General features: G+C 71.1%; 45 protein-coding genes. 22 read left to right on the top strand and 23 right to left on the bottom strand.

Features of this window, described 5'->3' with window-relative positions; all coding sequences use genetic code 11:
* Positions 1-266 precede the first annotated feature (266 nt).
* Positions 267-2,645 (top strand): protein kinase, encoded by a 2,379-nt coding sequence (locus ACFWZ2_RS36720; protein ID WP_384553314.1) that lies wholly within the window; start codon positions 267-269, stop codon positions 2,643-2,645.
* Positions 2,646-2,657: 12 nt separating this feature from the next.
* Here ACFWZ2_RS36720 and ACFWZ2_RS36715 read toward each other — a convergent pair whose 3' ends face one another.
* On the bottom strand, positions 2,658-4,151 hold the full coding sequence (locus ACFWZ2_RS36715; RefSeq protein WP_384553312.1) for an alkaline phosphatase PhoX: 1,494 nt from the start codon (positions 4,149-4,151) through the stop codon (positions 2,658-2,660).
* A 117-nt stretch (positions 4,152-4,268) separates the two neighbouring features.
* Here ACFWZ2_RS36715 and ACFWZ2_RS36710 point away from each other — a divergent pair, with 117 nt between their 5' ends.
* The 4 genes from ACFWZ2_RS36710 to ACFWZ2_RS36695 all read left to right on the top strand — a co-directional run bounded on the left by ACFWZ2_RS36710 (position 4,269) and on the right by ACFWZ2_RS36695 (position 7,164).
* Entirely contained in the window at positions 4,269-5,048 is a 780-nt protein-coding gene (locus ACFWZ2_RS36710; protein ID WP_384553310.1) for an SDR family NAD(P)-dependent oxidoreductase, read from the top strand.
* A 170-nt stretch (positions 5,049-5,218) separates the two neighbouring features.
* On the top strand, positions 5,219-5,458 hold the full coding sequence (locus ACFWZ2_RS36705; protein ID WP_384553308.1) for a hypothetical protein: 240 nt from the start codon (positions 5,219-5,221) through the stop codon (positions 5,456-5,458).
* A 66-nt stretch (positions 5,459-5,524) separates the two neighbouring features.
* Entirely contained in the window at positions 5,525-6,688 is a 1,164-nt protein-coding gene (locus tag ACFWZ2_RS36700) for a hypothetical protein (RefSeq protein WP_384553306.1), read from the top strand.
* 26 nt (positions 6,689-6,714) lie between these two features.
* Positions 6,715-7,164: a hypothetical protein gene (locus ACFWZ2_RS36695; RefSeq protein ID WP_384553304.1), complete on the top strand. Its 450-nt coding sequence runs from the start codon at positions 6,715-6,717 to the stop codon at positions 7,162-7,164.
* Between the two features lie 187 nt (positions 7,165-7,351).
* Here the strand turns inward: ACFWZ2_RS36695 and ACFWZ2_RS36690 are convergent, their stop codons facing one another.
* Positions 7,352-8,821, bottom strand: a complete 1,470-nt coding sequence (locus ACFWZ2_RS36690) for a hypothetical protein (RefSeq protein WP_384553302.1) — start codon at positions 8,819-8,821, stop codon at positions 7,352-7,354.
* A 255-nt stretch (positions 8,822-9,076) separates the two neighbouring features.
* Between ACFWZ2_RS36690 and ACFWZ2_RS36685 the strand changes: the two genes are divergently transcribed.
* The gene (locus ACFWZ2_RS36685; RefSeq protein ID WP_384553300.1) at positions 9,077-10,915 is read left to right on the top strand and encodes an endonuclease/exonuclease/phosphatase family protein; all 1,839 of its coding nucleotides are present in this window, start codon (positions 9,077-9,079) and stop codon (positions 10,913-10,915) included.
* Between the two features lie 25 nt (positions 10,916-10,940).
* Here ACFWZ2_RS36685 and ACFWZ2_RS36680 read toward each other — a convergent pair whose 3' ends face one another.
* From ACFWZ2_RS36680 to ACFWZ2_RS36660, 5 genes are all read right to left on the bottom strand, one after another.
* Positions 10,941-11,684, bottom strand: a complete 744-nt coding sequence (locus tag ACFWZ2_RS36680) for an SRPBCC domain-containing protein (protein ID WP_384553298.1) — start codon at positions 11,682-11,684, stop codon at positions 10,941-10,943.
* 98 nt (positions 11,685-11,782) lie between these two features.
* A complete protein-coding gene (locus ACFWZ2_RS36675) occupies positions 11,783-12,517 on the bottom strand; it encodes an antibiotic biosynthesis monooxygenase (protein ID WP_384553297.1) in 735 nt (244 codons plus the stop codon).
* A gap of 91 nt (positions 12,518-12,608) precedes the next feature.
* A complete protein-coding gene (locus ACFWZ2_RS36670; protein WP_384553295.1) occupies positions 12,609-13,409 on the bottom strand; it encodes an SGNH/GDSL hydrolase family protein in 801 nt (266 codons plus the stop codon).
* 31 nt (positions 13,410-13,440) lie between these two features.
* Positions 13,441-13,812: an SDR family oxidoreductase gene (locus ACFWZ2_RS36665; protein ID WP_384553293.1), complete on the bottom strand. Its 372-nt coding sequence runs from the start codon at positions 13,810-13,812 to the stop codon at positions 13,441-13,443.
* A gap of 216 nt (positions 13,813-14,028) precedes the next feature.
* The gene (locus ACFWZ2_RS36660) at positions 14,029-14,394 is read right to left on the bottom strand and encodes a hypothetical protein (RefSeq protein ID WP_384553291.1); all 366 of its coding nucleotides are present in this window, start codon (positions 14,392-14,394) and stop codon (positions 14,029-14,031) included.
* A 182-nt stretch (positions 14,395-14,576) separates the two neighbouring features.
* On the opposite strand from ACFWZ2_RS36660, the gene dapA reads away from it, so the two are divergent.
* Positions 14,577-15,470 carry a 4-hydroxy-tetrahydrodipicolinate synthase gene (gene dapA, locus ACFWZ2_RS36655; protein WP_384553289.1) on the top strand — a complete coding sequence of 298 codons (894 nt, stop codon included), beginning with the start codon at positions 14,577-14,579 and terminating at the stop codon, positions 15,468-15,470.
* 18 nt (positions 15,471-15,488) lie between these two features.
* On the opposite strand, the gene dapD is transcribed toward dapA, so the two are convergent.
* The gene (dapD, locus tag ACFWZ2_RS36650; RefSeq protein WP_384553288.1) at positions 15,489-16,490 is read right to left on the bottom strand and encodes a 2,3,4,5-tetrahydropyridine-2,6-dicarboxylate N-succinyltransferase; all 1,002 of its coding nucleotides are present in this window, start codon (positions 16,488-16,490) and stop codon (positions 15,489-15,491) included.
* 105 nt (positions 16,491-16,595) lie between these two features.
* Here dapD and ACFWZ2_RS36645 point away from each other — a divergent pair, with 105 nt between their 5' ends.
* Positions 16,596-17,486 (top strand): winged helix-turn-helix transcriptional regulator, encoded by an 891-nt coding sequence (locus ACFWZ2_RS36645; protein WP_384553286.1) that lies wholly within the window; start codon positions 16,596-16,598, stop codon positions 17,484-17,486.
* Here the strand turns inward: ACFWZ2_RS36645 and ACFWZ2_RS36640 are convergent.
* On the bottom strand, positions 17,458-18,003 hold the full coding sequence (locus ACFWZ2_RS36640; RefSeq protein WP_384553285.1) for a TetR/AcrR family transcriptional regulator: 546 nt from the start codon (positions 18,001-18,003) through the stop codon (positions 17,458-17,460). The two genes, ACFWZ2_RS36645 and ACFWZ2_RS36640, sit on opposite strands and share 29 nt — an antisense overlap.
* The gene (locus ACFWZ2_RS36635) at positions 18,003-18,341 is read right to left on the bottom strand and encodes a DMT family transporter (RefSeq protein ID WP_384553328.1); all 339 of its coding nucleotides are present in this window, start codon (positions 18,339-18,341) and stop codon (positions 18,003-18,005) included. Before ACFWZ2_RS36635 ends, ACFWZ2_RS36640 begins: the two co-directional genes overlap by 1 nt.
* 105 nt (positions 18,342-18,446) lie before the next feature.
* Between ACFWZ2_RS36635 and ACFWZ2_RS36630 the strand changes: the two genes are divergently transcribed.
* The 3 genes from ACFWZ2_RS36630 to ACFWZ2_RS36620 all read left to right on the top strand — a co-directional run bounded on the left by ACFWZ2_RS36630 (position 18,447) and on the right by ACFWZ2_RS36620 (position 22,200).
* Positions 18,447-19,529 (top strand): oxidoreductase, encoded by a 1,083-nt coding sequence (locus ACFWZ2_RS36630; protein ID WP_384553283.1) that lies wholly within the window; start codon positions 18,447-18,449, stop codon positions 19,527-19,529.
* Positions 19,530-19,580: 51 nt separating this feature from the next.
* Positions 19,581-21,890 (top strand): tetratricopeptide repeat protein, encoded by a 2,310-nt coding sequence (locus ACFWZ2_RS36625; protein WP_384553281.1) that lies wholly within the window; start codon positions 19,581-19,583, stop codon positions 21,888-21,890.
* A 151-nt stretch (positions 21,891-22,041) separates the two neighbouring features.
* Positions 22,042-22,200, top strand: a complete 159-nt coding sequence (locus ACFWZ2_RS36620) for a hypothetical protein (RefSeq protein WP_384553280.1) — start codon at positions 22,042-22,044, stop codon at positions 22,198-22,200.
* A 50-nt stretch (positions 22,201-22,250) separates the two neighbouring features.
* On the opposite strand, the gene ACFWZ2_RS36615 is transcribed toward ACFWZ2_RS36620, so the two are convergent.
* The 8 genes from ACFWZ2_RS36615 to ACFWZ2_RS36580 all read right to left on the bottom strand — a co-directional run bounded on the left by ACFWZ2_RS36615 (position 22,251) and on the right by ACFWZ2_RS36580 (position 28,866).
* On the bottom strand, positions 22,251-22,598 hold the full coding sequence (locus tag ACFWZ2_RS36615) for a metal-sulfur cluster assembly factor (RefSeq protein ID WP_384553278.1): 348 nt from the start codon (positions 22,596-22,598) through the stop codon (positions 22,251-22,253).
* On the bottom strand, positions 22,595-23,068 hold the full coding sequence (gene sufU / locus ACFWZ2_RS36610; RefSeq protein ID WP_384553276.1) for a Fe-S cluster assembly sulfur transfer protein SufU: 474 nt from the start codon (positions 23,066-23,068) through the stop codon (positions 22,595-22,597). Before sufU ends, ACFWZ2_RS36615 begins: the two co-directional genes overlap by 4 nt.
* A 16-nt stretch (positions 23,069-23,084) precedes the next feature.
* A complete protein-coding gene (locus ACFWZ2_RS36605) occupies positions 23,085-24,341 on the bottom strand; it encodes a cysteine desulfurase (protein ID WP_384553274.1) in 1,257 nt (418 codons plus the stop codon).
* Positions 24,338-25,102 (bottom strand): Fe-S cluster assembly ATPase SufC, encoded by a 765-nt coding sequence (gene sufC / locus ACFWZ2_RS36600; RefSeq protein ID WP_384553272.1) that lies wholly within the window; start codon positions 25,100-25,102, stop codon positions 24,338-24,340. The genes ACFWZ2_RS36605 and sufC overlap by 4 nt, the downstream gene beginning before the upstream one ends.
* 7 nt (positions 25,103-25,109) lie before the next feature.
* Complete coding sequence (locus ACFWZ2_RS36595; protein ID WP_384553270.1) at positions 25,110-25,427, bottom strand: bifunctional 3-phenylpropionate/cinnamic acid dioxygenase ferredoxin subunit; 318 nt, start codon at positions 25,425-25,427, stop codon at positions 25,110-25,112.
* Complete coding sequence (gene sufD, locus ACFWZ2_RS36590; protein WP_384553268.1) at positions 25,424-26,605, bottom strand: Fe-S cluster assembly protein SufD; 1,182 nt, start codon at positions 26,603-26,605, stop codon at positions 25,424-25,426. Before sufD ends, ACFWZ2_RS36595 begins: the two co-directional genes overlap by 4 nt.
* A gap of 93 nt (positions 26,606-26,698) precedes the next feature.
* Complete coding sequence (gene sufB / locus ACFWZ2_RS36585) at positions 26,699-28,120, bottom strand: Fe-S cluster assembly protein SufB (RefSeq protein ID WP_384553267.1); 1,422 nt, start codon at positions 28,118-28,120, stop codon at positions 26,699-26,701.
* On the bottom strand, positions 28,117-28,866 hold the full coding sequence (locus ACFWZ2_RS36580; RefSeq protein ID WP_384553265.1) for a helix-turn-helix transcriptional regulator: 750 nt from the start codon (positions 28,864-28,866) through the stop codon (positions 28,117-28,119). The genes sufB and ACFWZ2_RS36580 overlap by 4 nt, the downstream gene beginning before the upstream one ends.
* Before the next feature lie 161 nt (positions 28,867-29,027).
* On the opposite strand from ACFWZ2_RS36580, the gene ACFWZ2_RS36575 reads away from it, so the two are divergent.
* Positions 29,028-29,834, top strand: a complete 807-nt coding sequence (locus ACFWZ2_RS36575) for an aminoglycoside N(3)-acetyltransferase (protein ID WP_384553263.1) — start codon at positions 29,028-29,030, stop codon at positions 29,832-29,834.
* Between the two features lie 16 nt (positions 29,835-29,850).
* Here the strand turns inward: ACFWZ2_RS36575 and ACFWZ2_RS36570 are convergent, their stop codons facing one another.
* On the bottom strand, positions 29,851-30,630 hold the full coding sequence (locus ACFWZ2_RS36570) for a formate/nitrite transporter family protein (RefSeq protein WP_384553261.1): 780 nt from the start codon (positions 30,628-30,630) through the stop codon (positions 29,851-29,853).
* A 111-nt stretch (positions 30,631-30,741) separates the two neighbouring features.
* On the opposite strand from ACFWZ2_RS36570, the gene ACFWZ2_RS36565 reads away from it, so the two are divergent.
* The 3 genes from ACFWZ2_RS36565 to ACFWZ2_RS36555 are packed head-to-tail and all read left to right on the top strand — an operon-like array spanning position 30,742 to position 34,741.
* Positions 30,742-31,719, top strand: coding sequence for an ABC transporter ATP-binding protein (locus ACFWZ2_RS36565; RefSeq protein WP_384553259.1), 978 nt, complete (start codon positions 30,742-30,744; stop codon positions 31,717-31,719).
* A complete protein-coding gene (locus ACFWZ2_RS36560; protein ID WP_384553257.1) occupies positions 31,716-32,486 on the top strand; it encodes an ABC transporter permease in 771 nt (256 codons plus the stop codon). The genes ACFWZ2_RS36565 and ACFWZ2_RS36560 overlap by 4 nt, the downstream gene beginning before the upstream one ends.
* 53 nt (positions 32,487-32,539) lie before the next feature.
* Positions 32,540-34,741 carry a glycogen debranching N-terminal domain-containing protein gene (locus ACFWZ2_RS36555; protein WP_384553256.1) on the top strand — a complete coding sequence of 734 codons (2,202 nt, stop codon included), beginning with the start codon at positions 32,540-32,542 and terminating at the stop codon, positions 34,739-34,741.
* On the opposite strand, the gene ACFWZ2_RS36550 is transcribed toward ACFWZ2_RS36555, so the two are convergent.
* The gene (locus ACFWZ2_RS36550) at positions 34,700-35,851 is read right to left on the bottom strand and encodes a glycosyltransferase family 4 protein (RefSeq protein ID WP_384553254.1); all 1,152 of its coding nucleotides are present in this window, start codon (positions 35,849-35,851) and stop codon (positions 34,700-34,702) included. The genes ACFWZ2_RS36555 and ACFWZ2_RS36550 overlap by 42 nt on opposite strands.
* Before the next feature lie 228 nt (positions 35,852-36,079).
* On the opposite strand from ACFWZ2_RS36550, the gene ACFWZ2_RS36545 reads away from it, so the two are divergent.
* Positions 36,080-38,788 carry a tetratricopeptide repeat protein gene (locus ACFWZ2_RS36545; RefSeq protein ID WP_384553252.1) on the top strand — a complete coding sequence of 903 codons (2,709 nt, stop codon included), beginning with the start codon at positions 36,080-36,082 and terminating at the stop codon, positions 38,786-38,788.
* Positions 38,789-38,831: 43 nt separating this feature from the next.
* Entirely contained in the window at positions 38,832-39,821 is a 990-nt protein-coding gene (locus ACFWZ2_RS36540) for a heme A synthase (protein ID WP_384553326.1), read from the top strand.
* On the opposite strand, the gene ACFWZ2_RS36535 is transcribed toward ACFWZ2_RS36540, so the two are convergent.
* The 3 genes from ACFWZ2_RS36535 to ACFWZ2_RS36525 form a co-directional block, all read right to left on the bottom strand.
* Positions 39,801-40,898, bottom strand: coding sequence for an amidohydrolase family protein (locus ACFWZ2_RS36535; protein WP_384553250.1), 1,098 nt, complete (start codon positions 40,896-40,898; stop codon positions 39,801-39,803). The two genes, ACFWZ2_RS36540 and ACFWZ2_RS36535, sit on opposite strands and share 21 nt — an antisense overlap.
* Positions 40,899-41,035: 137 nt before the next feature.
* Positions 41,036-41,383, bottom strand: a complete 348-nt coding sequence (locus ACFWZ2_RS36530; protein ID WP_384553248.1) for a hypothetical protein — start codon at positions 41,381-41,383, stop codon at positions 41,036-41,038.
* A gap of 84 nt (positions 41,384-41,467) precedes the next feature.
* Positions 41,468-42,421: a heme o synthase gene (locus ACFWZ2_RS36525; RefSeq protein WP_384553324.1), complete on the bottom strand. Its 954-nt coding sequence runs from the start codon at positions 42,419-42,421 to the stop codon at positions 41,468-41,470.
* Between the two features lie 386 nt (positions 42,422-42,807).
* Here ACFWZ2_RS36525 and tkt point away from each other — a divergent pair, with 386 nt between their 5' ends.
* Genes tkt through pgl form a run of 5 tightly spaced genes read left to right on the top strand, consistent with a single transcriptional unit; the run spans position 42,808 to position 49,388 of the window.
* The gene (gene tkt, locus ACFWZ2_RS36520; RefSeq protein ID WP_384553246.1) at positions 42,808-44,895 is read left to right on the top strand and encodes a transketolase; all 2,088 of its coding nucleotides are present in this window, start codon (positions 42,808-42,810) and stop codon (positions 44,893-44,895) included.
* 35 nt (positions 44,896-44,930) lie between these two features.
* Positions 44,931-46,049 carry a transaldolase gene (tal, locus tag ACFWZ2_RS36515; RefSeq protein WP_384553244.1) on the top strand — a complete coding sequence of 373 codons (1,119 nt, stop codon included), beginning with the start codon at positions 44,931-44,933 and terminating at the stop codon, positions 46,047-46,049.
* A 5-nt stretch (positions 46,050-46,054) separates the two neighbouring features.
* The gene (gene zwf / locus ACFWZ2_RS36510) at positions 46,055-47,587 is read left to right on the top strand and encodes a glucose-6-phosphate dehydrogenase (RefSeq protein ID WP_384553242.1); all 1,533 of its coding nucleotides are present in this window, start codon (positions 46,055-46,057) and stop codon (positions 47,585-47,587) included.
* Positions 47,584-48,612 carry a glucose-6-phosphate dehydrogenase assembly protein OpcA gene (gene opcA / locus ACFWZ2_RS36505; protein ID WP_384553240.1) on the top strand — a complete coding sequence of 343 codons (1,029 nt, stop codon included), beginning with the start codon at positions 47,584-47,586 and terminating at the stop codon, positions 48,610-48,612. The genes zwf and opcA overlap by 4 nt, the downstream gene beginning before the upstream one ends.
* The gene (gene pgl / locus ACFWZ2_RS36500; RefSeq protein ID WP_384553238.1) at positions 48,609-49,388 is read left to right on the top strand and encodes a 6-phosphogluconolactonase; all 780 of its coding nucleotides are present in this window, start codon (positions 48,609-48,611) and stop codon (positions 49,386-49,388) included. The genes opcA and pgl overlap by 4 nt, the downstream gene beginning before the upstream one ends.
* The last annotated feature ends 43 nt before the right edge of the window (positions 49,389-49,431 follow it).

The raw sequence follows: 49,431 nt of genomic DNA, 5'->3' as shown, positions 1-49,431 counted from the left end.
CACACTCCGCACCGCCTTCACCCCGCACGAGCAGGCGGGTCGGTGCACGCTTCGCGCCAGGCTCGCCTCACAGGAGCGGAGGCGCCGGTCCACTCTCCGCACCGCCTTCACCTCGCGCGAGCGAGGAGGTCGGCCGACTCTCCGCACCGCCCTCGCCTCGCACGAGCGAGCACGCCAGTCCACCCTCCACGCCCCCTCCGCCCCGCACGAGCGGAGAGGCCAGCCGTATCCCCGCCTCAAGCTCCCGGCCGCGCGGGCGGCTCCGGGTGACCGGTGTGCCGTCGCTCCCGGGTAGCCCTCTTCTGGTCGGGGATCCGCGGCGGCTCGGTGGGCATCGGATTGTGCGGCGGCTGGGGGCCGGGGGGATGGGGCAGGTGTATTTGGGGCGTAGTCCGGGTGGGCGGCTGGTGGCGGTCAAGACCGTGCATGAGCACCTTGCCGCCGACCCGCACTACCGGGAACGTTTCCGGCGTGAGGCGACGGCGGCGCGTGCCGTCACCGGTGCGCACACCGCCGCCGTGCTCGACGCGGACCCCGACTCGCCCGTGCCCTGGCTCGCCACGGCGTTCCTGCCGGGGGTCACGCTGCGCCGGGCGGTCGCCGCGGGTGGGCCGCTGGGTGCCGCCGCCGTGCGGTCGCTCGGCGCGTGTCTCGCCGAGGCGCTCGCGAGCATCCACGCGGCGGACATCGTGCACCGCGACCTCAAGCCGTCCAACGTCCTGCTGACCGCCGAAGGCCCCCGCGTCATCGACTTCGGCATCGCCCGTGCCGCCGGTGACCTCGGGCTCACCGAGGCCGGATCGATGCTCGGCACTCCGGGGTTCATGGCCCCGGAACAGGTCACCGGCGGGGACGTCGGGCCCGCCGCCGACGTGTTCGCGCTGGGCGCGGTCCTCGCCTTCGCCGCCACGGGCGAGCAGCCCTTCGGTTCGGGCCCCGTCGCCGTACTGCTGTACCGCGCCACGCACGAGGAGCCGTACCTCGACGGCGTGCCGGAGACCGCAGGCCTGCGTGCCCTCGTCGCCGACTGCCTCCACAAGGATCCGCACCAACGCCCCTCCGTTTCCCAGGTGTTGACCCTGGCCTCCGCCCCTGACTCACCCCTGTGGTGGCGCACCGAACCCCTGCGGTCACTCATCTCGGGAGAGGGAGAGGGAGAAGGAGAAGGAGAGGGAGAAGGGAAGGGGGAGGACGGGGGCAAGGAACCCGAAGCCACCCCCACCCGCACCCTCCCCCAACCCAAACCCACCACCCCAACTCCCACTCCCACTCCCACCTCCCTCCACACCCTCACCCGCCGCACCCTCCTCACCACCGGCGGCACCGGCCTCGCGGGGCTCGCCGTCTGGGCTGTCCTCCGGGGGTCGAAGGGACCGGGCGCGGACGGCGAGGAGCAGGGCGGCCCCGTACTGGAGAAGGGGTCGAGGCGGCCGGGGCGGCAGCGGTGGGTGTTGAGCGGTGCCGGGGACGGGGGCGGCGGGGTCGAGTCCGCGCTGCTGGTCGGGGGCACCGTGCTGGTGCATGGGCCGCGGGCGGGGCTGACCGCCACGGAGGGCATGGTGCGTGCCGTCGACGCGTCGGACGGGGCGAGCCGCTGGCAGTACGACAAGGCTCCGGCGGATGCCGCGCGCGAGCAGTTGTGGGGTGTCGCGAGGGGGCTGCTGATCGCGCCGGAACTCATGGACAGGGTCTATGAGTTGGGGTCGGGCGAGCCGTGGCGCCCGGAGCGGCCGTGGCGCGGGAGCGTGAAGTGGTTCGCGGTGGCGGGCGGGCGGCTCGTCGTGCTGGACAACGGCGGCGGGTCGTCGACCGACCGGGTGCTGCACTGGCGGGCGCTGCCCTCGGGCGACGCGCCCGGCACACGCGAGAAGGACGGGACGCGCGACTGGCGGGCGCCCGCGGTCTCGGGCGGCAGGCTGCTGCTCGTGCCGGACTCGGGGTCGCTGGATCCGGGTGTGCGGTGTTTCGACGTGGCCACGGGCCGGGACCCGTGGACGTACGCCGGGCTCGGCGAGGACGAGCGGGTGCAGACCGCTCCGGTCGCGCTGCCCGCGCCGGGCGGCCGGGACGGCGACCGGTTCGCGCTGTTGAGCGACGCGGACGAGCTGCACCTCATCGACGTACGCAGTGGTGACCGGCTGCACAAGGAGCCGCTGAGGCTGACCGCGGGGAGCGGGGCCACCGCGCTCGGGTACGCGTCGGGCACCGGTCTGCTGCTCGCCGCGGGGGAGGATCTGATCGGTTTCAGTCCCGGGAGCGGCAAGCGGCTGTGGAGTCATCCCACCGCGGGGCTCGACACCGGCTGGCCCGCGCTGCCGGGCGGCGGCAGGCGCGGCCCGGTGGCCAGGGACGGGGTGCTGCTGAACTGGCTGGACGCCAGGACCTTGCAGGCGATCGATCTGGCGGACGGCGGGCGGCAGTTGTGGCGTACGTCGTTCGACGCCATCGCGCGCTGCCCGCCCGCCGTCGGCGGTGGCACGGTCTATGTGACGGCGGGCCGGGTGTGCCGGGCGTTGGGTCTGCGTACGGGCAGGAAGCTGACGGAGTGGCCGGTGGACGAGGCCGTCACCTGGCTCGCCGCGGACGCGGACGGCTGGTACGCCAGGGTCGGCACGTCGTCCTTGCGGGCCGTCAACGCGCCCTGACCGTGCGGTGGTTCACTGCCGCTGCCGCTTCCACGGGCCGGTGATCGCCAGCATGATGCCGGGGGTCTGGATGTTGGCGTAGAGGGTCCTGCCGTCGGGCGAGAACGTGACGCCGGTGAACTCGCTGTATTCGGGCTTCTCCGGGGTGCCTGCGTTGAGTTCGTTGCGCGCGATCGGGTAGGTGCGGCCGTGTTCCGTCGCGCCGAACAGGTGCTGGATGCCCTCGCCGTCCTCCGCGATGACCAGGCCGCCGTACGGCGAGACGGTGATGTTGTCGGGGCCGTCGAAGGCGCCGTCCTTGCCCGGGTCGGGGTTGACGCCGAGCAGCACCTTCAGGGTGAGGGTGCGCCGGCCCGGGTGGTAGAACCACACCTGCCCGTCGTGCTGGACGGGGCTCTCGGCACGGGCGTACGAGGAGACGATGTAGGCGCCGCCGTCGCCCCACCACATGCCTTCGAGCTTGCGGGCGCGGGTGATGTCGCCGTCGTCGAACTGCTCGCGCACCGGGACCGTCCGGGCGTCGCGGTCGGGGACCTCGACCCAGTCCACGCCGTACACGGTGCCGATCCTGGTGGCGCGGGACAGGTCGTCGACGAAGCGGCCGCCGGAGTCGTAGCACTTGGGGGCCTTGAGGACGCCCGCGTCGTCGGCGAGGGTGCGCAGCTTGCCGCGGCCGTGCTCGAAGCCGTGCGGCGGGGTCCAGCGGTAGAGCAGGCCGTTCGGCTTGGCGGCGTCCTCGGTGAGGTAGAGGTGGCCGCGCTTGGGGTCGACGACGACGGCTTCGTGGGCGTAGCGGCCGAGCGCCTTGATGGGCTTGGGGTCGCGGTTCGCGGATGGGGTCTCCCCTGCTCGAACGGAGTTGAGAGCTTGGGGATGGTCGAGGGGGTCGACCTCGAAGACGTAGCCGTGGTCCTTGGTCATGCCGTTCTGGCCGGCCTTGTCCTCGGTCTCCTCGCAGGTGAGCCAGGTGCCCCAAGGGGTGCTGCCGCCCGCGCAGTTGGTGGCGGTGCCCGCGATGCCGACCCACTCGGCGACCTGTCCGTCGCGGCTGACCTCGACGACGGTGCAGCCGCCGGAGGCCGCCGGGTCGTAGACGAGACCCTCGGTGAGCGGTACGGGGTACTTCCACTTGGTGCGGGGCCCGCTCAGTTCGTGGTTGTTGACGAGGAGCGTCGCGCCGCGCGGGCCGCGGAAGGCGGCGGTGCCGTCGTGGTTGGACGGCGTGGACTCGCCGCTCTCCAGCCTGGTCCTGCCGCTGTACGTGAGGACGCGGTAGGAGAATCCGGCGGGCAGCGCGAGCAGGCCGTCCGGGTCGGGGATCAGCGGGCCGTAGCCGGGTCCGTGGTGGCCGTGGCCCAGCGGGTCCGCCGTCTCCTCGACGTCCTGGAGGTCCGTCGCGGCGAGGGCGCCGGGCGCGGTGGCGAGCGCGCCGACGCTGCCGGCCAGGGCGACCCCGGCGCCGGCGATCGCGGAGCGTCTGGCGAAGTCCCTGCGGGTGAGCGACATGATTTCTCCTGAGGGCGCGATGACGGATACGTACGACCGGGCTGCTGTCGGCGCCACCGTCCCGCTCGCGTATAAACGGCGGTTGAACACTGTTCGACGTCGAGGGGGCCTCCTTCCATGAACCTGCCAGCGAGCCTGCCGGGGACCGACCGCCGTGTCCTGATCAGCGGGGCGTCCCGCGGCCTCGGCCGCGCGCTCGCCCGGGCCTTCGCCGAGAACGGTGACCGGGTCGCGGTGCACTACGGCTCGCGCGAGGAGGAGGCACGGGAGACGCTCGCCTCGCTGACCGGCGAGGGCCATGTCCTGGTGGGCGGCGACCTGTCCCACCCGGCGGGCGCCGCGGACGTCGCGGACCGGGCGGCCGGTGCGCTCGGCGGCATCGACGTCCTGGTGAACAACGCCGCCGTGAACCTTCCGCATCCGCTCGCCGACACCTCGTACGAGGACTGGGCGGACCTGTGGCAGCGGCATGTCTCCGTGAACCTCCTCGCCACCGCGAACCTCAGCCACCTCGCGGCCCGCCGCATGATCGACCAGGGTGCGGGCGGCCGGATCGTCAACATCGGCTCGCGCGGCGCCTTCCGGGGCGAGCCCGACCACCCGGCGTACGGCGCGACGAAGGCGGCCGTGCACGCGCTCGGCCAGTCGCTCGCGGTGTCCCTCGCGCCGCACGGCATCGCGGTGGCCTCGGTGGCGCCCGGGTTCTTCGGGACGGAGCGCGTCGCACACCGTCTGAGCGGGGCCGAGGGCGAGGCGATCCGCGCGCAGAGCCCGTTCGGGCGGGCCGGGACGGCCGAGGAGATCGCTGCCGCGGTGCTGTGGCTGGCGTCGCCGGTCGCCGAGTGGGCGTCGGGGGCGGTGCTCGACCTCAACGGGGCTTCGCACCTTCGTACGTGACAAGACGTGACAACCGGCATCCGGCAACCGGCAACCGGTAAACAAGGTCAACAGGAGCGGATCACCCGTAAAGCGAAGAATCAGCGCAGAACACCTTGACCCGCGATGCACACCGCAATAGACATCACGTACGTGCAGAGCTGCATCACCCGCACGGAGAGGCGAGCCGAGTGGACGCACATCTGGCACGCAGCCTCCATGAGGGCCGGCTGATGAAGCTGGCCAATGTCACCGGCGTCGGCACCGGGAGGGACGAGCACTCGGGTCAGGACGTGATCGTCGTCTTTGTCACCCACCGAGTGCCCCGTGACCGGCTGAGTGACGAAGACGTGGTTCCGGACCAGCTCGAAGGTGTCCCCGTACGCGTGCTCGCCATCGGCGAAGTCGACGCGCAGGACGGCGGCACGTAGCGAGAGCGACGCCCTGGCACGGCCCGGAACTCCCACCCTTCACAGGGGAAGAGGTGGTCTGGCGTGGTGAGCCAGCCCGAACTGATGCGAGGACCCACCGGCGGTCAGCTGAGCGACAGCTCCCGTCGGCAGGCGATGTCCGACTTCCTGCGGCCCCAGCAGCCGCTCGCGAACGTCGTCGGCTTCGGCCACGGCGTGAAGTGGTCCGAGGGACAGCCCACCGGCGAACCCGCCGTCCTGGTGTTCGTCACCCAGAAGGTCCCGGAGTCCCTGCTGCCGGAGCGGGACGTCGTCCCGCGCCAGATGGACGACGGCACCCCGACCGACATCGTCGCGGTGGGCCACATCGCGGCGCAGCGCCAGCAGAGCAGGGCGGGCGGCCGCCGCGCGGACGACCGTGCGGGGGTGGCGTACGGCCCCGACGGGAGCGTGAGCGAACAGCTCGCGGGCCTCGGCCAGCCGCAGCTCGAAGAGCTCGCGGGGCGCGCCGCGTTCGAGCCGCAGCTGCTCAAGCGCCGGATGCGCCCGTGCCCCTCCGGCTTCTCGGTCGGCAACGTCCGGGTGACCGCGGGCACGCTCGGCAGCGTGGTCTACGACTTCCTGCCCGGCGCCTCCGTCGACCCGCCAGGGTCCGGCCTCGGCGTACCGGCGAAGTTCTACATCCTCTCCAACAACCATGTGCTCGCCGACTCCAACCGGGCGCAGCTGGGCAGCGCCATCGTGCAGCCCGGCGTCTTCGACGGCGGGCAGGACCCGGCGGACCGCATCGCGATCCTGGACCGGTTCATCACGATCCAGTTCGCCCCGCAGATCCCGCTGGAGCGGCACAACAACGTGGTGGACGCGGCGCTCGGCACGGTCGACTTCCAGGACGCGACGCGCGAGCAGTACTTCAGCGGTGCGCCGCGCGCCTGGCGCCGCAAGGCCAATGTGGCCGTCGGCGACCTGGTCAAGAAGACCGGCAGGACGACGAACGTCAGCTTCGGCCGGATCATCGCGGTCGACGCCACGATCGACGTCAACTACGGCACGGCGGGCACCGCCCGCTTCAAGGACCAGATCCTGACGACGAACATCTCGGCGGGCGGCGACTCCGGTTCGCTGGTCACCTCGCAGGACGACGTCGCGGTGGGCCTGCTCTTCGCCGGTTCCTCGACCGTGACCGTGGCCAACCACATCGAGAACGTCCGCGCGCTGCTGCGCGTGGAGATCGCCGAGCTGCTGGCCTGACGGTCAGGACGGAAGGAGGGTTTCCCATGACCACTCAGGCACGTAAGCAGAAGGGCCAGTCGCGGACGGAGCACCGCTTCCACAATCCGCAGGGCGCCGAGGTCAAGACGCACGACGAGGCGTTCGCCGCGCCGGTCGCCGACGTGTCGGCCGAGGCCCTGTCGACGGACTGCAAGCTGACCCTGCACGCCGGGGCCGTCACCTTCGCCATCACGGTGAAGTACAACCCCAACACCTATCCGCACGTGGTGACCGGCGGCCAGATCACCTCCGGCATCTGCGGCGCCCCGTGGGACATCACGGGCGGCACGATCGGCGAGACGATCCGCCTGGACGCCAAGCGCGCCGGGCAGGGCAGTTGCGCGAACACGATCACGATCGTGGGCGAGTACCAGAATCCGCCGGCGTACCGGGGGACGTACGGGTTCGACGGCGCGACGTCGTCGTTCAAGCACACGACTCGGTACGAGTGCTGATGCCTTCGGCACGGTGAGCGGATCCCGGGTGGGCCCGGACTGTCGGGCCCACCCGGGGTGCTGTTCATCGCCCTTCGGGCTCGTCCTCAATCGCCGGACGGGCTCAATATTCCGGCCTCCGCCGGACGGGCTCAATATTCCGGTCTCCGCCGGACAGGCTCGATATTCCGGTCTCCGCCGGACAGGCTTAAATGTTCCGCGCCTTGAAGGCCGCCTTGCGGGCCTCCTTCGCCACCTTCTTGTCGGGGTGCAGGCGGCCCATCGCGTCCAGGACGTCCGCCGTGGCGGGGTGCTCCACGCGCCACGCCGTGGCGAAGAAGCCGCTGTGCTGCTGGGCGAGGCCCTCGACCAGGCCCTGCAGTTCGTCGGAGTTGCCCTCGGCGGCCAGCTGCGCGGCGAGCGTGTCGATGGTCAGCCAGAAGACGAGTTCCTGCGAGGGCGCGGGCACGTCGGCGGCGCCGTGCTCGGCGAGCCAGACGCGGGCGAGACCGCCGAGTTCGGGGTCGTCGAGGACCTCGCGCAGCGCGGGCTCGGCCTCGTTCCCGACGAGCGAGAGCGCCTGCTGGCAGCGGAGCCGCCGCAGCGGTGCGCCTTCGTCGCCGCCGCGCGCCGCGGTCAGCAACTCCCGTGCGGCGTCCAGCGGTTCGTGCCGGGCGAGCCACTGCTCGATCTCGGCCTGCGCGGCGGCCTGCGGGAAGCCGGAGGTGCCGTCGAGCAGCGCGTCGGCGCCCTTGTCCGCGAGGTCGCCGACGGCGGGCGCGTCGACGCCCGCCTCCAGCATGCGGGCGCGGATGCCGTAGAGGCCGAGCGGGGTGAGCCGGACCATGCCGTAGCGGCTGACGTCCTCGTCGGCGTCGGCAGCGTCGTCGGCGGGCTCGGGCTCGTCGGCCGCCTCGTCGATCTCGGCCATGAGCGCCTCGTCGACCGGCTGGTACTCGACGAGCCCGAGCGGTTCGAAGAGCCGGAACTGGTCGTCGAGCTTCATCATCGCGTCCGACACCTGCTCCAGGATGTCGTCCGTGGGCTCGCCCATGTCGTCGGGGACGATCATCGAGGCGGCGAGCGCGGGCAGCGGCACCGGGCCTTCGCCGCCCGCGGCGTCGCCGACGGTCAGCAGGTAGAGGTTGCCGAGGACGCCGTCCAGGAAGTCGGCCTCGGCCTGCGGGTCCCAGCCGAGCTCGTCGAAGTCGACCTCGCCGTTCCCCTCCAGGACGTCGAGGAGGTCCTCCATGTCGGGCACGGTGGCGTCGCCGTACACGGTGTCGAGGGCGCCGAGCCAGATGCCGAGGACGTCCTGCGGGCTGCCGGAGGCGAGCAGGGCGAGCTCCTCGCCGGCGGCGACGGTGCCGTCCGCGCCCTCCTCCTCGGCGTCCGTGACCTCGACGAGGCCCGTGTCGACGGCGACGCGCCAGGCCTCGCTGGCGTACGCGGCGGCGTCCGCTCCTTCGACGCCTTCCGTTGCGAGGCCGAGCTCGGCGGCGGCGGCCGGGAGCTGTGCGTCGACGAGCTCGCCGCCCGCGCCGACCCGGGTCTCCGGGCCCGCCCAGCGGGCGAGGCGCACGGCGCGGGACAGCAGCGGCGTGGCGAGCGCGGCCCGCGCGAGTTCCGCTTCGGAGTGCAGCAGCACCGGCGGCAGGGTGGCGGGGCTTACGGACATCGGCTGGTTCTCCTCCGAAGGTGCGGGGCGCCGAAAGGTACGGGTCGGCACGGCGCAAGCCTAGACGGATTTGGCCGCATGCCGCCCGGTTCATGTCCCTGTCAGGAAACGTACAGGCAAAGGGCACCCGCGGAACCTTGACAACTCCCCTGGCCACACAAGAGATTGACGCGCGTAGAGCGCCCCCAGGGCCGCCCGCCGTCCCCCTCCGTCCTCCCTCAACCGGAGTCTTCCGCCATGCCTGCCATGCCTGCCATGCCCCGCATACCGAGATCCGCCGCCGTCGGCGCCGTCGGCGCCACCGCGCTCGCCGCGGGTCTGCTCGCGGTCACCTCGTCCGCCGCGTCCGCCGACGCCGTCGCCGTCCATGACATCCAGGGCACCACGCGTGTCTCGCCGCTGGCCGGGCAGCAGGTCCCGGACGTCTCCGGTGTCGTGACCGGCGTCCGTGGCTACGGCTCCAAGGGCTTCTGGATCCAGGACACCCGGTCCGACTCCGACCCGGCCACGAGTGAGGGGATCTTCGTCTTCACGGGCTCGGCGCCGCTCACGGTCAAGCCGGGCGACGCGGTCCTGGTCTCCGGGACGGTCGGGGAGTACGTCCCTGGGGGCGCCGCCTCCGGGAACCAGTCGCTCACCCAGATCACGAAGCCGACGGTGACCGTCGAGTCGTCCGGCAACGCGCTGCCCGGTCCCGTGCGGATCGACGCGAAGTCCGTGCCCGCCGCGTACGCGCCCGCCGGTGACCCCGCCGACGGCAACAGCGTCAACGGCCTGCCGCTGCGGCCCCGCTCGTACGCCCTGGACTTCTACGAGTCCCTTGAGGGCATGAACGTGCGCGTGGGCGGCTCGCGCGTGGTCGGCGCGACCGACGCGTACAACGAGCTCTGGGTCACGGTGAAGAAGCAGGAGAACCGGAACAGGCGCGGCGGCACCGTCTACGGCTCCTATGCCGCGCAGAACGGCGGACGGCTGCAGATCCAGCAGCTGGCACCCGTATCCGAGCAGCCGTTCCCGAAGGCGAACGTCGGCGACGTGCTGACCGGCACGACCGAAGGACCCCTGGACTTCAACCAGTTCGGCGGCTACACCCTCGCCGCCCGCGAGCTCGGCGAGGTCGCGGACAAGGGTCTCGTACGCGAGAAGACGCGCCGCCAGGCCAAGGGTGAGCTCGCCGTGGCCACGTACAACGTGGAGAACCTCGACCCGACGGACCCGCAGAAGAAGTTCGACGCGCTCGCGGGCGCCGTCGTCGCCCACCTCGCCTCGCCCGACATCCTCGCCCTCGAGGAGATCCAGGACGACAACGGCGCGAAGAACGACGGCACGGTCTCCGCGGAGAAGACCCTGAAGAAGTTCACGGACGCGATCGTCGCCGCGGGCGGTCCGCGCTACGCGTGGCGGTCCGTCGACCCGGAGAACAACAAGGACGGCGGGGAGCCGGGCGGCAACATCCGGCAGGTCTTCCTCTACAACCCCGAGCGGGTCTCCTTCACCGAGCGCGCGCCGGGCGACGCGACCACGCCCACCGGTGTCGTACGCGAAGGGGGCCGGGCCGCGCTGACCCACTCCCCCGGCCGGATCGCCCCGGCGGACGCGGCGTGGGCGGACAGCCGCAAGCCGCTGGCCGGCGAGTTCGTCTTCCGCGGCCGCACGGTCTTCGTGATCGCCAACCACTTCGCGTCCAAGGGCGGCGACGAGGGCCTGACCTCGCACCACCAGCCGCCGGTGCGCTCGTCGGAGACCAAGCGGCTGCGGCAGGCGCAGGCCGTGAACGGCTTCGTGAAGGACATCCGCAAGGCCCAGCGCAACGCCGACGTCGTGGTGCTCGGCGACATCAACGACTTCGAGTTCTCGGCGACCACCAAGGCCCTGGAGGACGGCGGCGCGCTGCGCTCGGCCGTCAAGTCCCTGCCGAAGAGCGAGCGTTACTCGTACGTCTACCAGGGCAACACCCAGGTCCTCGACCAGATCCTGACCAGCCCGGGGGTGGGGGACGCGGACGACTTCAGCTACGACAGCGTGCACATCAACGCGGAGTTCGCGGAGCAGAACAGCGATCACGACCCGCAGGTGCTGCGCTTCCGGCCGTAGTCCATGGCTGCCCGGCTGGACCGCCTCATCCGTAGAGGTGGTCCAGCCAGTCCTGCCAGGCCAGTTCGGTGTGCTTGCCGTCCGCGTGCGCCCCGAAGTCGTGCACGCTGACGGCGACCGGGGCGCCGAAGCGATGGTGGCCGAAGAAGCGGTGCAGGGTGTCGTCCGTGCGCAGCCCGATGAAGTGTCTGCTGCGGAAGTCGATCACCGCGTCGAGCGGTTCCCCGGGGGCCCTGACCCGGACGCGCGCCCCCTCCGTGGCGTCGTCGGGCAGGGCCAGCGCGCGGCCGAGCCTCCTGAAGGCGTCCGGGGCGGCCGACGCGGACGGGCCGCTGACCGCGGAGTGCACGGCGGTGCGGTCCTTGAAGTACGTGAGGTACTCGCACAGCGTGTGCAGGCGGAAGTCGGTGTACTGCGCGACGGCGTCGTACTGGGCGTCCCAGTGGTCGGCGAAGACGCCGCTGCGGACGTAGCGCACCCAGGCGCGGCGGCCGCCGTTGCGCGGCTCGATGGTGTGGTCGACCTGGCTGAGGGTCTGGCCGGGCACCCGGTCCGGGTCCTCGACGCGGGCGGTGAGGCGGTGCGGCGGGTCCCAGCGGGTGACGGTGCCGCCGGAGGGCGCGGCGCCGCCCTCGCGGGGCTCGTACCGCAGGGGCCTGAGCCAGCCCGCGGCGCCGGTGGTGAGCGCGTCCCAGACCTCGGCCGGCGAGGCGTCGACCTCGAACTCCCTGGCGATCTCGAACTCCTTGCCGGTTCCCGCGCCGCTCATGCCGTCCCCCCTCGCCTCGCCCTGCGCGGCTCCACCGTCCCGCCGACGACGGCCGCTGTCCAGGCAGGTCACGCGGCCCGCGGGACGGTGTGCGGGATCTACGCTCCGCGCGGTACGAAGGCGTGCGCCAACCGGTAGCGGGCGACCACGTCATCGGCGACGACACCGGGGAAGTCCCGCACCCGCTGCCACTGCGGCGTCGGCGAGCCCACCCCGCTGCCCGCGGCGGCGAGCGCGTCGATGTGGGCCTGTTCGGCGGTCCACTCCGCGTAGTTGACGACCTGCCTGCCGTCGGTGCTGACGTGGAAGTGCGCGGCGAGCAGCCCCCGGTCCCCGACGGTGTCGCCGTCCAGGGCGTCCACCACCCCGTCCACCCAGGCGCGTTGGCGGTCGGCGTCGGGTCCTTCGAAGTCGACCCGCACGATCACGATCGCGCCGGGCTCCCGGCCCGCGCGCCCCCGCCCGTCGGTCCAGCTGCGGTACAGGCGCGTCTTGGTCAGGCCGAGGCGTTCGATGCCGGGCACGGCCGCGTCGACGTCGGCGTTCCGCGCGTCCCTGCCGTTCGTGGCGCTCGCGAAGAAGTCCTCGTACGCCTCCTCGTCGCGCCACTGCGAGTGGTGCAGGATCGTGTCGCCGTCGGCGCCCGCGTACACCGCGTACGAGAGCAGACCCTCGTGCGGCCAGGGCCTCTTCCAGGCCGCGGCGATGGCGTCCAGGGTGGCCCGCTGCCGCTCGGGCGAGCCGGTGCTCCAGGTGCTGATGAAGGTGAGCCCGGCGTCGGCGCGGGTCGGGTCGGGGTGGGTGCCGGTGGTCAGGGTCGGGGTCGTGGACATGGCTGTCCCCTCCATCCGTGTCGGTGTCTCGGTGCCCGGGCGGGTCCGGCCCCGGGCACACCCCACACTCCGACCTCAACCATGCTTCAGGTCAAGCCCGTTCGGGATCCGGTGCGGTCACCGCGCCGAGATCGGGGCGCTTGGCCGCCCTGCCGTCCCCCGAGGAACGCCCCCGCACCCGCCGCCACACCCACGGCCCCATGAACCCGGCGAACCAGCGCGCCTCCGCCGTGACCTCGCCGAGCACGGACTGCGGGGCCAGCGGCGGCAGCGGTTCCAGCCAGCCCTCGTGCCCCGGCACGCCCAGCATGTCCGCCATCCCCGCGGCGATCCTGGCGTGCCCGAGCGGGCTCGCGTGCAGCCGGTCCGGGCTCCACAGCCGCGGGTCGGTGGTGACCCGGTGCGGGAACGTGTCGAGGACGGCCACCCCGTGCCGGTCGGCGGCCGCGCGGATCCGGGCGTTCAGATCGAGCACACGGGGCAGCGCCCGCCGCGCCAGTGGCGAGATCCGCCCGATGTCGGGGAAGGTCACGGTGGCCACGCGGGCGCCCGACGCGGTGAGTTCGGTGAACATCTCCTCGATGTCCGCGGCGACGCGCGCCACGTCGAAGCCCGGCCGCACCAGGTCGTTCATGCCCGCCATCACGGTGACGAGATCCGGCTTCAACGCCAGGGCGGGGCCCAGCTGTTCGGCCTTGATCCGTGCCGTCACGCGGCCGCGCACGGCGAGATTGGCGTAGGTGAGGTCGGGGTTCCGCTCGGCCAGCAGCTCGGCGAGCCGGTCGGCCCAGCCGCGGTAGCCGTGCCGCTCGTCGCCGTCCCCGAGCCCCTCCGTCTGACTGTCGCCGATCGCGACGTAGCGGGCGAAGGGATGCTGCTGCCTCGTGGTCATGGCCCGAGCTTCCTCCGGCCGCGCGAACCCGTCAACGCGGGCCCGCGCCGACCGGCGGGCGACCGTCCGCGACGCCTCGGAGCAGCCGCCCGCCACCGTCGACGAGCAGCACTTCCCCGGTGATGTACGAGGAGTTGCCGAGGTCGACGACGACCTCCGCGACGCTCTCGGGACGCCCGGACCGCGCCAGCGGCAGCCGTTCCGCGACGGCCTCCACCGCGGCCGCCACGCCCTCGACCCCGTCGAACCACGGAGTGCCGATCATGCCCGGCACGACCGCGTACGGAAGGGAACTGCCCCCGGGCCGCGCCCTTGCCTGGGACGTCATGTTCACGACGCTGCCCGCGCCACTCGCCCGCGGATACGGGACGGCCGCGGTGATCGTCCGCCCGACGCCGGTCACGTTGACGTCGTACAACTCCCGTCACGCCTCCGGGCCCGGGGCGTGTCCGGCGGATCATGCCGCGGGACGCGGGGTCCGGTGCGCACATCTGTGGCGTTGTCGTCGGTCGCCAACGCTCCGCGTCGCCGCCCTCGTCGGCGCCGCGCGACCGGGCGCGCGGCCCGCGACCGGTCATGCCAGGCGCCGGAGCGCCACCCCCGCGTCAGCCGACCGGACTCACGCCCCGTCGTCCCGCCTGCGGCGGCGCAGCGCCGCGCAGGCGAGCAGTGCGGCCGCGGCCGTCGCGACGGCCGCCAGCACGCGCGGGTGCCTTCCCCCGGTCCGTGCGACCGTGCCCGCCGCGGCCCGCACCGGCTCGGGCGTGCCGTGCCGCACCCGCCGCGCGGCCTCGGTCACCTTCTCCTCGACCTGGGCCACCGCGCGGTACTCCTCGGCGTGCGCGGCCCCCTCGGCCACCTTGTCCTTGACCTGCGCCGCGGTGCCGCGCACCTGGTCCCTGACCGCCGCAGCCCCGTGCCTGGCACGGGACGTGACGTCCGCGCGCGCCAGCAGTTCCTTCGGATTCTTCGGCGTGTTCGCCATCGGTGCGCCTTCCTCGGCTCGTTCGGACCGTCTCCCGCGCCCGCCATGTGGAGCGCCGCGCCGGCCGGGTACCCGCAGCGGGCCCGGCTACCCCCGGCACCTGCCACCTCTTAGCGTTTCTGTCCGCCATCTCGTAGGAGAATTAAGTGGAGCTTCAGCGACGCGTACCGAACACTGCAGTCATGACCTCCCGAACCCCGGCCCCCTTCGGCCGCGCCCTGTGCGCGATGATCACGCCCTTCACCGAGGCGGGCGCCCTCGACCTCGACGGCGCGCAGCGCCTCGCCGACCACCTGGTGGCCGAGGGCTGCGAGGGGCTCGTCCTGTCCGGCACCACCGGCGAGTCGCCGACCACGTCCGACGCGGAGAAGTCCGCGCTCGTCCGCGCCGTGGCCGACGCGGTGGGCGACCGGGCCCGGATCGTCGCGGGCGTCGGCAGCAACGACACCCGGCACACCGCCGAGCTGGCCCGGGCGGCCGAAAAGGCGGGCGCGCACGGCCTGTTGGTGGTCACCCCGTACTACAGCAAGCCGCCGCAGGACGCCGTGGCCGCCCACTTCCGCACGGTCGCCGACGCCTCAGGACTCCCGGTCCTGCTCTACGACATCCCCGGCCGCACCGGCACCCGCATCGAACCGGACACGATCCTGCGCCTCGCGGACCATCCGCGGATCGTGGGCGTGAAGGACTGCGCGTACGACATCCTCGGCAGCCAGAAGGTCATCTCCCGCACGGAGTTGGCCTACTACGCGGGCTGCGACGAGTACAACCTCGCCCTGTACGCCGTCGGCGGCGCGGGCCACATCAGCACGGTCGCCAATGCGATCCCGCGCCGACTGCGCGCCGTGCTCGACGCGTTCGACGCGGGCGACACGGCCGGGGCCCGCGGCGGACAGCTCGCCGCCACCCCGCTCATCGAGCTCATGATGGCATCGGGCCTGCCCGGCGCGGTCACCGCGAAGGCCCTGCTCGGCACGCTCGGACTGCCCTCGGGACCGGTACGCGCGCCCCTGCTGCCCGCCGCCCGCGAGGCGACCGACGGGCTGCGGGCGGCGTACGAGGCACTCTCGGCCTGAATGGCGCGCGCGGCCAGGTCAGTTGTGGCTGTGCAGAACCTCGTTCAGGCCGCCCCAGACCGCGTTGTTCGGGCGGGCCTCGACCGTGCCCGTGACCGAGTTGCGGCGGAAGAGGATGTTCGAGGCGCCGGAGAGCTCGCGGGCCTTGACGATCTCGCCGTCGGGCATGGTCACGCGCGTACCGGCCGTGACGTACAGACCGGCCTCGACGACGCACTCGTCGCCGAGCGCGATGCCGACGCCCGCCTCGGCGCCGACGAGGCAGCGCTCGCCGATGACGATGCGGACGTTGCCGCCGCCGGACAGGGTGCCCATCGTGGAGGCGCCGCCACCGATGTCCGAGCCGTCGCCGACGACGACACCGGCGGAGATGCGGCCCTCGACCATGGAGGTGCCGAGCGTGCCCGCGTTGAAGTTCACGAAGCCCTCGTGCATGACGGTCGTGCCCTCGGCGAGGTGCGCACCGAGCCGCACACGGTCGGCGTCGGCGATGCGGACGCCCTTCGGCGCGACGTAGTCCGTCATGCGCGGGAACTTGTCGATGGAGGTCACGGCGAGGTGCAGGCCCTCGGCGCGGGCGTTCAGGCGGACCTTCTCGACGTCGTCGACGGCGACCGGGCCGAGCGAGGTCCAGGCGACGTTGGCGAGGAAGCCGAACTGGCCGTCCAGGTTCACGCCGTGCGGCTTGACCAGGCGGTGCGAGAGCAGGTGCAGCCGCAGGTAGACGTCGTGGGCGTCCAGCGGCTTGTCGTCGAGGGACGCGATGACCGTGCGGACGGCGACGACCTCGACGCCACGGCGGGCGTCCGGGCCGATCGCCTTGGCGGCACCCTCGCCGAGCAGCTCCACGGCGCGCTCGGCGGTCAGCCGCTCGGAGCCCGCGGGGCCCGCTTCGGCGACGAGCTCGGGCGCGGGGAACCAGGTGTCGAGAACGGTGCCGTCGGCGGTGACGGTGGCGAGGCCTGCGGCGACGGCGCCGGTGGTGCGACCTGCGGGGGAAGAAGGTGTGGTGTCGGTCATGGGTGAAACCTAACCGGACGGGCACCGCGCGGGCGAACCGGTCTCAGCGTCCGGTCGGGACCGAGTGGGTTCCTCTTGGGAACTGACTGTGGCAGCATGAGCGGCATGCCGCAACGGACCCGACTCGACGACGACCACTGCGCCATCGCGCAGGCCCTGGACGTCGTCGGCGACTGGTGGACCCTGCTGATCGTGCGCGACGCGGCACGCGGGGTGCACCGCTTCGACGGGCTCCAGCGCGAGCTGGGCGTGTCCCGCAAGGTGCTGGCCGAGCGGCTGCGCCTCCTGGTCGACGCGGACGTGCTGGCGCGCGTCCCCTACCAGGACCGCCCGCCGCGCCACGAGTACCGCTTGACGCCGCGCGGCCGCGCACTGCTGCCCGTCCTGGTCGCCCTCCAGGACTGGGGCGACACCTGGGTGACGGGAGAAGGAGAGACGATGGCGACCACGACGCAGGCGTCCCTGGAGGCCCGGCGGGTCCACGAGCTGCTCGGCACCCGCGTGCCCGCGCTCGAACTCCTGGGCCACGACGGAGAGCCGCGCGACCCGGTGGCCGCCGACACCCCGTACACCGTCCTGTACTGCTTCCCCGGCGCGTACGCCCGCAAGGACGCCTACCCGCCCGGCTGGTCCGGGATCCCCGGCGCGCGCGGCTGCACCCTGGAGTCCTGCACCTACCGCGACCAGCTCGCGGAGTTCACCGCGGCGGGCGCGCGCGTGCACGGCGTATCGTCCCAACGCCCGGACGAACAGCGGGCGTTCGCCGACAAGGAGGGCCTGCGCTTCCCGCTCCTCTCGGACGCGGACCTGGCGCTCACGGCGGCCCTGCGCCTGCCGACGTTCCGCGCGGCGGGCGTGAGCCGGCTGAAGCGGCTGACGCTGGTGGTGGACCGCGACCGGGTGGTGCGCGACGTGCAGTACCCGATCACGGACGTGACGGCGAGCGTCGACGCGGCGCTCACCGCGGTCAACCGCCTGACGGCAGGATCCGGTTGAGCACCTCGCGCGCATACGCCGCGTCGTACTCGCCGCCGGTGAGCAGCACCTGCAGGGAGATCCCGTCCATCAGGGCGACGAGGGCGCGCGCGGTGACCGGATCCGTGCGGCGTTCGAGCACCTCGGCGAGGCCCGCGCACCACTCGGCGGCCACCGGCCGCAGCGCGGGCCTGCGCAGCGCCGCGAGGTAGAGCTCGTACTCCAGCTCGACCCCCGCCCGCTCCCCCGCGAACCACTCGCCGAGCACCCCCGCGAGCGCCGCCGCGAGATCGGCCCCGGGATCCTCGAAGGCCCGGCTCGCGGCCATCACCTTGGCGAAGCCCTCGTTGCTCTGCCGCAGCGCGGCGACCATCAGCTCGTCGAGCGTCTTGAAGTGATACGTCGTGGAGCCGAGCGGCACATCCGCCTCGGCCGCGACCGACCGGTGGCTGAGCCCGCCGATCCCCTTCTTGCCGACCACGCGGATCGCCGCGTCGATGATCCGCTGCCGGCGCTCGGGGTCGTACCGGCGGCCCATCAGTGCGCCCCGCCCAGATTGAGCACGACGACCCCCGCGATGACGAGCGCGATGCCCGCGACCTTGACCAGGTTGGTCGTCTCGCCGAGGAAGACCATCCCGATCGCGGCGACGGCGGCGGTGCCGATGCCCGCCCAGATCGCGTAGGCGGTGCCCACGGACAGCGTCTTCAGCGTCTGCGCGAGCATCGTGAAGGCGAGCAGATAGCCCGCGACGGTGATGAGCGAGGGCCACAACTTGCTGAACCCCTCGCTGTACTTCATGGCCGTGGTCCCGGCCACCTCCGCCGCGATGGCCGCGGCCAGCAGTGCGTATCCCATGCGTACGAGTGTACATATCGATGCGTACGCCCGTACGCAACAACGGGAACACACCGGTTAGGGTGACGTGATCGCTGTGGGGGGCCACAGAACGCATCACACGCACCAGGGAGCGCAAGAGCAATGTCGGACACATCGGGGTGGGGGCCGCAGCCGGGCCCGTACGGCTGGCATCCGAACCCGTGGGGACCGCCGCCCCCACCACCCCCCAAGCCCGGCGTCATCCCGCTCGCGCCCCTGGGCGTGGACCACGTCCTCGGCGGCACGTTCGCCACGATGCGCCGCTACGCCAAGCCCCTGTTCGGCACGGCCGGCGCCGCGTACGCCCTGCTCGCCGCGGTCATGACGGCCGCGCTCCTGCTCGCCTACGCCGCCACCCGCGACCACTTCCACGCCCTGTACGAGCCGGGCGCCACGTTCTCGTGGGAGCACGGCAGACCGCTGCTGCTCGCGTTCGGCGCGGTCTGGGCGACCGGCCTGCTCGCCAGCCTCGCGGTGAACTCCTTCATCCAGGCGGCCTGCGCGGCGACCCTGCACGAGGCGGTCCTCGGCCGCCCCGCCCCGTTCCGCGCCGTCTGGCGCAGGGCCTGGTCACGCACCCCGGCGGTGACCGGCGTGACCCTGCTGCTCGCCCTGATCCTGCTGCTGCCGCTCGCGGCGTTCACCCTGCTCTTCGTCTCGTTCTTCGTGACGGTCCTGACCGACTCGACGGCCCCCTTCGGCCTGGTCTTCCTGCTCTTCCTCCTGGTGCTCCCGCTGGCGGCCTGGCTGTACGTCCTGTTCGCCTTCGCCCCGGCGGCGGCGGTCCTGGAATCGGCGGGCCCGCTCACCGCCCTGCGCCGCTCCGCACGCCTCGTGCGCGGCGCCTGGTGGCGTACGTTCGGCATCTCGCTGCTCGCCGGAGTCATCGTGGCGATCGTGTCCCTGGCCTTCCGGCTGCCCCTGCAGTTCGCCGCGCCCCAGCCCCCCGAGGTGACCCCCGACACGGACACCTCGGAACTCCTCTTCGACCAACTGCGCTCCCAGTTCGGCCTGTACGCCCTGCTCGGCCTGGTCGGCACCCTGCTCACCCAGCTCCTCGCCACCCTCTTCCTGCCCCTGGTGACCGCCCTCCTCTACATCGACCGCCGCATCCGCAAGGAGGGCCTGGCCCACACCTTGACCGCGGCGACCCAGCAGCCCGCCCCACCCTCGGCCCATCGTTGAATTCGTGGAGCTGCACACGAGTTGTCAGTGCTGTCCGGCACCATCCCTGCCATGGAACACGCAGCATTAGCAGCCGAAGCTCGCGCGGAGTTCGCCGACGCCGTCCGGTCGGCCATCGCTGAAGCGGCACGCACGGGCAGGACAAGGCCCACGTTGGCGATGATCGCCAGGGCTTCACATAAGGAGGGGCGGCCGAGTTGCAGCACATCGGCTATCAGCGCCTGGAAGAAGGGCGATCGGATCCCCGCTTCGTGGTCCGTCGTGGAATCCTTCCTCACTGCCCTGGAGAAGGCCGCCTCACTGCCCCGAGGAAAGTTCGACCGTCGGGACTGGGAGCGCCTCTTCAAACGCGCGCAGAGTGCGCCGCCAGCAGCTTCGGCGTCACACGTCGCGACACTCCTGGTACGCGACGCGGATCCACTGGAACTCAAGGTGCATCGGGCGCGCACCACATCGGCCGGAAACGCCGTGCCGGACTACATCCCCCGGGACGTCGACTCCGCGGTCCGAACGGCACTGGCCCGAGTCCGCGACGACGGCGGTGTGATCCTGCTCGTGGGGGCCTCTACAGCGGGCAAGACGCGTTGCGCCTACGAAGCGATGCGGAACGTGATGCCCGACCACCTGCTCGTCGCGCCGAGCCATGTCAGTGAGCTGCCGGACGCTGTCACCCAAGCCGTCCGTGCCGCCAAATCCGACACGGGATGCGTTCTCTGGCTCAACGACACGGAGAAGTTCCTGGGGCCCGGCGGGCTGACCTTGCAGGACATCAGGGCCCTGCGCAGATCAGGAACCGTGCTGCTGGGCACAATGCGCTCACGGATCCGCGCGGACTTCCCGTCGAATGAACTGGTACGGCTTGCCGAGGAGTTCGAGGTGCCGCGATTGTGGTCACCATCGGAGCTGGAGCGTGTCAGAGAACACCTGCGATCCAAGCATGACGATCGATTGCGCCTTGCCCTCGAGCAGTCCGAAGACTTCGGCATCTCCGAAACCCTGGCCGCAGGCCCTCAACTCTGGCGGGAACTGATCAGCGCCTCCGTCGTGGACGGGCATCCGCGAGGTGCCGCTCTGGTATGGACAGCCATCGACATCGCACTGGCAGGACTCGTTGAGCCATTGCCCGTGGACCTGCTCGAAGAACTCCACGAGGAGTACCTGCCGGGCCGGAACAAGCAATTGATCCGACCCGAGTCCATGGACGAAGCCCTGGCCTGGGCCGGCAGCCCGTATGACGACGGGGTGACACGTCTGCTGATTCCCGAAGGGGAGGGACTCCGAGCATTCGACTATCTGCTGGACGCCCACCTTCAGGAACGAGGTGCCTCCCCCGAGCTGATCCCCGAACGTATCTGGGACATCGTCCTGAGCCTGGGACACCAGCGCCACCAGCGCTTCAGTATCGCCTTGGCCGCGCACGCCAACGACCGGATGGACGTCGGCCGACGCGCCCTGCTCCCGTTGGCAGAGGCGAACGATGTGGACGCGCTGCGCACTCTGGGGCTCCTGTACGAACGCAGTGACAGGCAGGAGGCCATCCAATGGCTCCAGCTCGCGATCGACGCAGGCGACGTCCTGGCGCTGCGCCTCATGGGAAACCTTCATTTCCGGAACCAGGACAGGCGTACCGCCGGCGATTGGTACTGGAGGGCCGCACGGGCCGGGGACGAGGTGTCGGAGTCCTACTACAACGAGCCCAGGGCGGACTCCCGCCCGGTTCCGGAACCCCTCACCCCGCCGGCGTCGCCCGTCAAAGAGAACGCCGAAGAAGAGGACTGGGAGGACGAGGGAGGCTACTACGGCCCGACCGCTCGAACCTTGTGCGTTCTGGAAGGAGCTCTCGAAAACGCTGCGGACATGGCCTACGACGTGGTGGACGAGATCGGCGAACGGCGCATCGACCTCCGGCACAAGTACGCCTACATCTACAGTGACCTACCAGTTCTGACCTGGGGCATGGACGCACAGTGGCGCCGTCGCATGGCACGTTGCTTCCACGACCTGGCAGCTGACATCAAAGCCGGCAAGTGGCCGCTCCCCACATGCACGGGCGAGGAGATGGCGTTGCACATCGCCATCGAACATGCTTCAACCATGGTGGTCGACGAGCCTGAGTTCGTGTCCCCATGGGTGGCCGATCTGCCCGCGCACCATGACGACTGGGACTGGGGCCTCTGCTACGACACGCTCTTCGAAGACACCGATGTGCTCTTCCTGTACGAGCCATGGTCGCAGGGCATCGAGGATTCCCGCAGTCTCGTCCACCAGCATCTCGGCATTGCCAACCTCGAGGCCGAGGACTGGTTCAAACCCTTCCGCGCGGACGACGCCCGCGATCCCGACCGCGGCTTCCATCGCTAGGGCCCGTCCCGCCGGGATATCCCGGGCCCCCACCCTGACCTGCCATTCGGCGTTCCCGTGCCCCATGGACGATGGCCCTCGCCCCGGTGCCCGGGTTCCGTGGTGCCCAGTAATCGCGGCACCTGCTCATCACGTCGGAAGGCTTGAACCCATGCCCGTCACCCACGAACTCCTGGTGTTGGCCGGACTACCACTGCTGGTGATCGTCACCTTGTTCATCGGCCATCTCGCCACTCTCCGAGGGTTGCGAGGCGACCAACGCATCGCGGCCTTCCGCGTCTTCACCGAGGCGGTGCGACGGCGCCGGTGACGCGAAAGGGCCCCGACATCGCTGCCGGGGCCCTCTCCATGGTCGATCGCTCAGACGTTGAACCCGAGCGCCCGCAGCTGCTCGCGTCCGTCGTCCGTGATCTTGTCCGGGCCCCACGGCGGCATCCAGACCCAGTTGATCCGCAGCTCGTTGACGATGCCGTCCGTGGCGGACTTCGCCTGGTCCTCGATGACGTCGGTCAGCGGGCAGGCCGCGGACGTCAGCGTCATGTCGATGGTGGCGATGTTGGCGTCGTCGACGTGGATGCCGTAGATCAGGCCGAGGTTGACGACGTCGATGCCCAGCTCGGGGTCGACGACGTCGTACAGCGCCTCGCGGACCTCCTCCTCGGAGGCCGGCTTGGTCGTCAGAGTTTCCTGCGTACCGTTCTCGCTCATGCGGTCTTCCTCTCAGCGACGTCGGCGTCGGTACCGAGCGCCTGGGCCGTCGCGTCCTTCCACGCCATCCAGCTCAGCAGAGCACACTTCACGCGCGCCGGGTACTTGGAGACCCCGGCGAACGCGACGGCGTCCTCCAGGACCTCCTCCATCGCGTCGTCCGGCTCCAACTTGCCCTTGGACTGCATCAGTTCCAGGAACACGCCCTGGATCTTCTGCGCCTCGGCGAGTTCCTTGCCGACGAGCAGGTCGTTCAGGACGGACGCGCTGGCCTGGCTGATGGAGCAGCCCTGGCCCTCGTACGACACGTCGGCGATCGTCGAACCGTCGTACTTGACGCGCAGCGTGATCTCGTCGCCGCACGTCGGGTTGACGTGGTGCACCTCGGCGTCGCCATCGCGCAGACCACGCCCGTGCGGGTGCTTGTAGTGGTCCAGGATGACTTCCTGGTACATCGAATCCAGCTTCACGTTCCCAGCCAGCCCCTCAGCCGAAGAAGTTCCGTACGTGCTCCAGGCCGTCGACGAGAGCGTCGATCTCGCCGGGCGTGGAGTACAGATAGAACGACGCTCGCGTGGTCGCAGGAATTCCGTAGCGGAGGCAGACGGGGCGGGCGCAGTGGTGACCCACGCGGACCGCGATGCCTTCCTCGTCCAGGACCTGGCCCACGTCGTGCGGGTGGATGTCGCCGAGCGTGAAGGAGATCGCGGCGCCCCGGTCCTCCGCCGTCGACGGACCGATGATCTTCAGGTCCGGGACTTCGAGGAGACGCTTGACCGCGTATTCGGTGATCGCGTGCTCATGGGCGGCGATCTTGTCCATGCCGATCGCGGACAGGTAGTCCACGGCCGCGCCCAGGCCGACGGCCTGGGAGACCGGGGGCGTACCCGCCTCGAACTTGTGCGGCGCGGGAGCGTACGTCGACGAGTGCATCGACACGGTCTCGATCATCTCGCCGCCGCCGAGGAAGGGCGGGAGGTCCTCCAGGAGCTCCTGCCGTCCCCACAGGACGCCGATGCCCGTCGGGCCGAGCATCTTGTGGCCGGTGAAGGCCACGAAGTCGGCCTGCAGCGCCTGCACGTCGAGCGGCATGTGCGGGGCGGCCTGCGAGGCGTCGATCAGGACGAGCGCGCCGACCTCCTGGGCGCGGCGCACGATCGCCTCGACCGGGTTGACCGTGCCGAGGATGTTCGACACGAGCACGAAGGAAACGATCTTCGTCTTCTCCGTGATGATCTCGTCGATGTTGGAGAGGTCGAGCCTGCCGTCGTCGGTCAGGCCGAACCACTTCAGCTTCGCGCCGGTGCGCTGCGAGAGCAGCTGCCACGGAACGATGTTGGAGTGGTGCTCCATCTCCGTGATGACGATCTCGGTCTCGTGGTCCACGCGGTAGGGCTCATCGGCCCAACCGAGCATGTTGGCCACGAGGTTGAGGGACTCGGAGGCGTTCTTGGTGAAGATCACCTCGTCGCGGCTGGGCGCGTTGATGAACTCCGCGACCTTGTCACGGGCGCCTTCGTACAGCGCCGTGGCCTCCTCGGCGAGGACGTGCACGCCGCGGTGAACGTTGGCGTTGTGCTGCTCGTAGTACTCGTTCAGTACGTCGAGGACCTGGCGCGGCGTCTGGGAGGTCGCCGCGTTGTCCAGGTACACGAGCTTCTTGCCGTCGTGGATCCGGCGATCCAGGATCGGGAAGTCCTTGCGGATCGCCTCGGTGTCGAGGAGGCCCGGCAGCTGTGTCACGCGGATGCGCCACCCTTCGTGTAGGCCTCGTAGCCCTCGGCCTCCAGCTTGTCGGCGAGCTCGGCGCCGCCGGACTCGGCGATGCGGCCGTTCGCGAAGACGTGCACGAAGTCCGGCTTGATGTAGCGCAGGATGCGCGTGTAGTGCGTGATCAGCAGGGTGCCGACCTCACCGGTCTCGCGGACGCGGTTCACGCCGTCCGAGACCTGGCGTAGGGCGTCGACGTCCAGGCCGGAGTCCGTCTCGTCGAGGATCGCGATCTTCGGCTTCAGGAGCTCCATCTGGAGGATCTCGTGGCGCTTCTTCTCACCGCCGGAGAAGCCCTCGTTCACGTTGCGCTCGGCGAAGGCCGGGTCCATCTGGAGCTGCTCCATCGCGGACTTGACCTCCTTCACCCAGGTGCGCAGCTTGGGGGCCTCGCCGCGGATCGCCGTCGCCGACGTGCGCAGGAAGTTGGAGACCGAGACGCCGGGGACCTCGACCGGGTACTGCATGGCGAGGAACATGCCGGCGCGGGCACGCTCGTCGACGGACATCTCCAGGACGTCCTCGCCGTCGAGGGTGACGGTGCCCTGCGTGATCGTGTACTTGGGGTGACCCGCGATGGAGTAGGCGAGCGTCGACTTGCCGGAGCCGTTCGGGCCCATGATGGCGTGGGTCTCGCCCTGCTTCACGGTCAGGTCGACGCCCTTGAGGATCTCCTTCGTGGCGTTGTCGGCCTCGACGGTGACGTGCAGGTCCTTGATTTCAAGCGTTGCCATGGGTGCCTCAGGACTCCTGGGTGAGGGAGACGAGCACGTCGTCCCCTTCGATCTTTACGGGGTATACGGGGACGGGGCGCGTCGCGGGAAGGCCGGACGGCTTGCCGGTGCGGAGGTCGAAGCTGGAGCCGTGCAGCCAGCACTCGATCTGACAGTCCTCCACCTCGCCCTCGGAGAGGGAGACGTTCGCGTGCGAGCAGATGTCGTAAATCGCGTACACCTCGCCCTCGGTGTGGACGACCGAGACCGGCGTGCCGTCGAGTTCCACCCGCTTCGGGGTGTCCTCCGCGAGCTCGCTCAGGCCACAGGCGCGTACGAAGGTCATGCGACCGTCGCCTCCAGCTCCTCTTCGATCTTGGCGATGAGGCGCTCCTCGACGTCCGGCAGGCCGATCTGCTGGACCAGTTCGGCGAAGAAGCCGCGGACGACCAGGCGGCGCGCCTCGTCCTCCGGGATGCCGCGGGACTGGAGGTAGAAGAGCTGCTCGTCGTCGAAGCGGCCGGTCGCCGATGCGTGGCCCGCGCCGACGATCTCGCCGGTCTCGATCTCGAGGTTCGGCACCGAGTCGACACGGGCGCCGTCGGTCAGAACCAGGTTGCGGTTCATCTCGTAGGTGTCCGTGCCCTCGGCCGCGGCCTCGATGAGGACGTCGCCGATCCACACCGCGTGGGCGTCGTCGCCCTGGAGCGCGCCCTTGTAGACGACGTTCGACTTGCAGTGCGGGGTGTTGTGGTCGACCAGGAGGCGGTGCTCCTGGTGCTGGCCCGCGTCCGTGACGTACAGGCCGAACAGCTCGGCCTCGCCGCCGGTGCCCGCGTAGGTGACGCGCGGGTGCAGGCGGACCAGGTCGCCGCCGAAGGTGACGACGACGGACTTGAAGGAGGCGTCGCGGCCGATCAGCGCGTTGTGCTGGGCGACGTGCACCGCCTTGTCGTCCCAGTCCTGGACGGAGACGACGGTGAGCTTGGCGCCGTCGCCGACGATGAAGTCGACGTTGGCGGCGAGCACGGCGTCACCGGTGTGGTCGATGACGACCAGGGCCTCGGCGAACGCGCCCAGCTCGATGACCTGGTGCGCGAAGGCTGTACCGCCCTCGCCGTGCACGGCGATCCGAATGGGCTCGGTGAGGACCGTCTCCTTGGGGACGGACACGACCGAGGCCTTCTCGAAGGAGGTGTAGGCCTGGGCGGCGATGCGGTCGACGGGCTTGCCCGCCTTGCCGACGCGCGCGTCGTCCCGGCCGACGGTCTCCTGCGTGACGCCCTCGGGAGCGGTCACCTCGACCCGGATGCCGCCGTCGGCCACCGCGGTGCCGTCGTGCAGCCCGCGCAGGCGCTCCAGCGGCGTGAACCGCCACTCCTCCTCGCGGCCGTGCGGGACCGGGAAGTCCGCCACGTCGAAGGACGGGGGCGCGCTCATGCGGGTGGCGACGGTGGACTCGGCGGCCACCGCGATCGATCCTGCGGTGGTCGATCCCACCGGGATGTTCTGAGCCTCAGCCATGGCTGTCGTCGTGCTCTCTCTCTGCGTTAAAGAAGTCTGCTCGCTGCTGCGGGGTGCCCGGCCGGTGTGCGACCGGCCGGGCCACGGCCGGTGTTAACCGACCGAACCCTCCATCTGCAGCTCGATCAGCCGGTTCAGCTCCAGGGCGTACTCCATGGGCAGCTCCTTGGCGATCGGCTCGACGAAGCCGCGCACGATCATGGCCATGGCCTCGAACTCGGTCATGCCGCGGCTCATCAGGTAGAAGAGCTGGTCGTCGGAGACCTTGGAGACGGTCGCCTCGTGGCCCATGGAGACGTCGTCCTCGCGGACGTCGACGTAGGGGTAGGTGTCCGAGCGCGAGATCGTGTCGACGAGCAGCGCGTCGCAGAGCACGTTCGACTTCGATCCGGCGGCGCCCTCACCGATCTCGACGAGGCCGCGGTACGACGTACGACCGCCGCCGCGCGCCACCGACTTGGAGACGATGTTGGAGGACGTGTTCGGCGCCATGTGGACCATCTTGGAGCCGGCGTCCTGGTGCTGGCCCTCGCCCGCGAAGGCAATGGAGAGCGTCTCGCCCTTGGCGTGCTCACCCATGAGGTAGACGGCGGGGTACTTCATCGTCACCTTGGAGCCGATGTTGCCGTCGATCCACTCCATGGTCGCGCCCTCGTACGCCACGGCGCGCTTGGTGACCAGGTTGTAGACGTTGTTCGACCAGTTCTGGATCGTCGTGTAGCGGCAGCGGCCACCCTTCTTCACGATGATCTCGACGACGGCGGAGTGCAGCGAGTCCGACTTGTAGATCGGCGCGGTGCAGCCCTCGACGTAGTGAACGTACGCGTCCTCGTCGACGATGATCAGCGTGCGCTCGAACTGGCCCATGTTCTCCGTGTTGATGCGGAAGTAGGCCTGGAGCGGGATCTCGACGTGCACGCCCTTGGGGACGTAGATGAAGGAGCCGCCGGACCACACGGCGCTGTTCAGCGAGGCGAACTTGTTGTCGCCGACGGGGATGACGGTCCCGAAGTACTCCTTGAAGAGCTCCGGGTGCTCCTTCAGCGCCGTGTCGGTGTCCAGGAAGATGACGCCCTGCTCCTCCAGGTCCTCACGGATCTGGTGGTAGACGACCTCGGACTCGTACTGGGCCGCGACACCGGCGACGAGGCGCTGCTTCTCCGCCTCGGGGATGCCGAGCTTGTCGTACGTGTTCTTGATGTCCTCGGGCAGGTCCTCCCAGGACTCCGCCTGCTTCTCCGTGGAGCGCACGAAGTACTTGATGTTGTCGAAGTCGATGCCGGAGAGGTCCGAGCCCCAGTTCGGCATGGGCTTCTTGTCGAACAGGCGCAGGCCCTTGAGGCGGAGCTTGGTCATCCACTCCGGCTCGTTCTTCTTCGCGGAGATGTCGCGGACGACGTCCTCGCTCAGACCGCGCTTGGCAGCGGCACCGGCCGCGTCGGAGTCGGCCCAGCCGTATTCGTAGTTGCCCAGGCCCTCGAGCTCAGGGTGGGCAGTCTCCGTGGGGAGAGTCATGCGGGGTTCCTCCCGGCCGTGCTTGCTGATGCTGATGTGGTGGTCCGTGTGGTGGTACTGCCGCCGCTGCCGCTGCCGCCGCTGCGCGGAATGAACGTCGTGCAGACGCCGTCTCCGTGGGCGATGGTGGCAAGGCGCTGCACATGCGTACCGAGCAGCGTGGAGAACATCTCCGTCTCCGCCTCGCACAGCTGCGGGAACTGCTCGGCGACATGGGCGACCGGGCAGTGGTGCTGGCAGAGCTGCTCGCCGACCGGTGCGCTACGCGCCGTAGCAGCGTACCCGTCGGTGGTCAATGCCTTCGCCAGAGCCTCGGCGCGCTGCTCCGGGGGTGCGGCGTCGATCGCCTTCTTGTACGTCTCGGCCTGGGCGGCGATCCGCGCCCTGGCGAACTCGACGACCGCGCCCTCGCCGTGGTGCTCGGTGATCCAGCGGAGCGCGTCGGCGGCCAGCTTGTCGTAGGACTGGTCGAAGGCGTCGCGCCCGCAGTCGGTCAGGGCGAAGACCTTGGCGGGGCGGCCCCGGGTCCGCGCGCCGTAGACCCGCTGCTCGCGGGGCTCGACGACGTTCTCATGGGCGAGTGCGTCGAGGTGTCTGCGGACCGCGGCCTGGGTGAGGCCGAGGCGCCCCGCGAGGTCGGCGACGGTGGACGGGCCGTGGTCCAGGATGGACCGCGCGACCCGGTTGCGTGTGGATCGCTCCCCGGTCGCGAGTTCCTCCTGCGGAGCCTCGCCAACGTTTTTCACAACGCCATTGTTGCGTAATTCCTCAGAGCCTGACAACCCGCGTCTTGATCGTCGGTTGGTGCGCTGCATCACTTAGGCATACCTAAGCTGACCTGCGGAAACGATCACTGATCGATCAAATCGGTGGCGCCGCCAAGGGCCGTGCAGGACACTCCTGAACCATGGCGACACCCCCTCCCACCGGCCCTTTGTGCACCCGCGAGACGCTCGCGGGCGAGCTTCTGACGCTCGGCGTACGGCCCGGCGAGACACTCCTCGCGCACACCTCGCTCAGTGCACTCGGCTGGGTCAGCGGCGGGGCGGTCGCACTCGTCCAGGCGCTCCTCGACGCACTGGGCCCCGACGGCACACTGGTGGTCCCCACCCACTCCGGGGACAACTCCGACCCCGCGGAGTGGGAGAACCCGCCCGTGCCCGAGAGCTGGTGGCCGGTGATCCGCGCGTCGATGCCCGCGTACGACCCGCTGACCACGCCCACGCGCGGGGTCGGCGTCATCCCCGAGACCGTGCGCAGCTGGCCCGGCGTGCTGCGCAGCGCGCACCCGCAGACCTCCTTCGCGGCGGTCGGCCCCGCCGCCGCCTCGATCACCGCGGGGCACGCGCGCGACTGCCGGCTCGGCGAGCGCAGCCCCCTCGCCCGTCTGGAGAAGGCGGGCGCCCGCGTCCTGCTGCTCGGTGCGGGCTTCGACGCCTGCACCGCCTTCCACCTGGCCGAATACCGGATCCCCGCCCCCGAGGTGGAGAACTCCTTCGCGGTGATGACCTCTCAGGGGCGCCGCTGGAAGACGGTCCGCGAGCCGTCCATCACGGACGACCGGTTCGACGAGCTCGGGGCGGACTTCGAGAAGGACACGGCGGTCGTACGGGGCTTCGTGGGCGCGGCGGAGTCACGGCTCTTCCCCGTGGCGGACGCCGTCGCGTACGCCGAGCGGTGGCTGGCGGAGCACCGGCCCCGCCCCGTGGCGTAGACCCGTGGCGTAGCCCTCACAGGTCCTCCTCGCGCTCCGGCCGCCCCATGAACCAGTAGGAACCGGCGACCAGGAGGCCACCGCCCACGATGTTGCCCGGCACCGTGAACAGCAGGTTCCGCAGCAGGTCGGCGAGGCCCGCGCCGCCGTCCAGGATCGCCAGGGCGAACAGCGCCATGTTCGCCACGCAGTGCTCGAAGCCGACCGCGACGAAGACCAGGACCGGGATCCACAGCACGAAGATCTTCGCGCCGTCCCCCTTGGCCCGGTAGAACATCCAGATCGCCAGGCAGACGAGGAAGTTGCAGAGCACGGCCCGCCAGAAGAGCTGCCCGCCGGCCAGCGCCTCCTTGCCGTGGATCATCTCGGCGAGCATCGCCCGCGCGGACGGCGTCGACGTCACGCCCGACGCGTGCACCATCGCGCCGAAGAGGAAGGCGCCGACGAAGTTCCCGGCGAGGGAGAGGACCCAGCTGCCCACCAGGTCCCGCGCGCCGGTGCGGCCGGTCAGCGCGCCGATCAGCATCACCATCACATTGCTGGTGAACAGCTGCGCGCCCGCGAACATCACGATCGTCAGCGCGATCGGGAAGACCGCCCCTTCGAGCAGCTTCACCGCCGAGGAACCTGCCGCCACGAACGGCGACACCGCGACCAGGAGCAGCACCTCGCCGATCCCGATGTAGGCGCCCGCGAGGACCGCGGAGACGAAGTAGCGCGGGGTGCGTCTGAGGTCGTGCGCCTTGTGCGCCGCCTGTTCGGATGTCTCCTCGACGTTCTCCGCGATGCTGGTCACGTATCGACGCTAGGTCCCGCCCCGTCCCCGTATGACCGGAAAAGGTCACCAAGGAGAGGACCGCCGCCCCGCCCGCCCGGGACCTCGGACCCGTCCCTAGACTTGCTCACCATGCGAAACGAGCCCGCCCGCCCGTCTCCCGGCCACCGCCCCTCAACGAGACGCTCCGCGTCGCACCCTCTCGTTGAGATCCAGAGTCTGGTCAAGCGGTACGGAACAAAGACCGCGGTCGACGGTCTCGACCTGACGGCCGGGGCAGGCATCACCGCCGTCCTCGGCCCCAACGGCGCAGGCAAGACCACCACCATCGAGACCTGCGAGGGCTACCGGAAGCCGGACTCCGGCACCGTCCGCGTCCTCGGTCTCGACCCGGTCCGCGAGGCCGACGCGCTGCGGCCCCGGATCGGCGTGATGCTCCAGTCCGGCGGCGTCTACTCCGGTGCCCGCGCCGACGAGATGCTGCGCCACGTCGCCACACTGCACGCGCACCCCCTGGACGTGGACGCCCTCATCGAGCGCCTCGGCCTCGAAAGCTGCGGCCGCACCACCTACCGGCGCCTGTCCGGCGGCCAGCAGCAGCGCCTCGCGCTCGCCATGGCCGTGGTCGGCAGGCCGGAGCTGGTCTTCCTCGACGAGCCGACCGCGGGCCTGGACCCGCAGGCGCGCCGGGCCACCTGGGACCTCGTGCGCGATCTGCGCCGCGACGGCGTCGGCGTCATCCTCACCACGCACCACATGGACGAGGCCGAGGAGCTCGCGGACGACGTCGCGATCATCGACGCGGGCAAGGTCATCGCCCAGGGCAGCCCCGACGAGCTGTGCCGGGGCGGCGCCGAGAACACCCTGCGCTTCACCGGCCGTCCCGGCCTGGACGTCGGCTCGCTCCTCAAGGCGCTGCCGCCGGACTCGGCCGCGGCCGAACTGACCCCGGGCGCCTACCGCGTGAGCGGCACGGTCGACCCGCAGCTGCTCGCCACGGTCACCTCGTGGTGCGCCCAGCACGGGGTCATGCCGGACCGCATCTCGGTCGAACGCCACACTCTGGAAGACGTCTTCCTGGAGCTCACGGGTAAGGAGCTGCGCGGATGAGCGCCGCCGGTACGTACACGCCGAAGCCGGGCGCCGCCCCGCTCCCCCGCATGATCGCGGCGCAGGCGGCCCTGGAGACGAAGATGCTGCTGCGCAACGGCGAGCAGCTGCTCCTCACCGTCGTCATCCCGACCCTGCTGCTCGTGCTGTTCAGCGCGGTGGACATCGTCGACACGGGCAAGGGCGAGGCCGTGGACTTCCTCGCGCCCGGCATCCTCGCGCTCGCCGTGATGTCGACGGCCTTCACCGGGCAGGCCATCGCGACGGGCTTCGAGCGGCGGTACGGCGTGCTCAAGCGGCTCGGCGCATCCCCGCTGCCCCGCTGGGGCCTGATGGCGGCGAAGACCCTTTCGGTGCTGGTCACCGAGGTGCTGCAGATCGTCCTCCTCACGGCGATCGCCTTCGCGCTCGGCTGGTCGCCGCACGGCAACCCCTTCGCCGTACTCCTGCTCCTGGTGCTCGGCACCGCGGCCTTCTCCGGGCTCGGCCTGCTGATGGCGGGCACCCTCAAGGCCGAGGCGACACTGGCGGCGGCGAACCTCGTGTTCCTGCTGCTCCTGATGGGCGGCGGCGTGATCGTGCCGCTCGACAAGTTCCCCGACGCGGCCCAGTCGGTCCTCGGGCTGCTGCCCATCTCGGCGCTCTCCGACGGACTGCGGGACGTCCTGCAGCACGGCGCGGGCATGCCGTGGGGCGACCTCGGGATCCTCGCCGTCTGGGCGGTCGTCGGGCTCGGCGCCGCGGCCAGGTTCTTCCGCTGGGAGTGAGGCGGGTCCGCACGGCGGGAGTGACGTGAGCACGGAACGGGCACTCCCGTTCCGTGGCCGACACCGACATCCCGGAGTTACCCGGACCGCCGCGGGCCCGCGCCCTGCAGCCGCTGCTGCACGACGTGGTGATCTGCGTCGCGGCACCCGCGTTCGCCGCGTCGCCCCGCGACGGCCAGCTCCGCGGCGCGCGGGCCGACGGCTTCTACGACCACGACCGGCGGCTCCTGCACACCCTGCGCCTGCTGATCGACCGTCGTGAGCCCGAACCCGTCGGCGTCCAGCCGCTCGGCCCCGACCGGGCCCGCTTCACCTCCGTGCACCGCTACCCCGGCGAGGGCACGGACGACCCGACGCTGATCGTCGAGCGTGTGCGCACCGCGGGCGGCGGCGAGACCGTCCTGCTGCGCAACGTCGGCACCGTCGCCCGCCGCCTGCGCGTCGAACTGGCCGCCGCCACCGACCTCGCCGACATCGCCGACGTGAAGCGCGGCCTCACCGGGAAGGCCGTGGCCCCGTCCGTCGCGCGCACCGGACGCCCCGCGCTCCTGTGGCGCTCCCCCGCGGGCCACGCCCGGGTGCGTGCCGTCGAGTGCCCCGAACCGCCGGAGACCTCAGCGGGCCCGACGGGCGGCACCTTCACCTGGCCGCGCATCGAGCTGCCGCCGGGCGACTCGTGGCTGATCCGGCTCGCCGTCACGGGCCGCGCCGTCCCCGACCCGCCGGGCCATCCGGTCGCCGCGTCCCCGCGGGTGCCCTGGTCGGAGCCCGTGGTCCACGGCGACCGGCGGCTGATCGGCCTGGTCCGCCAGGGGCTCGCCGATCTGCGGGCACTGCGGCTCGCGGACCGCTCGGGGCACGGCACCGCGCCTTCCGACGACCAGTTCATCGCCGCGGGCTGCCCCTGGTATCTGACGCTCTTCGGCCGGGACTCCATCTGGTCGGCGCGCATGCTGCTGCCCCTCGGCACCGAGCTGGCCCGCGGCACCCTGTGGACGCTGGCCCGCCGCCAGGGCACGGTCCACGACGACTTCCGCGAGGAGGCGCCGGGGCGGATCCTGCACGAGCTGCGCCCCGCCGAGTCCCAGCACGGCCACGGACTGCTGCTCCCCGCCCACTACTACGGCTCCGTCGACGCGACCCCGCTCTTCGTCTCGCTGCTCGTCGACGCCTGGCGCTGGGGCCTGCCCGCCGCGGACGTCGATGCCCTCCTGCCGTACGCGGAGCGCGCGATGGACTGGATCGTCGGCACCAGCGGCAGCGACGAGGACGGCCTGCTGCGCTACTACCCGCGCCCCGGCGGCCTCCTGCACCAGTCGTGGAAGGACTCCGCCGACGCGGTGCGCGACGCGGCGGGCCGGCGCATCGAACCGCCGCTGGCCCTGTGCGAGGTGCAGGGCTACGCCTACGAGGCCGCGAAGGGCCTCGCCGACCTGCTGGACGCCCGCGGGGCGACCGGGCGGGCCCAGGTGCTGCGCGCCTGGGCCGCGGCGCTCCGCGACCGCTTCGCCGACGCCTTCTGGATCGACAGCAAGGAGGGGCCCGCGCCCCGCTATGTCGCCATCGCGGTGGGCCGCGGCCTCGATCCGGTCGGCGGCCCCGCCTCCAACATGGGCCAGCTGCTCGCCACCGGCATCCTGGACCGGGAGGGCTGCGCCGACGTCGCCGCCTGGCTCGCCGCGCCCGAGCTGAACTCCGGCTGGGGCCTGCGCAGCCGGTCCGCCGCCGTGCCCGGCTTCAACCCGCTGAGCTACCACGGCGGTTCGGTGTGGACCCACGACACGGCGATCGCCGTGCAGGGCCTGTGCGCCGCGGGCCTGCACACCGAGGCCGCGGCGCTCGCCGACGGGCTGCTCGACGCCGCGGTCCACTTCTCGTACCGGATGCCGGAGCTGTACGCCGGGGACGCGCGCACCGACAACTCCCCCGCCCCGCTCGCCTATCCGGCCGCCTGCCGCCCGCAGGGCTGGTCCGCGGCGTCCGGGGTCGCCGTGCTCGCCGCGCTGCTCGGCCTGCGCCCCGACGCGCCCCGCCGCGAACTCCGGCTGTGTCCTTCGCCGCCCGGCCTGCTCGGCCCGCTCGCCGTGTCGGGGCTGCGCCTCGCGGGCGCGGACCTTTCCGTGCGGATCGACCGCGGGGGCCGTACGACGGTGACGGGGCTGCCCGAGGGCTGGCGGGTCGGCACCGGCGCGGGCCAGGGGGCGGGCGCCGGTTCAGGCACCGGCGCGGACGCCGGTCCCGACCACCCCGGCTGACGCTCCGTCAGCTCGGGCGAGGAGCGCGCGGTAGTCGTCCTGCATCCGCGCCAGGTAGATCCGGCTCAGGTCGAAGTGCTCCTGGACGTGGGCCCGCCCGCGCATCCCCATCAGCCGCCCGGTCTCCCGGTCGTCGAGCAGTTCGGCGAGCCGCGCCGCGAGCTGTTCCTCGTCCCGGTCGGGCACGAGATAGCCGATCACGCCGTCGCTGTCGACGCCTTCGCCGAGGCCGCCCATCCGGGTCACCACGACGGGCCGCGCGGCGCACATCGCCTCCAGCGGAGCGAGCCCCATCGGTTCGTCGAATAGCGAGGGATAGACGACGACGGTGGACTCGGCGTAGAGGTCAGGCATTTGATCGACGCCCGCCTCCATGAATTCCACATAGGGCTCCAGTCGGCGTTTTTCGATCTCTTTTTCGACGCGCTCCCTGAATCCGATCTTCTCGCCGTGGAAATCGACCGTCTGACGGGTGTCCGTAAGCAGAAGCCGGGGTTCGAATACGCACATCCGGCGCCGCACGATCAGATCGAGCGCGCCCAGCGCGAGCAGTGCCCCCTTGTCCGGGATCAGCCGGGCGGGCAGCAGCACCGTGCCCGGCCGCGGTGTGACGTCGAGGGGGGCCACGCGCGCGTAGGGAGCGGTGTCGATGCCCAGATAGGTGCGCTCGGCGACCACGCCGAGCACCTCGGCGCAGGCGGTCCGCAGGAACTCGGACACGGCGTAGTGCGCGTCCCACTCCGCCGCCGTGAGCGCCGAATCCCGGCTGCCGGGATCGCCCCAAATGCTGTGGTACGTATGGCAGAGCACCAGCCGGAGCGGCTCCCGCAGGGCTTCCAGGGCCTTGGCCGGGGCCTCGCTGAAGTGGTGCAGGTTGTGGCAGTGCACGAGCCTGATGCCGCGCTCCCCGAGGACGTCGGCGAACCACCGGGCGAGCCGCTGCCGGTCGTCGGGTCCCGGCTCCAGTCTGGCGAGGTCGAGCGCCGGGTGGGTGAGCACCTCCACCCCCGGTTGACCCGGCGACTGCGCGCCCGGCGTCCCGGTGAGCACGGTGACGCGGTTCCCCTGCCGCGCCAACAGGCGCGAATAGTCCCACAGATGGGATTCCACCCCGCCCACGCTGGGCGGAAAGGACCAGTGGACCAACGCGATATGCATCCCGCCCCCCGGGAGTTGATCCTTTGTGCCGAGGTCCATGCCGCCTCCGTACCGTCGAATCCGCGAAGCGCAGATGCTAGCCCCAGATTCCGCTGCGGCGAATATTCCGGTCGGCACGGTTTTCCCCCGAGAATGGGACTGTACTGCGCATGGCGCGGGCGGGGCAGACAGGGGGAACTGATGTCCGTATCCATTTCCGGTGTATTCATCGGCGCCCGCAGGCAGTTCGGCGTCACCCGCAGGCGCTTCGCCATCGCCATCAAACGGCTCGCGGCGGGCACCACCGCATCGGCTCTGGCGATCGGCCTCCTCGCGTTCTTCAAGGACACGATGAGCGGGCCTCTGCTGTGGGTCTCGGCGGGACTCCTCGTGCTCGCCGTGCTGTTCCTCGCCGCGAGTCCCGCGCGCCCCGACGTCCTGCCGCCCACCACGTTCCCGCCGAACAACCTCCCCTTCCGCTCGCGGTACTTCGTGGGCCGCGGCAAGGAAATGGCCCGGCTGAAGCGGATGCTGCGGCCCGCCAAGGGCGCCAAGGGCCGCCGCATCTGCGTCGTCCACGGCACCGGCGGCGTCGGCAAGTCCCAGCTGGCCACGGCGTACGCGCACGAAACGCTGGCCGAGCACAGCCTCACCCGGTGGCTCAACGCCACCAGCCCCGACCGGCTCCTGTGCGACCTCCTCGAACTCGCCACCCTGATCGGCATCGCCTACCACGAGTCCAAGACCGTCGTCCTGACCCGGCTGTGGAGCTGGCTGCGCGACCACCCCGACTGGCTCCTCGTCTACGACAACGTCCAGCTCGACGGCGCCGACGCGCACGGTGACGGCCCGGTCGACCACCAGCAGCGGCTGCAGTCCCTGCTGCCGCCCGAAGGCGTCGGCGAAGTACTGATCACCACCCAGCTGCGCGACGGCTGGACCGGCCTGTGCCCCGACCCCGTCGAACTCACCGTCTACGACGAGGGCGACGGCATGGCCTTCCTGCGCAAGCGGCTCCCGCTGCGCACGGGCCCTGCCGCCGACGAACGGCTCGGCAGGCTCGGCAGGCAGCTCGGCTGGCAGCCGCTCGCCCTCGAACAGGCAGGGGCGTACATCGAGCAGGCCGAGATCAGCGTCGAGGGCGAGGACTACGAGGACTATCTGCAGCGGCTCTCCGAGCGGACCGCCGACAGCGACACCAAGACCTTCGAGCTGGCGATCGGACGGATCGGCGCACAGCACCCCGCAGCCGAGGACCTGATGCGGCTGTGCAGCTTCCTGGCCTCCGAGGACGTGCCGCGCTCCACGCTCTTCCGGTACCGCTCGGTCCTGCCCGACCGGCTGCGGCTCGTCATGGACGACCAGCTCGCCTTCACCCGGCTCGTCCTCAAGCTGGTCGACCACTCCCTGATGACCCGGCACGGCGACGGCCGCACGGAGCCGGTGACCTACGGGATCCACCCCCGGGTGCAGATCATCATCCGCAACCGGCTGACCGGCCACGAGCGCCTCGAGTGGTCGCAGGCCGCGGTCCGGCTGATCGAGTCGGCCTTCCCGCTCGCGCCCGAGCAGCTCGACGCGCGCGTCGTCTGCGAGCGGCTGATGCCGCACGTCGACGCGGTCACCGCCGAACCCGCCTGGGCCTCGGACGGCGACGGCGAACTGGGCGCCGCGCAGGACCCGGAGGCGCTGGTGCGGCTGCTGCACCGGGCGGGCAGCTACCAGAACCACCGCTGCGACTGGGAGAGCGCGCTGGCCTTCTTCACCCGCGAGACCGAGCTGCGCAGCCTCGGCACGGGCTCCGACCACTGCCTGGCGACGGCCCATCTCGCCATCGCCCGCCAGCACTACCTCCTCGCCCACCTCGACACGGCCGAGGACGCCTGCGGCAGGGCGCTCGCACTGTGCGACGCGCACAAGGACGACGACGCCTTCCAGCAGATACGGGCGCAGTGCTGCCGCCAGTTCGGCGGCATCCTGCGCGAACGCAACCGCTTCCGCGAGGCGAGCCGCTTCCTCGAGGCCGCCCTGCGGATCTACGAGCACCAGGGCTCCGGCTGGGAGGTCATCGACTGGGCGGTCACGGAGCAGGAGGCCGGCATGATCCACCGCAACGCGGGCCGGCTCACCGCGGCGCTCGACTGCTACCGGCGGGCGGAGGCCCTCGTCGGCGGCGGCGGTTCCACCGGGCTCGAGGAGCACGTGCTGTTCCGCGCCATGCTCCGCCGCGACATCGGGATCGTGGCGCAGGACCGCGGCGACCTGGACACCGCGCAGGACGAACTGTCGGCGGCGCACGCCGTCTTCCGCAGCAAGCGCGGCGAGGAGGACTTCGAGACGGCGCAGGTCGCCAAGTTCCTCGCGGACGTGCTGCGCCGCAAGGGCCAGCAGTGCAAGGCCGCGTCCCGGCAGACCCACAACCCGCTGCGCAAGCGGCGCCTGCATGCGCAGGCCCAGACCTACCTCACGACGGCGTACGAACTCCTCGGCCCGGTCCTCACCCTGCTCGGCGAACGCCGTACGACGGAGGCCCACACCTACGCCGCCTGTCTCAACAAACTGGGCTCGCTGCAGTGGGCGCAGGGGCACCTGCACAAGGCGATCGGCACCCTGCGCGAGGCCGAGGAGATCTACGTCACCGCGTACGGACCCGACCACCACTACCGCGCGAAGACGCTCTCCCGGCTGGGCCCCGTGCTGCGCGCCGCGGGCGACCGCGAGGGTGCGGAGCGCGCGCTGCGCACGGCCGAGCGGATCTTCATCGCCAGCCTCGGCGACCGCCACCCCTCGCTCGTCACGGTGTACGAGTTCCTCGCGGACTGCACCCAGGACCCGGAGCGGGCCCGGACGCTGCGGGCCGACGCCGCCCGCATCCACCGGTCGCTCTGGGACAACTCGTCCCCCTCGTGAAAGCTTGCACAAGCGGCCCCCTACGATAGGGCGCGTGCCAAACGTGACCCGAGCCGACGTCGCTCAAGCCGTGCGGAACCCGCTCGCCTACATCGCCGAGCGCTGGACCCCCACCCAGCGGACCGTCCAGCAAGCGGCCTTCCTCTCCCTCGCGATGACCGTGGTCATCGTGGTGACGGGCGGCGCCGTCCGCCTGACCGGCTCCGGCCTCGGCTGCCCGACCTGGCCCAAGTGCACGGACGAATCCCTGACCGCAACCAGCGAGATGGGCTTCCACGGCGTCGTCGAGTTCGGCAACCGCATGCTGACGTACGTGCTCTGCGCGGTCGTCGGCTGGGCGATCATCACCGCCCGCTCGCAGAAGCCGATGCGGCGCAGCGTCACCCGGCTCGGCTGGACCCAGTTCTGGCTCGTCATGGGCAATGCCGTGCTCGGCGGCATCGTCGTCCTCGTCGGCCTCAACCCGTGGACGGTCGCGGCACACTTCCTGCTCTCCACCGCACTGATCGCGGTCGCCACCACGATGTGGCAGCGCACCCGCGAGGGCGACGCCGCGCCGCGCCCGCTGGTCGGCAAGGCCGTGGTGCAGCTCGTGTGGTTCCTGGTCGCGGCGTCCGTGCTGCTGATCGCGATCGGCACGATCGTGACGGGCTCGGGACCGCACGCGGGCGACTCCAGCGACGTGCCGCGCATGGGCTTCGACTGGGAGACGGTCAGCAAGCTGCACGCGGTCCTCGCGTGGATCGTGGTGACGCTGACGTTCGCCCTGTGGTTCGTCCTCAAGGCGGTCGACGCGCCGCGCGGCCCGCTGGCCCGCACCCGCGACCTGTTCCTGATCCTGCTCGCGCAGGGCGCCATCGGCTACGTGCAGTACTTCACCGATCTGCCCGAGGTCCTGGTCGGCCTGCACATGTTCGGCTCGTGCCTGGTGTGGATCGGCGTGGTGCGGGTGCTGCTCGCGCTGCGGGAGCGGCCGGTCGGTACGGCCGGGCTGCCCGCCCAGGCGGACGACTCACGGCTCTCGGCCGTCTGAGAGTCCGTACACCCGGCGGGCGTTGCCCGCCGCGATCATCCCCGCCACGCGCTGTGCGTCGGTGAGCGACCAGGCCCCCTCGGCGACCCAGGTGCCGAGCACCCGCCCGAGCGCCTCACGGAACAGGTGCGCGCCGACGACGTGCAGTTCGGGCAGTCCGTGGGCGCCGCTGGAGAACAGCAGCTTGCCGAACGGCGCGAGTTCCAGGATCTCCGCGAGCACGGCCGCGGCCCTGGCCCCGGTGCGGACGAGCGCGGGGCCCAGGTCCGCGTAGATGTGCGGGAAGACGGCCGCGAGATGCGCGGCGCTGCGGTGGTACGGATAGCCGTGCAGCAGCACCAGGTCGGTGCCGAGCCCCGCGGTGGCGCGCGCGAAGTCCCCGAAGTACGTCTGGGGGTCACCGGCCCCCGCGTGCAGCTGCAGCGGCAGCCCGGAGGCCACGGCGATCCACAGCAGATGCCGCAGCAGCACCGGGTCGGCCAGTTCGCCGCCGACCTGCCGCCCCGCGAGCCAGCGCCCGACCGCGCCGCGCACCTCACCGGGTCCCGGCGGTTCCGCGCTGAGGGCGAGCGGATGCCGTACGCCCGCGACCGAGGTGAAGGCGACGGCTCCCCCGGCGGCGGCGTGCACGGACTCGGCGAGATTGGCGAGGAACGAGTCGGCGGTGCCCGAGGTGTCGGCGACCTGCTCGGCCAGTAACTCCAGGCGGACGATCTCGCGGGCGTCGGCGTCCCCGGTGGACGCCATCTCGCCGGGACCCGTCAGGTCGCCCGGCAGTCCGGTGTCGACGAGGTAGGTGGTGATGCCGCTGCCGCGCAGCAGGCGCCGCCCGGATTCCAGTACGCCCAGTTCCCGGCGGCGGGCGAGATAGCGGGCCGGCGGGCAGTGCTGCTCCAGGCCGAGCAGTGGCGGACACCAGCGGCGCACGGCGAAGCCGGTCTGGGTGTCGAAGAAGGTGGTGCCGGGGGCGGGTGGTCCTTCGCCCCGGCCGAGGTGGGCCTCGAAGGTGCCGAGGCCCAGCTCCGTACGGAGAACGCCATGGCAGTACTGATCCACCAGGGACGGCGTTTCGATCATGCGGGCTCCCGCGGAATGGACCTTGCTCCTACGGTCCTAACGGGTGACCCGGGCGTCAGGTGTTGCTTTCGGACAGTCTCCGGGGCCCGAACAGGAGCCCGAGAGGGGGCCCGATCGGCCGTCGCGGAGGGGGTCCGTCAGCGGTTGCTCGGGCCGCCGATCTGGATGCCCGCCATGCGGGTCCACTCGTAGGGGCCGGTCTCCACCTTGGCGGCGAAGTCCCCGTCGAAGTCCTCGTGCACGGTGATGCCGGCCTTCTCGACGGCGCTCCGCGCGACGGCGTAGGTCGGCGCCACGAGGTCGCCCCAGCCGCCGTCCTCGCCGACGAGGACGATGCGGGTGCCCATCTGACCGATGTACGCGATCTGCCCCTCGGCCCCGCCGTGCGCCCGCGCGAAAGAGCCGATCTCCTTGGCGAGCTTGGCCGCCCTGCGCTCGTCCTTGGCGCCCTGCTTGCTCTCGTCCACCTGCTGCGTGTCTGCCATGAGCAGGATGCTACCGACGGGTAGATCTTCTCGCGACGGGCAGACGACGTGGCATGGACCACGCGGGGCGCCCCGTAGGGCGAACTACCGGAGGAACGGGTCGACCGCCACGGCGACGAAGAGCAGCGAGACATACGTGATCGACCAGTGGAAGAGCCGCATCTCCTTGAGCTTGACGCCCGTGACCTCGGCCTTGGCACGGTTCTGCAGACCGTGCGCCTCCCACAGCCACCAGCCGCCGGTGACCAGCGCGACCGCCGTGTAGAACCAGCCGGTGTAGCCGAGCGGCTGGAGCAGCAGGGAGACGGCGACCATGACCCAGCTGTAGACGACGATCTGCCGGGCGACCACCTTGTTCGACGCGATGACCGGCAGCATCGGCACGCCCACGCGCGCGTAGTCGTCCTTGACCTTCATGGACAGCGGCCAGTAGTGCGGCGGCGTCCAGAAGAACATGACGAGGAAGAGGATGATCGGCGCCCACGACATGGAGTTGGTGACCGAGGACCAGCCGATGAGGACCGGCAGGCAGCCCGCGATGCCGCCCCACACGATGTTCTGCGAGGTGCGGCGCTTCAGGATCATCGTGTAGACGACCACGTAGAAGAGCAGCGCGCCGAGCGAGAGCCAGGCGGAGAGCCAGTTGACGGCGAGGCCGAACAGGAGGGTGGAGACGACCCCGAGGGTGATGCCGAAGACGAGGCACTCGCGCGGGCTCACCATGCCGGTGACCAGCGGCCGTTGCGACGTCCGGTCCATGAGGGCGTCGATGTCGCGGTCGATGTACATGTTGAGCGCGTTGGCGCCACCGGCCGACAGGTAGCCGCCCAGGCAGGTCACGAAGACCAGCCGCAGGTCGGGCACGCCCTGCTCGGCGAGGAACATCACCGGAACGGTGGTGATGAGGAGGAGCTCGATGATCCGCGGCTTGGTCAGCGCCACGAACGCCTTGACACGGGCCCCGAACGGCCGATGGCTCGGGCTCATGTCCGTCCCGGAAACCCCCGCTGGACGGGATTCAACGGCCGTCACGCACACCCCTGACAGAGACATCCCAGCGAGCCGACCAGCACCTTCAGACATGAAGATCCGGTAAAGGCTCGCGCGTACCACGCCACTGTAGACGTTGCCCATACCTCGCCCTTCGCGGGGGTGGGGTCGTGTTGAGCGGCCGGATGAGCGGTGCGGGTGACTCGATGAGCGGTCACATGAGCGGTGTCGACGGCCCATTGAGCGGACACATGAGCGCCCCTTTATTCACATGGCGAATCACCGTGCATTCCTTTCAGGAGGCGGATCCCCGCAGGGCCCGGCAGTCTGGAATGACTCGAAAAAATGCACGTTCCACCAGCGGTAGGCTCGACATCGGCCGGTGGGATCTACATCGCCGGCATTCGACATGTGGAGAGGAGCCCTGACTCAGGGTGAGCACCAAGCCGACCACCACAGACCTCGAGTGGACCGAACTGGACCAGCGAGCCGTTGACACCGCTCGCGTCCTGGCCATGGATTCCGTACAGAAGGTCGGCAACGGCCATCCCGGTACGGCCATGAGCCTCGCGCCCGCCGCGTACACCCTCTTCCAGAAGGTGATGCGGCACGACCCGGCGGACGCCGACTGGACCGGCCGCGACCGGTTCGTGCTCTCCGCGGGCCACTCGTCCCTGACCCTCTACATCCAGCTCTACCTGGCCGGCTTCGGCCTGGAGCTCGACGACCTGAAGGCGTTCCGGACCTGGGGCTCGAAGACCCCCGGCCACCCGGAGTACGGCCACACGGTCGGCGTGGAGACCACGACGGGCCCGCTCGGCCAGGGCGTTGCCAACGCCGTGGGCATGGCGATGGCGACCCGCTACGAGCGCGGTCTCTTCGACCCGGAGGCGGCCGACGGCTCCTCCCCGTTCGACCACTACATCTACGCGATCGCCGGTGACGGCTGCCTTCAGGAGGGCATCTCCGCGGAGGCGTCCTCGCTGGCCGGGCACCAGAAGCTCGGCAACCTCATCCTGCTGTGGGACGACAACCACATCTCGATCGAGGGCGACACGGAGACCGCGGTCTCCGAGGACACCATCAAGCGGTACGAGTCGTACGGCTGGCACGTCCAGCGCGTGGCGCCCAAGCCGGACGGCGACCTGGACCCCGAGGCGCTGTTCAACGCGATCCAGGCCGCCAAGGCCGTGACGGACAAGCCGTCCTTCATCGCGATGCGCTCGATCATCGCCTGGCCCGCCCCCAACGCGCAGAACACCGAGGCCGCGCACGGCTCGGCGCTCGGCGACGAAGAGGTCGCGGCCACCAAGCGCGTCCTCGGCTTCGACCCGGAGCAGACCTTCGAGGTTTCCGACGAGGTCATCGCGCACACCCGCAAGGCCCTCGACCGCGGCCGCGAGGCCAAGGCCGAGTGGGAGAAGGGCTTCGCCGCCTGGCGCACCGCCAACTCCGAGCGTGCCGCCGAGTTCGACCGCATCTCCGCGGGCGAGCTGCCGGCGGGCTGGGAAGAGAAGCTCCCGGCCTTCGAGACCGGCAAGGGCGTCGCGACGCGTGCCGCGTCCGGCAAGGTCCTGCAGGCGCTCGGCGCGGTCATCCCCGAGCTGTGGGGCGGCTCCGCCGACCTCGCGGGCTCGAACAACACGACGATCGACAAGACGTCGTCGTTCCTGCCCGCGGACAACCCGCTGCCGGAGGCCGACCCGTACGGCCGCACGATCCACTACGGCATCCGCGAGCACTCCATGGCCGCGGAGATGAACGGCATCGCGCTGCACGGCGGCACCCGCATCTACGGCGGCACCTTCCTGGTGTTCTCCGACTACATGCGCAACGCCGTCCGCCTGTCCGCGCTGATGCACCTCCCGGTGACGTACGTCTGGACCCACGACTCCATCGGTCTCGGCGAGGACGGCCCCACCCACCAGCCGGTCGAGCACCTGGCCTCGCTGCGTGCCATCCCGGGCCTGAACGTGGTCCGCCCGGCCGACGCGAACGAGACCGTCGTCGCGTGGCGCGAGATCCTCAAGCGCTACACCAAGGAGTTCGGCAAGGGCGCCCCGCACGGCCTCGCGCTGACCCGTCAGGGCGTGCCGACGTACGAGCGCAACGAGGACGCCGCCAAGGGTGGTTACGTCCTGTTCGAGGCCGACGGCGGCAAGCCCGAGGTCGTCCTCATCGGCACCGGCTCCGAGGTGCAGCTCGCCGTCGAGGCGCGCGAGCAGCTGCAGGCCGCGGGCGTCCCGACGCGGGTCGTCTCGATGCCGTCGGTCGAGTGGTTCGACGAGCAGGACCAGGGGTACCGCGACAGCGTCCTGCCGCCGTCGGTCAAGGCGCGCGTGGCGGTCGAGGCCGGTATCGGCCTGACCTGGCACCGCTTCGTGGGCGACGCCGGACGCATCGTCTCGCTGGAGCACTTCGGCGCTTCCGCGGACGGGAAGGTCCTCTTCCGCGAGTTCGGCTTCACCGCCGACGCCGTGGCCGCCGCGGCCCGGGAATCGATCGACGCCGCTCAGCGCTGACGCCGATATACGACCAAGTAGGAGATGTATTTTCCATGACAGACGCACTGAAGCGCCTCTCCGAAGAAGGCGTCGCGATCTGGCTGGACGACCTGTCGCGCAAGCGGATCACGTCCGGCAACCTCGCCGAACTGATCGACCAGCAGCACGTCGTGGGCGTCACGACCAACCCGTCGATCTTCCAGAAGGCGATCTCGTCGGGTGACGGCTACGAGCAGCAGCTCGCCGACCTCGCCGCCCGCAAGGTCACCGTCGAAGAGGCGATCCGCATGATCACGACGGCGGACGTCCGCGACGCCGCCGACATCCTGCGCCCGGTCTTCGACGCGACGGGCGGCCAGGACGGCCGCGTGTCGATCGAGGTCGACCCGCGCCTGGCGCACAACACGGCGGCCACGGTCGCCGAGGCCAAGCAGCTTGCCTGGCTGGTGGACCGGCCGAACACGCTCATCAAGATCCCGGCCACCAAGGCGGGCCTCCCGGCGATCACCGAGGTCATCGGCCTCGGCATCAGCGTCAACGTCACGCTGATCTTCTCCCTCGAGCGCTACCGCGAGGTCATGGACGCCTTCCTCGCCGGCCTGGAGAAGGCCAAGGAGCGCGGCCTGGACCTCGCCAAGATCCACTCGGTGGCGTCCTTCTTCGTGTCCCGCGTGGACACCGAGATCGACAAGCGCCTGGACGGCGTCGGCACGGACGAGGCCAAGGCCCTCAAGGGCAAGGCCGCGCTCGCCAACGCCCGCCTGGCGTACGAGGCGTACGAGGAGGTCTTCTCCTCGGACCGCTGGGCCGCGCTCGACAAGGCGCAGGCCAACAAGCAGCGTCCGCTGTGGGCCTCGACCGGCGTCAAGGACCCGGCGTACAAGGACACCCTGTACGTCGACGACCTCGTCGCGCCGAACACGGTGAACACGATGCCGGAGGCGACCCTGGAGGCCACGGCCGACCACGGATCGATCACCGGCAACACGGTCGCGGGCACCTACGACGCCTCGCGCGCCGAGATCGCCGCCGTGGAGAAGCTCGGCATCTCGTACGACGACGTCGTGCAGCTCCTCGAGGACGAGGGCGTCGAGAAGTTCGAGGCCGCCTGGAACGACCTGCTCAAGTCGACCGAGGCCGAGCTCGACCGCCTCGCTCCTTCGAAGGGCTGACCACCTTGACCGCAGTTCATGGAGCGAACCCGCTTCGTGACGCCGCAGACCGACGGCTCCCGCGTATCGCGGGGCCGTCGGGCCTGGTCATCTTTGGCGTCACGGGCGATTTGTCCCGTAAAAAGTTGATGCCCGCCGTCTACGACCTCGCCAACCGGGGTCTGCTTCCGCCGGGCTTTTCCCTCATTGGTTTCGCCCGCCGCGAGTGGCAGAACGAGGACTTCGCGCAGGAGGTGCACGACGCGGTCAAGCAGCACGCGCGCACGCCCTTCCGCGAGGAGGTCTGGCAGCAGCTCATCCAGGGCATGCGCTTCGTCCAGGGCAACTTCGACGACGACGACGCCTTCGAGCAGCTCAAGGCGACCATCCAGGACCTCGACAAGGCACAGGGCACGGGCGGCAACTTCGCCTTCTACCTCTCGGTGCCGCCGAAGTTCTTCCCTCAGGTCGTCCAGCAGCTCAAGAAGCACGGCCTCGCGGACGCCCCCGAGGGCTCCTGGCGCCGCGCCGTCATCGAGAAGCCGTTCGGCCACGACCTGGGATCCGCCCGTGACCTGAACGCGATCGTGCACGAGGTGTTCGCCCCGGACCAGGTGTTCCGGATCGACCACTACCTCGGCAAGGAGACCGTCCAGAACATCCTGGCGCTCCGCTTCGCCAACCAGATGTTCGAGCCGATCTGGAACCGGTCGTATGTGGACCACATCCAGATCACCATGGCCGAGGACATCGGCATCGGCGGCCGCGCCGGCTACTACGACGGCATCGGCGCCGCCCGTGACGTCATCCAGAACCACCTGCTCCAGCTGATGGCGCTGACCGCGATGGAGGAGCCCGCCTCCTTCGACGCGGACGCGCTCGTCGCCGAGAAGGCGAAGGTCCTCGGCGCGGTGAAGCTGCCGAAGGACCTCGGCAAGGACACGGTCCGCGGGCAGTACTCCGCGGGGTGGCAGGGCGGCGAGAAGGCCGTCGGCTACCTCCAGGAAGACGGCATCGACCCCAAGTCGAAGACCGACACCTACGCGGCCATCAAGTTGCAGGTGGACAACCGCCGTTGGGCGGGCGTGCCGTTCTACCTGCGCACCGGCAAGCGGCTCGGCCGACGGGTGACGGAGATCGCGGTGGTCTTCCAGCGCGCGCCCCACTCCCCCTTCGACCACACCGCCACCGAGGAACTCGGACAGAACGCGATCGTCATCCGCGTCCAGCCCGACGAGGGCATCACGGTCCGCTTCGGCTCCAAGGTGCCCGGCACCTCCATGGAGATCCGGGACGTGTCGATGGACTTCGCGTACGGCGAGTCCTTCACCGAGTCCAGCCCCGAGGCGTACGAGCGGCTGATCCTGGACGTCCTGCTCGGCGACGCCAACCTCTTCCCGCGCACGGAGGAGGTCGAGCTGTCCTGGAACATCCTCGACCCGATCGAGGAGTACTGGGACAAGCACGGCAAGCCCGCGCAGTACCCGGCAGGCACCTGGGGCCCGACCGAGGCGGACGAAATGCTCGCACGAGACGGACGGAGCTGGCGTCGGCCATGAAGATCGACCTTACGGACACCACGTCCAGCAAGATCAACAAGGCGCTCGTGCAAGGGCGCCGGGCGATCGGCACCCCGGCCGTCGGCATGGTGCTGACCCTCGTCATCGTCACCGACGAGGAGAACGCCTACGACGCCCTGAAGGCCGCCAACGACGCGTCGCGTGAGCACCCCTCGCGCACGCTCGTGGTCATCAAGCGCGCCGCGCGCTCGCCCCGCGACCGCACCACCTCGCGCCTGGACGCCGAGGTGCGCGTGGGCGTCGAGGCGGGCACCGGCGAGACGGTGGTCCTGCGGCTGTACGGCGAGGTCATCAACCACGCCCAGTCGGTCGTCCTGCCGCTCCTGCTGCCCGACGCCCCCGTGGTCGTCTGGTGGCCGGTGAACGCCCCGCTGGACCCCGCCAAGGACCCGCTGGGCGCCCTGGCCCAGCGCCGCGTCACGGACACGTACGCGGCCGAGCAGCCGATCCACGAGCTGACCGCCCGCGCCGAGGCGTACACCCCCGGCGACACGGACCTGTCCTGGACCCGCATCACCCCGTGGCGCTCCATGCTCGCGGCCGCCCTCGACCAGGTCACCTGCAAGGTCACCTCCGTCGAGGTGGAGGGCGAGGAGTTCAACCCCAGCTGCGAGCTGCTCGCGATGTGGCTCGCGGACCGGCTGGACGTCCCCGTCAAGCGCTCGCTGTCCGCGGGGCCCGGACTGACCGGCGTACGCATGGAGACCGACTGCGGTCCCATCGTGCTCGACCGGGCCGACGGCTCCCTCGCCACGCTCTCCATCCAGGGCCAGCCGGACCGCGCGGTGGCGCTCAAGCGCCGCGAGACGTCCGAGCTGATCGCGGAGGAGCTGCGGCGCCTGGACCCGGACGACACCTACGCGTCGGCGCTGAAGTACGGCGTGGACCGGCTCGGTGAGCCCGTGGAGCAGACGACGGCGCCGGAGCCCCAGGCGGCCGACGAGGCACCGAAGAAGACGGCCCCCGCGAAGAAGGCCGCCGCCAAGAAGGCGGCCGCGAAGTGACCGGCGCCCCGCAGCTCGTCGTCCACCGCGACAAGGAGCTGATGGCGCAGGCCGCGGCGGCCCGCCTCATCACGAAGATCGTCGACGCGCAGTCCGCCAGGGGCTACGCGTCGGTGGTCCTCACCGGCGGCCGCAACGGCAACGGCCTGCTCGCCGCGCTGAGTTCGGCCCCCGCGCGGGACGCGATCGACTGGTCGCGCCTCGACCTGTGGTGGGGCGACGAGCGCTTCCTGCCGGACGGCGACCCCGAGCGCAACTACACGCAGGCCCGCGAGGCCCTGCTCGACTCGGTGCCGCTGAACCCGGCGCGGGTGCATCCGATGCCCGCGTCGGACGGCCCCTACGAAGCGGACGCGGCGGCGGAGGCCTACGCCGCCGAACTCGCCGCGGCAGCAGGCCCGGAGGACCACGGCCCCGTGCCGACCTTCGACGTCCTGATGCTCGGCGTCGGCCCGGACACGCACGTCGCCTCGCTCTTCCCCGAGCTCCCCGCGGTGCGCGAGACGGAGCGCACGGTGGTCGGCGTCCACGGCGCCCCGAAGCCCCCGCCGACCCGCATCTCGCTCACGCTCCCGGCCATCCGGTCGGCCCGCGAGGTGTGGCTGCTCGCGGCGGGCGAGGACAAGGCGAAGGCCGCGGCCATCGCCCTGTCCGGCGCGGGCGAGGTACAGGCCCCCGCAGCGGGCGCCCACGGCCGCTCCCGCACCCTGTGGCTGCTCGACGCGGCCGCGGCCTCACAACTCCCCCCGGAGCTGTACCCACCGGCCGTGGCCTGAGCCCACTCCGCCGTACGCAGGAGGGCCCCGCACCACCCGGTGC

The sequence above is a fragment of the Streptomyces sp. NPDC059002 genome (genome assembly GCF_042740435.1).
In the GTDB taxonomy this organism is placed as follows: domain Bacteria; phylum Actinomycetota; class Actinomycetes; order Streptomycetales; family Streptomycetaceae; genus Streptomyces.
The sequence above is the reverse complement of the archived record's forward strand: the minus strand, read 5'-3'. Positions and strand labels throughout refer to the sequence as shown.

What these genes read in the sequence shown, in the direction of transcription:
- ACFWZ2_RS36690 (WP_384553302.1), bottom strand. Translation starts at nt 8,821, where the DNA reads ATGTCCGTAAGCCCCGCCACCCTGCCGCCGGTGCTGCTGCACTCCGAA.
- tal (WP_384553244.1), top strand. Translation starts at nt 44,931, where the DNA reads ATGACAGACGCACTGAAGCGCCTCTCCGAAGAAGGCGTCGCGATCTGG.
- sufC (WP_384553272.1), bottom strand. Translation starts at nt 25,102, where the DNA reads ATGGCAACGCTTGAAATCAAGGACCTGCACGTCACCGTCGAGGCCGAC.
- ACFWZ2_RS36575 (WP_384553263.1), top strand. Translation starts at nt 29,028, where the DNA reads ATGGCGACACCCCCTCCCACCGGCCCTTTGTGCACCCGCGAGACGCTC.
- ACFWZ2_RS36615 (WP_384553278.1), bottom strand. Translation starts at nt 22,598, where the DNA reads ATGAGCGAGAACGGTACGCAGGAAACTCTGACGACCAAGCCGGCCTCC.
- dapD (WP_384553288.1), bottom strand. Translation starts at nt 16,490, where the DNA reads ATGACCGACACCACACCTTCTTCCCCCGCAGGTCGCACCACCGGCGCC.
- sufB (WP_384553267.1), bottom strand. Translation starts at nt 28,120, where the DNA reads ATGACTCTCCCCACGGAGACTGCCCACCCTGAGCTCGAGGGCCTGGGC.
- sufD (WP_384553268.1), bottom strand. Translation starts at nt 26,605, where the DNA reads ATGGCTGAGGCTCAGAACATCCCGGTGGGATCGACCACCGCAGGATCG.
- ACFWZ2_RS36685 (WP_384553300.1), top strand. Translation starts at nt 9,077, where the DNA reads ATGCCCCGCATACCGAGATCCGCCGCCGTCGGCGCCGTCGGCGCCACC.
- ACFWZ2_RS36545 (WP_384553252.1), top strand. Translation starts at nt 36,080, where the DNA reads ATGTCCGTATCCATTTCCGGTGTATTCATCGGCGCCCGCAGGCAGTTC.
- ACFWZ2_RS36710 (WP_384553310.1), top strand. Translation starts at nt 4,269, where the DNA reads ATGAACCTGCCAGCGAGCCTGCCGGGGACCGACCGCCGTGTCCTGATC.
- opcA (WP_384553240.1), top strand. Translation starts at nt 47,584, where the DNA reads ATGAAGATCGACCTTACGGACACCACGTCCAGCAAGATCAACAAGGCG.
- ACFWZ2_RS36625 (WP_384553281.1), top strand. Translation starts at nt 19,581, where the DNA reads ATGGAACACGCAGCATTAGCAGCCGAAGCTCGCGCGGAGTTCGCCGAC.
- ACFWZ2_RS36560 (WP_384553257.1), top strand. Translation starts at nt 31,716, where the DNA reads ATGAGCGCCGCCGGTACGTACACGCCGAAGCCGGGCGCCGCCCCGCTC.
- ACFWZ2_RS36640 (WP_384553285.1), bottom strand. Translation starts at nt 18,003, where the DNA reads ATGGGCCGCCGGTACGACCCCGAGCGCCGGCAGCGGATCATCGACGCG.
- ACFWZ2_RS36535 (WP_384553250.1), bottom strand. Translation starts at nt 40,898, where the DNA reads ATGATCGAAACGCCGTCCCTGGTGGATCAGTACTGCCATGGCGTTCTC.
- ACFWZ2_RS36670 (WP_384553295.1), bottom strand. Translation starts at nt 13,409, where the DNA reads ATGACCACGAGGCAGCAGCATCCCTTCGCCCGCTACGTCGCGATCGGC.
- ACFWZ2_RS36695 (WP_384553304.1), top strand. Translation starts at nt 6,715, where the DNA reads ATGACCACTCAGGCACGTAAGCAGAAGGGCCAGTCGCGGACGGAGCAC.
- ACFWZ2_RS36595 (WP_384553270.1), bottom strand. Translation starts at nt 25,427, where the DNA reads ATGACCTTCGTACGCGCCTGTGGCCTGAGCGAGCTCGCGGAGGACACC.
- ACFWZ2_RS36565 (WP_384553259.1), top strand. Translation starts at nt 30,742, where the DNA reads ATGCGAAACGAGCCCGCCCGCCCGTCTCCCGGCCACCGCCCCTCAACG.
- ACFWZ2_RS36630 (WP_384553283.1), top strand. Translation starts at nt 18,447, where the DNA reads ATGTCGGACACATCGGGGTGGGGGCCGCAGCCGGGCCCGTACGGCTGG.
- dapA (WP_384553289.1), top strand. Translation starts at nt 14,577, where the DNA reads ATGACCTCCCGAACCCCGGCCCCCTTCGGCCGCGCCCTGTGCGCGATG.
- ACFWZ2_RS36715 (WP_384553312.1), bottom strand. Translation starts at nt 4,151, where the DNA reads ATGTCGCTCACCCGCAGGGACTTCGCCAGACGCTCCGCGATCGCCGGC.
- ACFWZ2_RS36675 (WP_384553297.1), bottom strand. Translation starts at nt 12,517, where the DNA reads ATGTCCACGACCCCGACCCTGACCACCGGCACCCACCCCGACCCGACC.
- ACFWZ2_RS36620 (WP_384553280.1), top strand. Translation starts at nt 22,042, where the DNA reads ATGCCCGTCACCCACGAACTCCTGGTGTTGGCCGGACTACCACTGCTG.
- ACFWZ2_RS36660 (WP_384553291.1), bottom strand. Translation starts at nt 14,394, where the DNA reads ATGGCGAACACGCCGAAGAATCCGAAGGAACTGCTGGCGCGCGCGGAC.
- ACFWZ2_RS36645 (WP_384553286.1), top strand. Translation starts at nt 16,596, where the DNA reads ATGCCGCAACGGACCCGACTCGACGACGACCACTGCGCCATCGCGCAG.
- ACFWZ2_RS36680 (WP_384553298.1), bottom strand. Translation starts at nt 11,684, where the DNA reads ATGAGCGGCGCGGGAACCGGCAAGGAGTTCGAGATCGCCAGGGAGTTC.
- ACFWZ2_RS36530 (WP_384553248.1), bottom strand. Translation starts at nt 41,383, where the DNA reads ATGGCAGACACGCAGCAGGTGGACGAGAGCAAGCAGGGCGCCAAGGAC.